The organism is Nitrosopumilus sp., assembly GCF_025698945.1.
Taxonomy (GTDB): domain Archaea; phylum Thermoproteota; class Nitrososphaeria; order Nitrososphaerales; family Nitrosopumilaceae; genus Nitrosopumilus.
This window is the reverse complement of sequence record NZ_JAILWM010000006.1, coordinates 1-53,387: the sequence shown is the minus strand read 5'-3', so window position 1 is coordinate 53,387 and position 53,387 is coordinate 1. Positions and strand designations below refer to the sequence as shown.

93 protein-coding genes (1 of these 93 running past the window's edge) are annotated in these 53,387 nt (G+C 31.3%); 91 read left to right on the top strand and 2 right to left on the bottom strand.

All coding sequences use genetic code 11. The features are described from left to right. From K5790_RS10675 to K5790_RS10425, 51 genes are all read left to right on the top strand, one after another. Nucleotides 1-57, top strand: partial view of a hypothetical protein gene (locus K5790_RS10675; protein WP_297594920.1) — the final stretch only. It extends 312 nt beyond the left edge of the window; 57 of the gene's 369 nt are visible here — the last part of the coding sequence; the start codon falls outside the window, past its left edge; its stop codon occupies nt 55-57. Continuing rightward, the gene (locus K5790_RS10670) at nt 54-317 is read left to right on the top strand and encodes a hypothetical protein (protein WP_297594918.1); all 264 of its coding nucleotides are present in this window, start codon (nt 54-56) and stop codon (nt 315-317) included. The genes K5790_RS10675 and K5790_RS10670 overlap by 4 nt, the downstream gene beginning before the upstream one ends. Before the next feature lie 146 nt (nt 318-463). After that, on the top strand, nt 464-682 hold the full coding sequence (locus K5790_RS10665; protein ID WP_297594916.1) for a hypothetical protein: 219 nt from the start codon (nt 464-466) through the stop codon (nt 680-682). A gap of 259 nt (nt 683-941) precedes the next feature. Then, complete coding sequence (locus K5790_RS10660) at nt 942-1,148, top strand: hypothetical protein (protein ID WP_297594914.1); 207 nt, start codon at nt 942-944, stop codon at nt 1,146-1,148. After that, the gene (locus K5790_RS10655) at nt 1,145-1,618 is read left to right on the top strand and encodes a hypothetical protein (RefSeq protein ID WP_297594913.1); all 474 of its coding nucleotides are present in this window, start codon (nt 1,145-1,147) and stop codon (nt 1,616-1,618) included. The genes K5790_RS10660 and K5790_RS10655 overlap by 4 nt, the downstream gene beginning before the upstream one ends. 48 nt (nt 1,619-1,666) lie before the next feature. Beyond that, the gene (locus K5790_RS10650) at nt 1,667-1,951 is read left to right on the top strand and encodes a hypothetical protein (protein WP_297594912.1); all 285 of its coding nucleotides are present in this window, start codon (nt 1,667-1,669) and stop codon (nt 1,949-1,951) included. Further along, nucleotides 1,944-3,380: a hypothetical protein gene (locus tag K5790_RS10645; RefSeq protein WP_297594911.1), complete on the top strand. Its 1,437-nt coding sequence runs from the start codon at nt 1,944-1,946 to the stop codon at nt 3,378-3,380. Before K5790_RS10650 ends, K5790_RS10645 begins: the two co-directional genes overlap by 8 nt. Then, nucleotides 3,377-4,537 (top strand): hypothetical protein, encoded by a 1,161-nt coding sequence (locus tag K5790_RS10640; protein ID WP_297594910.1) that lies wholly within the window; start codon nt 3,377-3,379, stop codon nt 4,535-4,537. Before K5790_RS10645 ends, K5790_RS10640 begins: the two co-directional genes overlap by 4 nt. Continuing rightward, entirely contained in the window at nt 4,534-4,749 is a 216-nt protein-coding gene (locus K5790_RS10635; RefSeq protein WP_297594909.1) for a hypothetical protein, read from the top strand. The genes K5790_RS10640 and K5790_RS10635 overlap by 4 nt, the downstream gene beginning before the upstream one ends. Further along, a complete protein-coding gene (locus K5790_RS10630; protein WP_297594908.1) occupies nt 4,746-5,525 on the top strand; it encodes a hypothetical protein in 780 nt (259 codons plus the stop codon). The genes K5790_RS10635 and K5790_RS10630 overlap by 4 nt, the downstream gene beginning before the upstream one ends. A 50-nt stretch (nt 5,526-5,575) precedes the next feature. Then, on the top strand, nt 5,576-6,400 hold the full coding sequence (locus tag K5790_RS10625; RefSeq protein WP_297594907.1) for a hypothetical protein: 825 nt from the start codon (nt 5,576-5,578) through the stop codon (nt 6,398-6,400). Next, nucleotides 6,400-7,155, top strand: coding sequence for a hypothetical protein (locus tag K5790_RS10620; RefSeq protein ID WP_297594906.1), 756 nt, complete (start codon nt 6,400-6,402; stop codon nt 7,153-7,155). The genes K5790_RS10625 and K5790_RS10620 overlap by 1 nt, the downstream gene beginning before the upstream one ends. Nucleotides 7,156-7,244: 89 nt before the next feature. After that, nucleotides 7,245-8,753 carry a hypothetical protein gene (locus K5790_RS10615; RefSeq protein ID WP_297594905.1) on the top strand — a complete coding sequence of 503 codons (1,509 nt, stop codon included), beginning with the start codon at nt 7,245-7,247 and terminating at the stop codon, nt 8,751-8,753. Further along, nucleotides 8,750-9,070, top strand: a complete 321-nt coding sequence (locus K5790_RS10610; RefSeq protein ID WP_297594904.1) for a hypothetical protein — start codon at nt 8,750-8,752, stop codon at nt 9,068-9,070. The genes K5790_RS10615 and K5790_RS10610 overlap by 4 nt, the downstream gene beginning before the upstream one ends. A 7-nt stretch (nt 9,071-9,077) precedes the next feature. Further along, nucleotides 9,078-10,289 (top strand): hypothetical protein, encoded by a 1,212-nt coding sequence (locus K5790_RS10605; RefSeq protein WP_297594903.1) that lies wholly within the window; start codon nt 9,078-9,080, stop codon nt 10,287-10,289. After that, complete coding sequence (locus K5790_RS10600; RefSeq protein ID WP_297594902.1) at nt 10,286-10,414, top strand: hypothetical protein; 129 nt, start codon at nt 10,286-10,288, stop codon at nt 10,412-10,414. Before K5790_RS10605 ends, K5790_RS10600 begins: the two co-directional genes overlap by 4 nt. Continuing rightward, nucleotides 10,407-10,844: a hypothetical protein gene (locus K5790_RS10595; RefSeq protein WP_297594901.1), complete on the top strand. Its 438-nt coding sequence runs from the start codon at nt 10,407-10,409 to the stop codon at nt 10,842-10,844. Before K5790_RS10600 ends, K5790_RS10595 begins: the two co-directional genes overlap by 8 nt. Continuing rightward, nucleotides 10,841-11,353 carry a hypothetical protein gene (locus K5790_RS10590; RefSeq protein WP_297594900.1) on the top strand — a complete coding sequence of 171 codons (513 nt, stop codon included), beginning with the start codon at nt 10,841-10,843 and terminating at the stop codon, nt 11,351-11,353. The genes K5790_RS10595 and K5790_RS10590 overlap by 4 nt, the downstream gene beginning before the upstream one ends. Then, nucleotides 11,346-11,798: a hypothetical protein gene (locus K5790_RS10585; RefSeq protein WP_297594898.1), complete on the top strand. Its 453-nt coding sequence runs from the start codon at nt 11,346-11,348 to the stop codon at nt 11,796-11,798. The genes K5790_RS10590 and K5790_RS10585 overlap by 8 nt, the downstream gene beginning before the upstream one ends. After that, nucleotides 11,798-11,959, top strand: a complete 162-nt coding sequence (locus K5790_RS10580; protein WP_297594896.1) for a hypothetical protein — start codon at nt 11,798-11,800, stop codon at nt 11,957-11,959. The genes K5790_RS10585 and K5790_RS10580 overlap by 1 nt, the downstream gene beginning before the upstream one ends. Further along, a complete protein-coding gene (locus K5790_RS10575) occupies nt 11,959-12,147 on the top strand; it encodes a hypothetical protein (protein WP_297594894.1) in 189 nt (62 codons plus the stop codon). The genes K5790_RS10580 and K5790_RS10575 overlap by 1 nt, the downstream gene beginning before the upstream one ends. 8 nt (nt 12,148-12,155) lie before the next feature. Further along, nucleotides 12,156-12,530 (top strand): hypothetical protein, encoded by a 375-nt coding sequence (locus tag K5790_RS10570; RefSeq protein ID WP_297594892.1) that lies wholly within the window; start codon nt 12,156-12,158, stop codon nt 12,528-12,530. A gap of 194 nt (nt 12,531-12,724) precedes the next feature. Continuing rightward, nucleotides 12,725-13,003 (top strand): hypothetical protein, encoded by a 279-nt coding sequence (locus K5790_RS10565; RefSeq protein WP_297594890.1) that lies wholly within the window; start codon nt 12,725-12,727, stop codon nt 13,001-13,003. A 159-nt stretch (nt 13,004-13,162) separates the two neighbouring features. Beyond that, on the top strand, nt 13,163-13,594 hold the full coding sequence (locus K5790_RS10560; RefSeq protein WP_297594889.1) for a hypothetical protein: 432 nt from the start codon (nt 13,163-13,165) through the stop codon (nt 13,592-13,594). 99 nt (nt 13,595-13,693) lie between these two features. Beyond that, nucleotides 13,694-13,858 (top strand): hypothetical protein, encoded by a 165-nt coding sequence (locus K5790_RS10555; RefSeq protein WP_297594888.1) that lies wholly within the window; start codon nt 13,694-13,696, stop codon nt 13,856-13,858. Next, a complete protein-coding gene (locus K5790_RS10550) occupies nt 13,858-15,009 on the top strand; it encodes a hypothetical protein (RefSeq protein ID WP_297594887.1) in 1,152 nt (383 codons plus the stop codon). Before K5790_RS10555 ends, K5790_RS10550 begins: the two co-directional genes overlap by 1 nt. Nucleotides 15,010-15,011: 2 nt before the next feature. After that, nucleotides 15,012-15,155, top strand: coding sequence for a hypothetical protein (locus tag K5790_RS10545; protein WP_297594886.1), 144 nt, complete (start codon nt 15,012-15,014; stop codon nt 15,153-15,155). Next, nucleotides 15,152-15,505, top strand: a complete 354-nt coding sequence (locus tag K5790_RS10540; protein ID WP_297594885.1) for a hypothetical protein — start codon at nt 15,152-15,154, stop codon at nt 15,503-15,505. The genes K5790_RS10545 and K5790_RS10540 overlap by 4 nt, the downstream gene beginning before the upstream one ends. After that, nucleotides 15,498-15,767, top strand: a complete 270-nt coding sequence (locus K5790_RS10535) for a hypothetical protein (RefSeq protein ID WP_297594883.1) — start codon at nt 15,498-15,500, stop codon at nt 15,765-15,767. The genes K5790_RS10540 and K5790_RS10535 overlap by 8 nt, the downstream gene beginning before the upstream one ends. Continuing rightward, entirely contained in the window at nt 15,757-15,948 is a 192-nt protein-coding gene (locus tag K5790_RS10530; protein ID WP_297594881.1) for a hypothetical protein, read from the top strand. Before K5790_RS10535 ends, K5790_RS10530 begins: the two co-directional genes overlap by 11 nt. A 32-nt stretch (nt 15,949-15,980) precedes the next feature. Next, the gene (locus K5790_RS10525; protein ID WP_297594879.1) at nt 15,981-16,253 is read left to right on the top strand and encodes a hypothetical protein; all 273 of its coding nucleotides are present in this window, start codon (nt 15,981-15,983) and stop codon (nt 16,251-16,253) included. Continuing rightward, entirely contained in the window at nt 16,254-16,421 is a 168-nt protein-coding gene (locus K5790_RS10520) for a hypothetical protein (protein WP_297594877.1), read from the top strand. Beyond that, nucleotides 16,421-16,915 (top strand): hypothetical protein, encoded by a 495-nt coding sequence (locus tag K5790_RS10515; RefSeq protein WP_297594875.1) that lies wholly within the window; start codon nt 16,421-16,423, stop codon nt 16,913-16,915. The genes K5790_RS10520 and K5790_RS10515 overlap by 1 nt, the downstream gene beginning before the upstream one ends. A gap of 184 nt (nt 16,916-17,099) precedes the next feature. Beyond that, a complete protein-coding gene (locus tag K5790_RS10510; protein ID WP_297594873.1) occupies nt 17,100-17,594 on the top strand; it encodes a hypothetical protein in 495 nt (164 codons plus the stop codon). Nucleotides 17,595-17,640: 46 nt separating this feature from the next. Next, nucleotides 17,641-18,093, top strand: a complete 453-nt coding sequence (locus K5790_RS10505) for a hypothetical protein (RefSeq protein WP_297594871.1) — start codon at nt 17,641-17,643, stop codon at nt 18,091-18,093. Nucleotides 18,094-18,095: 2 nt separating this feature from the next. After that, on the top strand, nt 18,096-18,686 hold the full coding sequence (locus K5790_RS10500; RefSeq protein WP_297594869.1) for a hypothetical protein: 591 nt from the start codon (nt 18,096-18,098) through the stop codon (nt 18,684-18,686). A 1-nt stretch (nt 18,687) separates the two neighbouring features. Continuing rightward, complete coding sequence (locus K5790_RS10495) at nt 18,688-19,437, top strand: hypothetical protein (RefSeq protein WP_297594867.1); 750 nt, start codon at nt 18,688-18,690, stop codon at nt 19,435-19,437. Then, nucleotides 19,434-20,099: a hypothetical protein gene (locus K5790_RS10490; RefSeq protein WP_297594866.1), complete on the top strand. Its 666-nt coding sequence runs from the start codon at nt 19,434-19,436 to the stop codon at nt 20,097-20,099. The genes K5790_RS10495 and K5790_RS10490 overlap by 4 nt, the downstream gene beginning before the upstream one ends. Nucleotides 20,100-20,101: 2 nt before the next feature. Continuing rightward, the gene (locus K5790_RS10485; protein WP_297594864.1) at nt 20,102-20,419 is read left to right on the top strand and encodes a PQ-loop domain-containing transporter; all 318 of its coding nucleotides are present in this window, start codon (nt 20,102-20,104) and stop codon (nt 20,417-20,419) included. Nucleotides 20,420-20,606: 187 nt separating this feature from the next. Next, entirely contained in the window at nt 20,607-20,927 is a 321-nt protein-coding gene (locus K5790_RS10480; protein ID WP_297594863.1) for a hypothetical protein, read from the top strand. Nucleotides 20,928-21,129: 202 nt separating this feature from the next. Continuing rightward, nucleotides 21,130-21,789, top strand: coding sequence for a hypothetical protein (locus K5790_RS10475; protein WP_297594861.1), 660 nt, complete (start codon nt 21,130-21,132; stop codon nt 21,787-21,789). 1 nt (nt 21,790) lies between these two features. Next, entirely contained in the window at nt 21,791-22,018 is a 228-nt protein-coding gene (locus K5790_RS10470; RefSeq protein ID WP_297594859.1) for a hypothetical protein, read from the top strand. Further along, the gene (locus K5790_RS10465) at nt 22,015-22,305 is read left to right on the top strand and encodes a hypothetical protein (protein ID WP_297594857.1); all 291 of its coding nucleotides are present in this window, start codon (nt 22,015-22,017) and stop codon (nt 22,303-22,305) included. The genes K5790_RS10470 and K5790_RS10465 overlap by 4 nt, the downstream gene beginning before the upstream one ends. 94 nt (nt 22,306-22,399) lie before the next feature. Then, nucleotides 22,400-22,585: a hypothetical protein gene (locus tag K5790_RS10460; protein ID WP_297594855.1), complete on the top strand. Its 186-nt coding sequence runs from the start codon at nt 22,400-22,402 to the stop codon at nt 22,583-22,585. Nucleotides 22,586-22,590: 5 nt separating this feature from the next. Further along, nucleotides 22,591-22,839 (top strand): hypothetical protein, encoded by a 249-nt coding sequence (locus tag K5790_RS10455; protein ID WP_297594852.1) that lies wholly within the window; start codon nt 22,591-22,593, stop codon nt 22,837-22,839. Further along, nucleotides 22,836-23,816, top strand: a complete 981-nt coding sequence (locus K5790_RS10450) for a hypothetical protein (RefSeq protein ID WP_297594850.1) — start codon at nt 22,836-22,838, stop codon at nt 23,814-23,816. The genes K5790_RS10455 and K5790_RS10450 overlap by 4 nt, the downstream gene beginning before the upstream one ends. Before the next feature lie 2 nt (nt 23,817-23,818). After that, on the top strand, nt 23,819-23,983 hold the full coding sequence (locus tag K5790_RS10445; protein WP_297594848.1) for a hypothetical protein: 165 nt from the start codon (nt 23,819-23,821) through the stop codon (nt 23,981-23,983). Between the two features lie 96 nt (nt 23,984-24,079). Further along, the gene (locus K5790_RS10440; protein WP_297594846.1) at nt 24,080-24,433 is read left to right on the top strand and encodes a hypothetical protein; all 354 of its coding nucleotides are present in this window, start codon (nt 24,080-24,082) and stop codon (nt 24,431-24,433) included. Next, complete coding sequence (locus K5790_RS10435; RefSeq protein WP_297594844.1) at nt 24,426-24,629, top strand: hypothetical protein; 204 nt, start codon at nt 24,426-24,428, stop codon at nt 24,627-24,629. The genes K5790_RS10440 and K5790_RS10435 overlap by 8 nt, the downstream gene beginning before the upstream one ends. After that, complete coding sequence (locus K5790_RS10430; RefSeq protein ID WP_297594842.1) at nt 24,622-25,461, top strand: hypothetical protein; 840 nt, start codon at nt 24,622-24,624, stop codon at nt 25,459-25,461. Before K5790_RS10435 ends, K5790_RS10430 begins: the two co-directional genes overlap by 8 nt. Continuing rightward, nucleotides 25,458-25,763 carry a hypothetical protein gene (locus tag K5790_RS10425; RefSeq protein ID WP_297594841.1) on the top strand — a complete coding sequence of 102 codons (306 nt, stop codon included), beginning with the start codon at nt 25,458-25,460 and terminating at the stop codon, nt 25,761-25,763. The genes K5790_RS10430 and K5790_RS10425 overlap by 4 nt, the downstream gene beginning before the upstream one ends. Nucleotides 25,764-26,128: 365 nt before the next feature. Here the strand turns inward: K5790_RS10425 and K5790_RS10420 are convergent, their stop codons facing one another. Both K5790_RS10420 and K5790_RS10415 read right to left on the bottom strand, forming a co-directional pair. Next, on the bottom strand, nt 26,129-26,380 hold the full coding sequence (locus tag K5790_RS10420) for a hypothetical protein (RefSeq protein WP_297594839.1): 252 nt from the start codon (nt 26,378-26,380) through the stop codon (nt 26,129-26,131). Beyond that, the gene (locus tag K5790_RS10415; RefSeq protein ID WP_297594837.1) at nt 26,380-26,766 is read right to left on the bottom strand and encodes a hypothetical protein; all 387 of its coding nucleotides are present in this window, start codon (nt 26,764-26,766) and stop codon (nt 26,380-26,382) included. Before K5790_RS10415 ends, K5790_RS10420 begins: the two co-directional genes overlap by 1 nt. 108 nt (nt 26,767-26,874) lie before the next feature. On the opposite strand from K5790_RS10415, the gene K5790_RS10410 reads away from it, so the two are divergent. From K5790_RS10410 to K5790_RS10215, 40 genes are all read left to right on the top strand, one after another. Continuing rightward, nucleotides 26,875-27,165 carry a hypothetical protein gene (locus K5790_RS10410; RefSeq protein ID WP_297594836.1) on the top strand — a complete coding sequence of 97 codons (291 nt, stop codon included), beginning with the start codon at nt 26,875-26,877 and terminating at the stop codon, nt 27,163-27,165. Continuing rightward, on the top strand, nt 27,158-27,451 hold the full coding sequence (locus K5790_RS10405) for a hypothetical protein (protein ID WP_297594835.1): 294 nt from the start codon (nt 27,158-27,160) through the stop codon (nt 27,449-27,451). The genes K5790_RS10410 and K5790_RS10405 overlap by 8 nt, the downstream gene beginning before the upstream one ends. Continuing rightward, on the top strand, nt 27,444-27,671 hold the full coding sequence (locus K5790_RS10400) for a hypothetical protein (protein ID WP_297594834.1): 228 nt from the start codon (nt 27,444-27,446) through the stop codon (nt 27,669-27,671). Before K5790_RS10405 ends, K5790_RS10400 begins: the two co-directional genes overlap by 8 nt. Next, complete coding sequence (locus K5790_RS10395; RefSeq protein WP_297594833.1) at nt 27,668-28,024, top strand: hypothetical protein; 357 nt, start codon at nt 27,668-27,670, stop codon at nt 28,022-28,024. Before K5790_RS10400 ends, K5790_RS10395 begins: the two co-directional genes overlap by 4 nt. Beyond that, the gene (locus K5790_RS10390) at nt 28,021-28,194 is read left to right on the top strand and encodes a hypothetical protein (RefSeq protein WP_297594832.1); all 174 of its coding nucleotides are present in this window, start codon (nt 28,021-28,023) and stop codon (nt 28,192-28,194) included. Before K5790_RS10395 ends, K5790_RS10390 begins: the two co-directional genes overlap by 4 nt. Next, complete coding sequence (locus K5790_RS10385; protein WP_297594830.1) at nt 28,181-28,582, top strand: hypothetical protein; 402 nt, start codon at nt 28,181-28,183, stop codon at nt 28,580-28,582. Before K5790_RS10390 ends, K5790_RS10385 begins: the two co-directional genes overlap by 14 nt. After that, nucleotides 28,579-29,028, top strand: a complete 450-nt coding sequence (locus K5790_RS10380) for a hypothetical protein (RefSeq protein ID WP_297594828.1) — start codon at nt 28,579-28,581, stop codon at nt 29,026-29,028. Before K5790_RS10385 ends, K5790_RS10380 begins: the two co-directional genes overlap by 4 nt. Next, on the top strand, nt 29,028-29,375 hold the full coding sequence (locus K5790_RS10375) for a hypothetical protein (RefSeq protein WP_297594826.1): 348 nt from the start codon (nt 29,028-29,030) through the stop codon (nt 29,373-29,375). The genes K5790_RS10380 and K5790_RS10375 overlap by 1 nt, the downstream gene beginning before the upstream one ends. Further along, the gene (locus K5790_RS10370) at nt 29,372-29,614 is read left to right on the top strand and encodes a hypothetical protein (RefSeq protein ID WP_297594824.1); all 243 of its coding nucleotides are present in this window, start codon (nt 29,372-29,374) and stop codon (nt 29,612-29,614) included. The genes K5790_RS10375 and K5790_RS10370 overlap by 4 nt, the downstream gene beginning before the upstream one ends. Continuing rightward, on the top strand, nt 29,611-30,018 hold the full coding sequence (locus tag K5790_RS10365) for a hypothetical protein (protein WP_297594822.1): 408 nt from the start codon (nt 29,611-29,613) through the stop codon (nt 30,016-30,018). Before K5790_RS10370 ends, K5790_RS10365 begins: the two co-directional genes overlap by 4 nt. Next, the gene (locus K5790_RS10360; RefSeq protein ID WP_297594820.1) at nt 30,015-30,158 is read left to right on the top strand and encodes a hypothetical protein; all 144 of its coding nucleotides are present in this window, start codon (nt 30,015-30,017) and stop codon (nt 30,156-30,158) included. Before K5790_RS10365 ends, K5790_RS10360 begins: the two co-directional genes overlap by 4 nt. Next, the gene (locus K5790_RS10355) at nt 30,155-30,415 is read left to right on the top strand and encodes a hypothetical protein (RefSeq protein WP_297594818.1); all 261 of its coding nucleotides are present in this window, start codon (nt 30,155-30,157) and stop codon (nt 30,413-30,415) included. The genes K5790_RS10360 and K5790_RS10355 overlap by 4 nt, the downstream gene beginning before the upstream one ends. Nucleotides 30,416-30,443: 28 nt before the next feature. Continuing rightward, entirely contained in the window at nt 30,444-30,665 is a 222-nt protein-coding gene (locus K5790_RS10350; protein WP_297594816.1) for a hypothetical protein, read from the top strand. Further along, nucleotides 30,658-30,861, top strand: a complete 204-nt coding sequence (locus K5790_RS10345) for a hypothetical protein (RefSeq protein WP_297594814.1) — start codon at nt 30,658-30,660, stop codon at nt 30,859-30,861. The genes K5790_RS10350 and K5790_RS10345 overlap by 8 nt, the downstream gene beginning before the upstream one ends. Then, nucleotides 30,858-31,040, top strand: a complete 183-nt coding sequence (locus tag K5790_RS10340) for a hypothetical protein (RefSeq protein ID WP_297594813.1) — start codon at nt 30,858-30,860, stop codon at nt 31,038-31,040. Before K5790_RS10345 ends, K5790_RS10340 begins: the two co-directional genes overlap by 4 nt. Then, entirely contained in the window at nt 31,037-31,321 is a 285-nt protein-coding gene (locus K5790_RS10335) for a hypothetical protein (protein WP_297594811.1), read from the top strand. The genes K5790_RS10340 and K5790_RS10335 overlap by 4 nt, the downstream gene beginning before the upstream one ends. Continuing rightward, complete coding sequence (locus tag K5790_RS10330) at nt 31,321-31,527, top strand: hypothetical protein (protein WP_297594809.1); 207 nt, start codon at nt 31,321-31,323, stop codon at nt 31,525-31,527. Before K5790_RS10335 ends, K5790_RS10330 begins: the two co-directional genes overlap by 1 nt. Before the next feature lie 43 nt (nt 31,528-31,570). Then, nucleotides 31,571-32,020 carry a hypothetical protein gene (locus tag K5790_RS10325; RefSeq protein WP_297594807.1) on the top strand — a complete coding sequence of 150 codons (450 nt, stop codon included), beginning with the start codon at nt 31,571-31,573 and terminating at the stop codon, nt 32,018-32,020. Then, nucleotides 32,017-32,316 (top strand): hypothetical protein, encoded by a 300-nt coding sequence (locus K5790_RS10320; protein ID WP_297594806.1) that lies wholly within the window; start codon nt 32,017-32,019, stop codon nt 32,314-32,316. Before K5790_RS10325 ends, K5790_RS10320 begins: the two co-directional genes overlap by 4 nt. After that, the gene (locus tag K5790_RS10315) at nt 32,294-32,617 is read left to right on the top strand and encodes a hypothetical protein (protein WP_297594802.1); all 324 of its coding nucleotides are present in this window, start codon (nt 32,294-32,296) and stop codon (nt 32,615-32,617) included. Before K5790_RS10320 ends, K5790_RS10315 begins: the two co-directional genes overlap by 23 nt. 336 nt (nt 32,618-32,953) lie before the next feature. Then, nucleotides 32,954-33,727 carry a hypothetical protein gene (locus K5790_RS10310; protein ID WP_297594801.1) on the top strand — a complete coding sequence of 258 codons (774 nt, stop codon included), beginning with the start codon at nt 32,954-32,956 and terminating at the stop codon, nt 33,725-33,727. Then, nucleotides 33,724-34,023 carry a hypothetical protein gene (locus K5790_RS10305; protein WP_297594799.1) on the top strand — a complete coding sequence of 100 codons (300 nt, stop codon included), beginning with the start codon at nt 33,724-33,726 and terminating at the stop codon, nt 34,021-34,023. Before K5790_RS10310 ends, K5790_RS10305 begins: the two co-directional genes overlap by 4 nt. Beyond that, the gene (locus K5790_RS10300; protein WP_297594798.1) at nt 34,002-34,685 is read left to right on the top strand and encodes a hypothetical protein; all 684 of its coding nucleotides are present in this window, start codon (nt 34,002-34,004) and stop codon (nt 34,683-34,685) included. The genes K5790_RS10305 and K5790_RS10300 overlap by 22 nt, the downstream gene beginning before the upstream one ends. Nucleotides 34,686-34,735: 50 nt before the next feature. Beyond that, nucleotides 34,736-35,035 (top strand): hypothetical protein, encoded by a 300-nt coding sequence (locus tag K5790_RS10295; protein ID WP_297594796.1) that lies wholly within the window; start codon nt 34,736-34,738, stop codon nt 35,033-35,035. Next, nucleotides 35,032-35,871 carry a hypothetical protein gene (locus K5790_RS10290; protein WP_297594794.1) on the top strand — a complete coding sequence of 280 codons (840 nt, stop codon included), beginning with the start codon at nt 35,032-35,034 and terminating at the stop codon, nt 35,869-35,871. Before K5790_RS10295 ends, K5790_RS10290 begins: the two co-directional genes overlap by 4 nt. Beyond that, on the top strand, nt 35,868-36,188 hold the full coding sequence (locus K5790_RS10285; RefSeq protein ID WP_297594792.1) for a hypothetical protein: 321 nt from the start codon (nt 35,868-35,870) through the stop codon (nt 36,186-36,188). The genes K5790_RS10290 and K5790_RS10285 overlap by 4 nt, the downstream gene beginning before the upstream one ends. Nucleotides 36,189-36,273: 85 nt before the next feature. Next, the gene (locus K5790_RS10280) at nt 36,274-36,825 is read left to right on the top strand and encodes a hypothetical protein (protein ID WP_297594790.1); all 552 of its coding nucleotides are present in this window, start codon (nt 36,274-36,276) and stop codon (nt 36,823-36,825) included. A gap of 101 nt (nt 36,826-36,926) precedes the next feature. Beyond that, on the top strand, nt 36,927-37,991 hold the full coding sequence (locus K5790_RS10275; protein WP_297594789.1) for a hypothetical protein: 1,065 nt from the start codon (nt 36,927-36,929) through the stop codon (nt 37,989-37,991). A gap of 240 nt (nt 37,992-38,231) precedes the next feature. Further along, nucleotides 38,232-38,993, top strand: coding sequence for a hypothetical protein (locus tag K5790_RS10270; protein ID WP_297594787.1), 762 nt, complete (start codon nt 38,232-38,234; stop codon nt 38,991-38,993). 59 nt (nt 38,994-39,052) lie between these two features. After that, nucleotides 39,053-40,081, top strand: coding sequence for a hypothetical protein (locus K5790_RS10265; protein WP_297594785.1), 1,029 nt, complete (start codon nt 39,053-39,055; stop codon nt 40,079-40,081). Between the two features lies 1 nt (nt 40,082). Then, the gene (locus tag K5790_RS10260; protein ID WP_297594784.1) at nt 40,083-42,521 is read left to right on the top strand and encodes a hypothetical protein; all 2,439 of its coding nucleotides are present in this window, start codon (nt 40,083-40,085) and stop codon (nt 42,519-42,521) included. A 114-nt stretch (nt 42,522-42,635) separates the two neighbouring features. Beyond that, complete coding sequence (locus tag K5790_RS10255; protein WP_297594782.1) at nt 42,636-43,760, top strand: hypothetical protein; 1,125 nt, start codon at nt 42,636-42,638, stop codon at nt 43,758-43,760. Continuing rightward, nucleotides 43,757-45,148, top strand: a complete 1,392-nt coding sequence (locus tag K5790_RS10250; RefSeq protein WP_297594780.1) for a thrombospondin type 3 repeat-containing protein — start codon at nt 43,757-43,759, stop codon at nt 45,146-45,148. Before K5790_RS10255 ends, K5790_RS10250 begins: the two co-directional genes overlap by 4 nt. 51 nt (nt 45,149-45,199) lie before the next feature. After that, nucleotides 45,200-48,931 carry a fibronectin type III domain-containing protein gene (locus tag K5790_RS10245; protein ID WP_297594779.1) on the top strand — a complete coding sequence of 1,244 codons (3,732 nt, stop codon included), beginning with the start codon at nt 45,200-45,202 and terminating at the stop codon, nt 48,929-48,931. Nucleotides 48,932-48,992: 61 nt separating this feature from the next. After that, complete coding sequence (locus K5790_RS10240) at nt 48,993-49,907, top strand: hypothetical protein (protein ID WP_297594778.1); 915 nt, start codon at nt 48,993-48,995, stop codon at nt 49,905-49,907. Then, nucleotides 49,907-50,215 carry a hypothetical protein gene (locus tag K5790_RS10235; protein WP_297594777.1) on the top strand — a complete coding sequence of 103 codons (309 nt, stop codon included), beginning with the start codon at nt 49,907-49,909 and terminating at the stop codon, nt 50,213-50,215. Before K5790_RS10240 ends, K5790_RS10235 begins: the two co-directional genes overlap by 1 nt. Continuing rightward, nucleotides 50,216-51,151, top strand: coding sequence for a hypothetical protein (locus K5790_RS10230; protein ID WP_297594776.1), 936 nt, complete (start codon nt 50,216-50,218; stop codon nt 51,149-51,151). Continuing rightward, nucleotides 51,148-51,312, top strand: a complete 165-nt coding sequence (locus tag K5790_RS10225) for a hypothetical protein (protein WP_297594774.1) — start codon at nt 51,148-51,150, stop codon at nt 51,310-51,312. Before K5790_RS10230 ends, K5790_RS10225 begins: the two co-directional genes overlap by 4 nt. After that, entirely contained in the window at nt 51,312-51,596 is a 285-nt protein-coding gene (locus K5790_RS10220; RefSeq protein ID WP_297594772.1) for a hypothetical protein, read from the top strand. Before K5790_RS10225 ends, K5790_RS10220 begins: the two co-directional genes overlap by 1 nt. 1 nt (nt 51,597) lies before the next feature. After that, on the top strand, nt 51,598-53,387 hold a 1,790-nt coding region (locus K5790_RS10215), incomplete at its 3' end, for a hypothetical protein (protein WP_297594770.1).

Here is a 53,387-nt window from a genome sequence, read left to right as displayed (position 1 = left end):
AATTTGTTAATGAAAGAACCATTCTCATTAGTTGCTGAAGGGGGTTCTGAAGATTGAACGGACATAGAGAAGGAAAAAAATTCATACCACATAATGATTCTAAGAAATCAACTTCTTCAAAATCAATCAACCAATCAACAACTGGTGGTGATGAAATGAAAGGATTACCAAAATCTTTCAAGGGATATGATGTAATGAAACGAAAGAAAGTTACTGTAACAAAAGGAATTCATAAAATTACAATGAAGAATGGAAGAACCGCTTTACAAGGAACTTCACCATTATCTGGAAACACAATTACACATATCATAGGGTAAACTCATGATCTGTAATGATTGTAAAAAGGAATTTATCAAGAAGTACCCGAAACAAAAAACGTGTTTGTTTTGTGGGTTCGCAAAATTATTTTCTTCAAAAATTTTACATAAAACATTATAACGTATAGTTTTTTCACAGTTAATCGTTGAAGAAACAAGAAATGAAAACACCATTTGCAGATAAGTTAACAGCGATATTCTTAACGTCATTTCTTGTAGTTGCTGGAATTATATTCTATTTCATATTTGTAATGGATGTTGTGATTATGGGATTAGTTTATGTGATGTTAGTTCTGATGATCCCAATTTTTGTTGTATTGGTATTTGATAAAAAAATAGAAAGAAAATGGGGTAAACCACAATGAAAACAAGTGACCTTTATTTCATTTTATTTTTTATAGTAATGTTTGGTTCAGTTGGAATATTCTTCATAGATTTTATAGAAACACCAGTTAATTTCACTATCTTTATTTTATGTTACATATCATTAGTACCAATTGCAATTTTCGCTTCACGTGAAGAAAACAAAGAAAGAAGAATCAAACATCAAAATGAATGTAAATGTACTTGTGGTTTTTGCTGTAAAGGAATCAAATTAAATAAAAAATCTTGGTGGAATAAACAATGAAAAAACCTTCAGAATTGTTTTGGGCTAGAGTAATGTTTGGATTTGGATTATTCTATACATCATTATTTGTTGTATTAGTATTTGTAAAACCACCAAAAGATTTGTTTCTTCTAATTTTATTTCCAATTGGATTTGGAATTTCAGTTTTAATGTTAGTAAAGGGATATAAATTGGCAAAAAAAGAGAAGGCTAAGTTAAAATGAGTAAGTTAACATATTTTGTTGTAGGAACAGTAACAATTTCAGTTTTGGTTTCATTAATTTCAATTGGATTAGTAATGGATGCAAATCAAAAATTTGAGAATGTTAATACAAATTTCCAAAATATGAAAGAAATGTTCTTCCAAAACCAACTTGGAAATCAACAATACAACTGTATCCAAGATTTTGAAATTAGAAATGCTTTAGATGTTGGAATAACTGATAGTATGAATCAAAGAAGTGAATGCTTGATGAAGATAGATGTTTCAAAGAAAATTTATCAGTATCAAGAATTTGGAATAGAACCAGTTTTCAATGATAAAGAGATTAGATATATTGAAACAATTTTAACACAAACAAATGTTCCAATCTTTGAACAGATGTTACAGTTTAGACCTTCATTACCAATTGAAGAACCTGATTTACCAACAATTGGAAACTTAACAATTTCTTCACCAGATTCAGAAGAATAATCATTTTACAACAATCATTATAAGGTAGATAAATAGAAAAATAGACGTATGGCAAACATCAAAGTACCTGATGAAATTCCTAAAATTATGCAAAAAACAATGTTTGCAGTTGATGATGATGGTGAATTTATCTTTCCAACATTTAATGATGGCATCTTTCTTTTATTGGCAACAATCAAAATGAGAAAAGATTTTGATGAAGCAAAAAGACATCCAAACACTTTGAAAGAATATCAGAAAAAGATGTTAAAGGACATCCAAAAGTTACAAAGGAATAATATTTTACCATTGAATGCCAAAAAAATTAGAAAGGATATTTTAGAAAATGAATAAATTATTTGGAATACTTTTTTCTGTATTATTGTTTTCATCATTGATTCCTAATTCATTTGCATTAACTGATCCGCATGGAAACGAAGTGATTTGTTATAATGAAGATTTGAATGTTGTACCATGTAATCATAGTTCAGCAATTGCAACAAATTCTAATTCAACTGAAGTATCAAATGGAAAAGTCACAAGTGATGATAAAACAACTAGAGTTACAGAAAAACAGTTGAAACAAGAAGAAGAAAAAGCAAAAGAAACTTTAGAAAAAAAACCAGCAACTACTAATGTAGTAAGAAACGCAAACTTGGAAGATTTACAACTTGCAAACCCACAAACAATCACAAATGAAAACCAATCTGTATGTGGTCAAACTCATTTGAATGATGTAACACTACCATTTACAATGACTGTAAAATATCCACAAACATTAGATGTTGATTTGTTAGTATCTGCAAATTCACCAGAAAAATCAGAAATGAAGGCTATTAGAGATGTTGATTTCTTTACAGTTGACACAAAAAACTCAACTGATGTATTTACAATATCAGCGTTTTGGGAATTTGAATCAAAACCAAACGATAACAGATTCATCACCTATGAAGTATTCAGTGATAACAAAAGAATAGAACAACAAGCAATTCCATTCAATGATTTTACTTATTGTCATTATTTTACAGTTGAAACGGAACAGAAAGTTCATGTTCCAACACTTGAAGAATTTTTAGAAGAAAATGATATTAGAATTAATAATGCTTTTGAAGTTGTAGCACAGTTATTTTTAGATAACAATGATCTAACATTAATCCTAATCGTAACAATAATCGGTGCTGTAGTTGTAATCATAATGCTGATAGCAGTTTTGATTTGGTTTGTTCGTGATGTAAGTAAAAAATCTGAAGAAGCCGAAGGAAGATTCAATGATGCTGTAAACCATGTGAATGAAATTATTGCAAACTTGAAGATTCTTTCTAGACATGATTATTCACAGAATGATATTATGCGTAGTTCTTACATGCAAGCAATTTCATTTGGAAGCACAACAATAGGTAATCTAATAATTGATTTGAGAAATGTTCTTCAAAAGATTTTGGAACATGAACCAAATATTGATGTTGAATTAAAAACACCAGCATTGAAACCAAAAGAAGAAATCAAAGAGATATTGGATGAAAAACCAAAAGAGAAATCTGGATTGGCTAAGATATTTGACTTTAAGAAAAACAGTGATAAAAAAGACAAAAAGAAGGATGCAACAACATTTGAATTTTACTTTGAGAGATATTCAGATGCCAAGAAATATCCTAGTGAAAAACTTGCAATTAAAGACGAAAAACTAAGGGAACAATATCAAAAATCACCAACTGAAAAATTACTGAATGAAATCAATGCAGTTACTGAAGTAATAAAGAAAAGGATGGGAATAAAGAAATGAATTCTGTTCTATTATTTCTACAAACAATTGCATTACAAACATCCAAGGAATTCTTAGAAGGAACTAGAACTTCAGTATCTGGTGATATTGTTAGTTCACTTGGTGAAAGTGTAATCACGATTATTAGTTTGGTTATTGCTGGTGCTATGATTGCTGGATTTGTTATATTGATGAAAGGTTGGACTAGCCGAACCAAGTTTCCAGAAGGAAGAAAAATAAAAAGAATTAGAATTGCAAATTTAGATGGAACTGAATATGATGTTAATGTTAGTGAGAATGAATCATTTGTAAAACATGAGTTAAAACAATTAGAAGATTCTGGATATGTTAAAGAAGGTACTACAAGATTAGTTGAGAGATTACAAACTGAAGATAATTTTCATGTTTACAATGCAAAAATTATCAAATATGGCAACGGTGTAAGATGGCGTTCAAAAAATAGAAACATACAGATTCACACTAGAGTTTCATTAGAGAATCCAGATTACTTTTCAAATTCTCAACGTGGGTTAAAGAGTTGGTCAAATATGTTAGAACCTGAAATAATGGCTAAAGTTTTTGTTCATTCAATATCAACAATTGGAAGTTACAAGACATATAATGGAAAAATGAAACAAGTTCATTCATTAGCAGTATTACCAACAAATCCAAAAAAGAGATATGCACAATTTTCAGATATTTTCAAAGATAAACACGTTACAATTCCAATGTCAATTGATGCACTAGAACCAGAACTATCACAGAAACTTGGAAACATTATAGAGTGGACACCTAAAGTATCACAGTTAGAACAAGACAACAAGAACAAAGAAGTTACATTAAAGAAATTCAACAGTGAATTATCAGTAAAGTCAAAAAAACTTTCTAAATTCAATATGGCTATTAACAAATTGTTTGGTGCATTAGAGCAAAAGAGGTTAACAGGTAATGAAGTAAAACGTGATCCAATTAAAATGAGTTCTAATATTATGCTAAGTATGGTTTCTGTTTTCATTGGTGGTATTTCATATTCTGCATGGTTATCAGTACCTGAACTTGTGGAATATTCACCTTGGTTTGGTGTAATTGTTGCCACAATAGTTATTGGGGTATTGACACACGCAAATGAGAAAAGAAAGAAGGAAGAATTAGAAGCACAGGATATTGATATTAATTGAGTATAACAATAGTTGAATTACTTGGAAAAATAGGAAAGTTTTATTCAGTATCAAAAAATCGTGGATTCTATGAACTTGATAATATTAACGATGTTGAAATTGAGTTGTTAAAGGAATATTTGAAATTTGAATCATTCGACATTAGCACACATCATAAAAAAGAAGGTACATTCAGATTCTATATCAACTTACCAAAAGGGGATAAGAAATGAGTTCACAACAACAACCAAAACTAAAACCAGTAAGTGATATTAATACTGAAGAACTTTTAGAAATTACAACATATTATCACAGATTTTATGATGAAGAAGAAGATGATCTAACAAAAGGAATTTCAAATCTTCAAAACCTTCTAAACAATAACAAAACAAAAAAAGTTGAACATGAATTATACGAAGATACACAGATAGAAATAATCTATCCATTTTGGGATGAAGCACAACCATTATTCAATGAGTATGCACAGAAGATAAACAAGGCAATAGCAGTAATCCCACAAGTGGTTCATGATATTAGAAAAGAATTGTATCCATACGAGCAACTTGATAGTTTAATCAATGTACCAAAAGGAAGCCCACCACAAGAACCAAAAGGTGGATTTCTTGGCATTACAAATCCATTTAAGAAAAAAAATCATGATCCTAATTCACCATACAGGCTATCAATAAAGAAAACAAAGTTCCTAGAATCAATTGAAGATAAGTGGATTCAGATTAATGAATTTCAAACTAAAGGTCATTCTACATGGTCAAGGCTGATTCTTGATGCTGGTGGACAAAAAATGTATAGAGATTTGTATTTGGATTTTTTCAATTATTATATTTCTGTACCACTATCTTCAGTATTTCATTATGGACTGTGGCTAAATCTAGCAAATGAGAAGAACCTATCACGTGATATTATGATGGTAGGAATGCAACAAACTTTGAGAAAGGATGATGAATTCCAGCAACAAAAACCATCACTACCAGAACAACCAAAAATCTAAAAAAATTGACTAGAACAACTTTATTTAGTGCAATTTGATGAGAATTGTATATGACTATTGGACATACTGAAAACGGTGTTTTTCATCCTCATAGTCAAGGTTCAGGTATCTTCAGTTCACAAATAACTGAACGAGATTCAGGGGTGGATGTTAGACCTTCATCTAAAGTAAATCTGGATATTAGAAGTTCAATTAACAAACATAAAGAAAAATTCCAAGAAAGGAAAAAAATAAAGAACCTACCAAAATCAGAACCATCACAGGAAATGAGAAAAGTAACTGAACAAAGAATTGCTGGTGATAATCTGAATAAGGTGTTTTCATTGAATCTATCACCAAGATTTAAAATTGCAAAATTAAAGGAATTCAAAAGTAAACAAGGTGATATGTTATCTGATTCTGATAAAAAGAAACTTGATACGTTTATTGATAATTTGCAGGAATCACAAAAGGCAATTGATAAACAAGAACAAGAATCAAAAGAAGAAAGAAGAAAAGATGGAACAGATGTATTATTCCCAAGTGGTTCAGCAAATGAAAATAGACAAGGTGAAAAAGAGTTAGATAAATTTGATGAACAGAAAGAACGTGCAAATGAAACACAGAAAATATTAGACAAAGAAAACAAGGAAGCCGAAAAAAATAATGAGAAATTAAGAATGCAATTTGAAGCATTGAACAAAAAACAACAAGAAGCCGATGAACAAAAAAGAAAGATTGAATCATCAAACATACCAACACCACAAAAAACAATTATGTTAAAGAAGGTAAAAGAAACAAAATCAGAAATTGACATGAAGAAGAAAAGAGCATTATCTAAAGTTCATGGTCAAGGTGAAAAACAAGTTCTACTAAGTGCGGGGATTGTTTCATAATGGCTTCAATATTAGTTGGTGCAATTGTAATTGTATTCTTGTTATTTGGTTCTGTAATTTTTATTTCATTCTTCAGTGAAGAATTACTTGGATTACAAAATATTGCTGAAGAAAGATTGAACAAACAAAAAGATTTGGTTGATGTACGTGATGAAGAAGATGCAAACATAGCATCAAACAGTGATGATGTTTGTGATTTGAGATTAACGTTTCGTGGAATAATGCACGATAGAGATTTTGAATTCTTTAGTGCTGATGATTCATTTTTCACAGATGAAAGATTTGTTTACATTGATAATGACCAAGGAATTTCCAATTGGGAAATATTGACTGGACAACCTAGACTTGATCCAGTTGACTATACATGGTTCTGTGAATTCACTGATCCATTGGCATCATTTTCATGGACACAACAAACATCAAATGATTTAACACCACTTTCATTTGCATTAGGAAATGAAGAAACCGCTGGTGAAGTAATCAGATTCAAATTCTTTTTGGATTCTAAAACAGATGGTGATAGGGCATTTGATTTTGATGGAATTGGATTGAATGAACCATTCCAAGGTTCAACAACATTACCTATTGGTTCTGAATTTCCAATCACATGGCAATTTTCTGTAAAACTGGAAGGTATCACAAATGACCATTACACAATGGATTTCTGGAATGAAGATTATTCAGTAAATAATAGAAATGTTAACCATCACTTTTCAGAAGATGTTTGTCGTGCTGGTTTCGCAACTTGTGATTAAACCCCTTTATTTCCACTCTAGGAACGATTTTGTTTGTCCAAAAATAACAACAATATCTTTAAATAGAAAAGTAGAAAAATAGAATTACCATGAATTCAACTGAAACACCACAATTTACTGATGAAGTATATGAATTGGCATTACCATCAATCAAAGAACTTTATGGTGATATGTCAGTTGAAGAATTGAAAGGATTATCTTTTGAACACATGCCAACTGAAGTTAGAAATGCTTTACAAATTGCATATTCAAAACTAAACCAAGAAGAAAAAATCATCCCAATTGGAAAAATGACACTATCAGAAGATGGAAAAACATGTAGTGAATGTAGTTCAGAATTAGTATTGAAGAAATCTACAGTTTCTGATAGTGCTGGAATTAGAGAAAATAAGTTTCTTGGATGTCCTAAAGGATGTAATTCATTAACCAAAAGAATGAATCAAAGTAAGATTGATACTGAAAAATTATTAGAAGATGGTGCAAAATCAATTGAAGGTGTAACAAATCTATTTGTTCTACCAACAAGAAACATTCCAGAAAAATCAGCAAGAAAAATAATGAAAATCAATCTTGATAGTGGATTCAGATGTTCACCACCAAATTCACAAATGACTGAACTTAGTTTTGCTTTAGAAACAACATTTGAAACAAAAGAGAAAATTGTTAAGAAAACTGGAAAAATAATTGAATTTAGAACTTGTGAACATGGTTTAGAAGAATATATTGAAAAAGTAAATGCTTCAGGTATCTACAAGGTTTTGAAAGTAGAAAAGATTGGAAAATTATGTAAATTATCTGAATATTCAAAAAGTGACCAATGTTTTGAATGTAGAAAGATTGGTGGGCAAATAGAATATGAATTAAGAAAACATGATTTCTATTATGATACACAAGGAACACATGATGATAGGGTTGAAGATATTAGATTAAAATTCGGAAAAGATGTTGTTGATTATAGAATCACAATTCAAAGAATTGATGCCAAGATTCCAGAAATAATCATGAAGGTTTTGAACAATAGAAGATTCAATGAGCATAGATATGATTTTCTTCCAGCATACGAAGTAACAAAATTAGTTGCTGGTGAATTATACAAATACCAAGTTCCAGATTCATTAAAATCAAAAGTAACTTCACAACTAAAGGCACTTTACAATAAGAACCATTTGGAAATCAAAGTTGAAGAACATCATTACTCAAATCATAGATATGATAAGGTTAGCAATTGGCAATCACCAACTGATGCAGTTCCAAGATGGTTCAAGAATGAAGATTATGTTGGCGATGCAACAACATTAAATTATTATCGAGCAAGTGACCATTCCGCAATTTACTTAACACCATTCATTCTAAATGAAATCAAACAATTAAGAGAATTAAGAAAATCACCAAACACAACATTTCATTTTAGAGATAATGGAAGTGAAGAAGGTAGAATCTGGAATTTCGATGAAGCAATCTATCTCAACGAAATTTGGCATGTAATCAAAACAAACATGAGTAGTGATCCAGATGCAAGTGTAATATTCAATTCCAGATATGGGTTAGTTTGGAATGCTTGTTTATCTGGTATCAAAAGGAAACGTGAAAGAAGATGAAAAAAACATTCTGGATAACTAATGGGGTTCATGCACAAGATGATTATATGGTTATTGTAAATCATGATAAAGAAATCAAATGCAATCATTGTTACAACACTAGAAAGGGATTTGTGAAACTAGGTGCTAATAATCCAGAATCACTTTTAACATACGCAATTTGTAAATCATGTCTTTACAATCCAGCCACTGGAATGGTTGTTAATTTGTTTATTGCAGTATCAAGAAACAAGAATCCAGAAAGATTTGAAAAATTAATTGGTGAATGTGAGAATAAAGAATTTTATTTTTCTGAAATTGGAATGGTGACTAATTGATATGTCCATGAAGAAATATCCATCTAAAAAACATACAGTGATTGGGTTATTGTCAATTGCATTTGTTGTAATAACATTACTTTTCATAACACAGTGGAATTCAGAATCAATAGGAACAATAAACGATTCACCAGAAGATGGATGCAAATATGTTCTTAGTGATGGTTCATGTTTAGCAGATGATAAGATAGATATGTACTTACCACATGGATTTTTGTCAGAATGTAAAGAAGGTTACAAACAAAGTTCATTTGGATTTGATGTATGTGTTAAGATTGGTTCACCAGCCGATGAAGAAGATGGTGTAATGAGATGTTCAGATGAATGGTGCTATCCAAACAATATTGGATTTCATGAATCATTACAAACTGATGCCTATATCATTGAAGGAATTTATCCAAACATTGTTGATGATATGAATTCAATGATTATAGCAGTACAAGAAAGTAACCAAAATGAAATCACAACAACACAATATGATAGATGCAATTTCACAATTAGTTATGAAAAAGAATTCAAAAACAGATTCATTTGGCATGATTGGAAATTTGAATTCTACACATGGGAACAATGTAATCCAGATACAAGAACATCAATACTAAATGTCTATTCTGATTTGGTAGATGAAAGACTATTGATACTTAATCCACCAATCACTAAAACATATACCAGTTTCAAACTTTGTAATTGGAATCCAGAATGTGATTCATTTTACATGGAACTTCACAGTGATGGATATAGAATGATTGAGTTTAGAACATTTGCAAATGGATTACAGCAAATAACATTAGATGGTGATGAACCTGATCCAACTGAAAAAGAACTTTGTTTGGAATATAACATAGATGTTACACCTGATGGTTCTTGCAGATACCAGATATTGAATGAACGAGTTGAAGCATTAGAAAAGAAATTGTATTCAAATATGGGTTCAACACTATCAGAATTCAACAGTGGTTATGATCCAACTGGTTTATCTAAAAAACAAATGGATGAAGTATCAAAACAATACAATGAATGTGATGGTTCATTTCTATTTGTAAATAATTTTGATGGAACATACTATGTAGATTGTTTAGTTGATTATGGTGGTGCTTCAGGTACTTCAGGTTCATTTGTAATGACACCAGAAAAAGAAGCATTACAAACAGCGTTAGAAGAATGGGCATTGGAAAATCAACATGTAATTTATTATAAACAAATGGATGATGGTGTATGAATGTAGAAATAACTTTAGCATTATTGGCAGTTGGAACATTGATAATTGTTTGTAGTAAATTTGATTCAATAACATTGTATGGATTCAGAACAACATTTGGATTAAGGAATAATAGACATGTTTGATAGAATTACACTATTTTGGTTTGTCATAAGCATAACTACCATACTATGGTTCATCAATACAACTACTAGACATGGGTTAGGAATATTTGATATTGTGATGTTCTTTGTAATTTTTGGAATGGTGATGGTAATTCTAATATCAATGATTGAAAAAGAAAGGCTAATCAGAAAATTAAATGATCCACAAATCATTGTTTACATAGGACTATTATTACTTGCAATTGGAATTATTATCTGTGCGATTGATCCATTAAAACCAATTGAACAAACTGAACCACTAATTGAAAGATTAGACCATAATCTATTCAAGATTACTGAATTGGATGGAAACATTGGATACTGGTATGTAGATAGATGTGGATTTGAATTTGAAGAAAAAGGAAATATAATTACAAAAACTTACCGATGCCATCTAGAGGAATTCAAATGAAAGTAATGTATCGTGGGGTAAGACTTGAAGAACATGAAGTTGATTATGTTTTAGAAAACGGGATGAAATATTATTGGAATTCACCAGAAGATGCAATAACTGATATTTTTAGAGCATTAGAAAGAAACCACAAAATTTCTAAACTTGGAAATAATTATTGTATTAGGAATTTTATTTTAGAAGCATCAAGATTAAATAGATTACAAATCTATGCAACTGAAGTAAAAGAAAATGCTGAATCTTATGCTAGAGCAACACCAGAAATTATCTATGAAACGTTACAAATCGCTGGTGTTGAATACAAGAAAAATATTAACTATCTAAACAAATGGTTTGGTGTTCCACATATTGTAACATTCTGTATTGATTCACAACCATCATACATTGAAGAAATAAATAAACAAGTAGGAACTTTCATTTCACCTGAATTCATCACTTCAATTGAAAAAGTGGATATTACAAAACCTGATCCATATTTAGAAAAATTAAGGTGTAGCGTAAATGCCTAGTAGATGTGAATTTGTTGATCCAGAATTCAATTTCCCATGTGGAAAAGTATTCAATCTAACAAAGATAATTTTCAATCATCCAAAAAAGAAAGAACCTATAGTGAAATTTGCTTGTAAACCAGATGGTGATAGAAGATTTAGGTATCTATCAATGACTGAAGAAAAATTATCAACACAATACAAACAGAACAAAATAAAATACGAAGAATTCAAAGAAGAAATGAAACAGATTAGATGGAAAAGATGTAGAAGATGTAATGGTGAATTTGAGAGTAATGAAGTTGCTTGTAACATAACTTACTATTATTGGAAAGATGGAATGTTCATGGGGTTAAGAAGGTCATTTCAGTTACATGATGATTGTATGGAACGTGAACTAAAATTATTTAATATTCAAAAAGAAGATGTAAAATCAACTATAACAACATTGGATAGTGTGATGTAATGGTAATCAATCGTGGTAAAAGACTTGTTGTAACATGGAATTGTAAGAAAGACAATCATAAGAAATGTAATGGAATATTATATGTTCATAAATTCGGTTCAAAGAAATGTGAATGTGGATGCCATGATAAAACTAAAACAACATTGGATAGTGTGATGTAATGGGATACACTGATAAGTTCACTGTGGATGTTTGGCATAAAATCTATCCAATAACTTCAGATAGAAGAAATTGGGGTGGAAAACAATCTACTAAAACAATGTCAAAAGAAGAACTTGATGAATTCATTCTGAATGCAATACATAACGATGAATTTTCTGGAATGCACATATCGAGGGAATTTAGATAATGGGATTTATGAAATATTGTAGAAATTGTCAAGACTACTATCCAGTTGATGTTTATCCACAACACATGAAACAACATGAGGTTGGTTTGAATAGTGATGCTATGGAACATAAACAATACACTGGTAACACTGGAAGAAGTAAAAGTGGTTCTGATGATTATATGATTTGTGTATTGCATCAAAAGAAACTTTCTGGTGGTTGTCCAGTTAAAGGATGTAATCTAAAACCATTTGGTGCTATTAGGAAATCATGGATGATTGAAAATGCAAGAAAAGGTGTTTTTCATACTTCTGATCTAAAAGGTAATCAAATTCTTGTACCGATTAATATGGAATCAAAAACTGTTATTTTATTTGGTGCAACAATCCATCTAAAAATTTAATTTACAATAATCCTTTTATCATCAAATCTACTCAAATTACCTAGGGGTACAAGGAATGATACTTGCTATTGCCAGTTGATTTCATGGTAACTTGTACCCCTTCATTTCCACTCTAGGCTAGAAAATATTGTGATTTGTTGTTATTTTTGGACAAACAAATGCTTAAATAGAAAAGTAGAAAAATAGAAAATACCATGAAATCAAAACAAAAATTGGTATTTTCTGGAAATGATACTTCCAAATGGAATGTGTTATTGAAGGAAGTGAAAAAACAAGCATTTTTTGAAGCAAAACAAAATGAAGCCAAACATTTGATTGAATCTGATTCAAAGGTTCATCTAAAAAAAATTGGTGATTCAGCATTCAAATTATTGAAGTATGCTGGATATGCTGATTCTAGACAATCAGTAAAACTTGATAACAACCGAGATTCTAAAAACAACTCTCAACAACTGAAGGTGATAATGAACTAGGGGTTGTTGAGATTTATGAAAAACTTACAAAAGAACTGGAACAGAACCACACCAAGATATTCAAACGGTTTAGTTGAATTTGGTGGGATGCCCGAATGCAAACAGAAGTTATAGCAATTCTATTTGTACTAGGATACACAAGTTTCAAAATTATTAGAAATGTCAGAAAATAAAACACCATTTACATGTGCAAGATGTGGCGATAAGTTCGACACATTACACGATGGTATAGATAAATCCATTTGTGGAACATGTAAAAATAATCTTGAAAAGATTGAATTTCTTACAAATCATTTCAACGAATTATTCATACAAAGAAACATCATTGAGGATAGGGAAAAATTACTTCATGGATTCATCTATAACACTAGAGAATCAATCAAACAACTAAATGGTTTGAAGAAATTCAAAATATCATTTGAATTGTATGATGGATATGAAGAAAGTGTTATTGTTGAAGGTGTAACTAAGGAAGATGCACAAAGAGAATGGCTAACAAAAATGAATCCAGAAACAAATCAGAATCTTGATTGTTGGGATATTGAAGAAGTTGAACCAAAAACAAAAGAAGCAATTCCAAAAACGAATTAATGAAAGATATGAAAACACAACACACGCAGAATTCTTCAGTAGAAATGAATGAAGAACCATATACAGAAATTCTAGGTTTAGGATTTTTGGTGAACGAAGATGATTAAGATTTTAATGGGAACATTCTTTGGTGTATTTTTTGTATCACCAGCATTATCAGTTCCATTAGAAAGAATGGATTTGACACCAATCAACCAGTCATTACAAGACATAGGAAAAGAACTTTTAAAGATAAGTTTGGATGTAATGAGTAGTGCATTATAATGAATAATCAAACATACATCAAATCATTCCATTTTGAAATTGAAGGTGCTTGGCTAATGGAAATGTCAAGAACCAGATATTGGATGGAAGATGATAAGGAAGGTGGATTCAAATTATTGAAAGAATCACTTACTGGAATTTCAGATGAACAAGTGCAATCAATTCTTGATGGTAATTCAATACTTACAGGATGGGGAATCTGTGATGATCCTAAATGTGAACAATGTATTGGAAAAGAATGTGTAAAACAAGTTTTTGAAGAAGATGCAAAATGGAAATTGGAAATCTTGAAAAGAAAACTTTGGTTGAATGAAAACTACTATGAAGTTGGTGGATTTATTGTTAACAAAGATTTAGTAGCAAACTACATCGAGCAATACCAAGAACTTCATCACATGTACCATAAGAATAGTGATGATACAATGGAACAAGAACATTATGTTTCAGTTATCAAGAAATCATTCTGGACAACAAATGCACATCGTTATCCATCACCTGAATACATGCCAAAAGAAGGTTCATACGATTATAGATACAGTGTTGCAATTGCATCATTCCTAAAAGTTTTGGAATGTTATCTACAAAGCGATGAATCATTTGGATTGGAAGTAGAAGAAGTTGAAGAAAGATTCATGAAACAATACAGTGTAATCAAAGAACCATTAGTTCAAGAATTTACACCAAAAAAGGTTCGTGCAGAAACACATGTTTTGTTTACAGTACCTGATCCAAAAAACAATTACAAAAAGAAAACATTCAGTGTAGAAAAAGCCATGATGATTCATTTCTTAGATGCTAGAAGTCGTGGTGAACAAGCCATGAAGTTTACACAGAATCTAAATTTGGAAAAAGATAAGGTGTTGAAAAGATACCAGAAACTTGATGAAAACATTAGATATGCACACAAGCAATTCATGGAAGCATTAAGTCTTGGGCATAGTTCAACTGGTCATTATCCAGATAATGTAATTGAGTGTTATGTAAACACAATACTTCAAAGATGGATGTATAGTAACATGCACGAAGATTTTTCAGTTGAGAAACCTTCATCATTTCCAAATGAAATAGAATTGAAACTACCATCTAACAAAGGATATGGAAGAATATTCTATGATGGAAAACTCGTAGAAGATTTTGTGGATTTCAGATAGACATGGAACGAGAAACACACATTATTTTCAAGAAGAAAGGAAAGGATGAAAGAATTGATTACATCACATGTATCACATGCAATAAATCATATCCAAGTGCTGAAGAACTTCTTAAAGACCACATGAATGTTGATTTGAAAGAATGACTGTAACAAAAGCACAAGAATTAGCAGATGCTGGAAAGTTCGATAAAGCATTAAAATCAATGGATGATGCAATTGAACTAAATGAAAAATCAAATATGCTAATGCACAAGATGAAGTTTATGATTTTTAGACAACAACTCGCATTAACACATGACAATGAATGGTGGACTGAAGATATTCCAAAACCAGAAGCCATGAAAATATTTGATGAATTCTTAGTAATGTATAAGAAAGCATTTGGTAAATCATACAACGATTATTCACCACTAAGGAAATCATTTCATTTCGAGAATTGGAAATGTTTTATGAAATGGGATTTCAGAAATATTAGGAAGATTGAAAATGAGTGAACAAGAACCAACTTACTATTGGTATAGTGGTGTTTATGATGATGCTGGACTAGATTATTTTGAACCAGCAACACCAGAAAATAATTTGTTTGCAATCAGAAGGGCAAATGGAATAAATGAACATTCAAGAAACGCAAAAGCATTTACAGTTGGACTAACTTTGGATACAGAACATACCATTCTAGAGTTAATGCAGATTGGCGAAATACAATGGGCAAAAGCAGTAATCTTAGCACAAAGGAAAATCGAGTATGTCAAATGAAGAAAATAACTTCTGTTCTCAATGTGGAACTGAATTGAAATCATTCGAGAAATCATCACCAAATTCTTTGTTGACTGGTGATGTTTGTACTGGATGTGCATTAAATGTTCACAAGGAAAAGGTTTTCAATGAAGCAAGAAGAAATAGAGATTCAAAAACTAATCCAGAAAAAAAGAAATAGGTTACACTATATTCTCAATAAGGATGAAAGAAATGCAAAACGAAAACTCTACAAAAGACAACCTTGGGCTGAACGAGCAGATAACCCAAAAAACAGAAATGGAAAAAAAACAGTACAAGGTAAGATATGACATGTTAGGAAAAGAAGGAATAGTAACCATCACAATGGATACATGGTTCACTTACAAAGATGCTGTAGCAACAATCAAGGAATCAATAAGTTGGATGAAATCTGCATCTATAGTAAAAGTGAAAGAAGAAGTTGTTGGACTGTTCACAAAGAATGATTTTACAGGTGGTGATTAAATGAAATTAGTAAAAATATTCAAACGAATAATACATCCACAACATTGGTTGTTAGAAAAAGACATCTATGATCTAACTGGTGAAATTGAAATGATGGAAAAACAACTTCCAGCATTGAGAAGAAAGTTAGATGAATTAAGACGAATCAAAGCAACATACCAAGATTAATGTCGCAACAATCAGCATATCTAAACACTAGAAAAAATCGTGGCGGGAAACCAAAACGAAAATCAATTTCTAGATGTTGGACATGCCAATGGTGTGGAAAAGTATTGCAAGTAACACTACACAAACTCGAAAGAAAGGATAAAGATTTCTGTAGTGTGTATTGCCATCGACCATACTATGATTTTATGAAACGTCTATCTCAAAAATTAGAGAATTCAAGTTTGGCTTTATTCACTGAAGAACTTAGTGAAAAAAGAGATGAAATCTTGAATGAACTAACAATGAGAGTTCCAGCCGAAGGACTAAATGAAATATTCTTGGGATATACAAAAGTGGTTCGTTCAAAGATTACAAAAAATCCATTGATTAAGAAAAGATTACTTGCAAAAAGGTTTTTGATTCTTAATCTGAAAATTAGTGGATATGAAGAATCATACAATGGACAATTCCAAGATGATTTCAGTATTTTTAATTTGTTTACAAAAACAGATTAATAGTTCAAGTTGGTTACAAAACTGATGTGTAAATGGGGAGTTCACATTGAATAATAATCAGTGGTGGATTGGTTTTTCTGATCCATCACTGGTTGAAAAACTAGCCAATAGTTTAGACGAAACAGGCTAGAACACTTTTCTTTTTTACATAAAAAACTAAATAATAAGAACTGATTCAAAAATTATGAAGGATATTACAGGACATCTATCATTAATCCCATTAGGATTATTGGCATTTCTGATGTTAGTTCCATTTGCTTTTGCTGAAGAAGTTGAAGGTGTACCTGATGCTTCTGGTGCAATTGATGATGGATTCGATGAACTTGGAAGATGGTTTGAAGGATTAATCAGTAATGCGAATGTAACTGGAAATGAAACACCATTGAATACAACTGAAGCCGAGTTACAGGATTTACTAGATGATTCTATTGCAACTGGAAAGGCTGGAAAGAATTTTCTATTCACATTTCATCATTTAGTTGAATCATTCATCTATGTTCTAGTACCTGAAAAATATGAGATTGATCCATTGTTTGTTTTACTGATTTCTTGGGGTGTTGGTGCTTTTGCTGTTTACATGATATTCAGAAGGTCAATACCACACATGGTTATGTTTGCTGGAATATTTGGTGTAGTAATAATATTGTTCATGATTGGTGGAATAAACCCACAATTTTAGTTGACATAAATATTCTTATAGTTGTTTTTTATGAGATTGATTAGAAATGGTATTTTCAAGACAAGTTAACGCCACATTTTACAGGGGGTTAGGAACTAAATTATTACCATTCTTCTTATCATTAGGTGCTTTTCTAGCAATTTCAGTTTATTCATTTTTTGATTTCAAATCTGTTTGGTCAAATCCAGAAAACTTTTGGCTAGGAATAATTTTTGGATTTAACGCATTGGTATTTTTCTTTGAAGGATTTGGTGTATTGGATAGAGAAAAGAATGCCTTAATTTTTGCTGGAATTCTGGTAATTGCAATTGCAATTGGTAACGCTATTTTTGCTGGAATGTTATTTACAAACAATATTGATTTTGATATTGAACGTGGTGATTTGAATAAAATTGCATCAATATTTTTAGGGCTTGCTATGGTTTCACATATTTTATTTGCAAGGTTTGAAATTCTTAAAGGTCAAACTATTAAAGAAGCATTACAGGAAGTGTTTTAGAAATGGATGGACATAAAGAAAAAGGTGTTTTCCATCCACACGATAATGAATCCAAAAAAATCAGTTCAGATTCAATTAATACTTCAACTGATGTTGATACAACATCAACACGTGGTGAAAAAGAATTAGAGAAAACAAAAGTTGAAAAAAGTATTGGTTCATTAACTTTAGAAACAAAACAGAATGCAGAAGCAAAAGTTGGTTCTGAAATTATTAAACATGTTTATGGTAATGTATATGAATTCAAAAATGGTGAAGAATGGCTGATCCTAAACAATAGAACACAAGCACATAAAGAAGCAATTGAATATCTAGATAATGTTTGGGATGAAATGGGAATACTTGGATGGAATAAATCTTTCATTGAATCATTTGTTGATGAAGGAACATTGGAAAGAAGATTAGGTATTACATACGATGATATTTACAATAGGGATAGCCCAAACTTCCAACTTGCAAAACAAGTTCCATTAAACAAAAAAGAACTATTCAACGAATCAATCAAACATGATGGTATTGCTCATTCACTTGCATCTTACGACCATGAAGAAGTTGAATTGCCACAAGGAAAATTAATGTATAGGGTGAACTAAAATGGTGAAAGGATTCAGTAAAGAAAATAATAAAGGTGGACATGATTTCATTCCAACTGAAAAACCAAGTAAGATTAGTTCTGATTCAATAAACACATCAACGGATGTTGAAGTTGGTACTGGATTCATGCAACGTGGTTCAAAGAAATTAGAAACATCTTCTAGAGAGTTTCCAGTTGAAGATGTTTTTCCAAAAAAAGAAGTTAAGAAAATTGGAAATGAACCAGTAGTTGCAAGTGTAAAAGATTTTGATTACAATGGAAGAAGTCAAGCAGTTACACTAAATGTTGAGTTAAGAGAAAAAGACCATCCACAAAAAGGAATCGATGGTAAAGAATACAAGAATCCATTAGAGTTAGGAATTTCTGGTGGAATATGGAATTCAAATCATTCTGATATTACAACTGGTGGACAAATACAAGATACACTTAGAGAGCAATTTGAAAAAGGAAATATCAAAGTTAATGGAATATCTGATGAAGAATTTAGAAAATTGTTGGATGTTTGGGATAGATGGCATTTGAATGATCTGAATGCTGGAACAAAGAAACAAGAATCAATAATTGATGAACATATCAATGATTCCAAATATGCACATTTGGATGAATTTTATGATAGAAAAGTTCAGATTCTAAAAGATAATGATGCTTATGTTGATAATGGTTATCAGTGGGGTTCAGCATGGCTTTATGAACCACTACCAGATGATATAATTGATTTTGTAAAACATATCCAAAAAAGATTACAATGAGAGATTTATTAGCAAATCCACAACCTTCTGGATATGAATTTGCTTTTGCAATTGGAATCGCAGTTTCATTTTTAATTTTATTTACAGTTATAGATATTGTAATTCATGATGGTTTTGTTAGACCAATTATAGCGGGATGTCCACCTGAAGTAATTACTGATTTTTGTGAAGAAAGAAGATTAGAATTACTTGTAAATAATCCATTAACTAATTTTCTAAAAAATACATTCCTTTCAGAACAAGATGAACAACTTAGATTGGGTGGGCAATATTGGATGATGTTATTGATAATTGTTATTTTCTTTGTAGTTTTTGTAATGATATTTAGATTGTTTTCTGGAATATTGGCTGGTGCATCAATTAATCCAATGCTATTCATAATCACTGGAATGTATGGATACAGCGTACTTTCATTATATTATTTTGGTTGGCTTGATTGGCTTTATTATGTAAGTAGAAAACTTCCAGTTCCAGATGATTTACCTTGGTTAAACGGTGTAGGATTATTCCAATATGTTCAAAATCATGGAATCAATTCCAATGTAAATAATTCAGATTTGTTTATTTTGATGATTTTTGGGTTAATATCATTGATTGGTGGATGGGCGATTCTGATCCATCATCATAAGAAAGGAAAATTAGAAGAATGGGGGTTAATCTAAAATTGGTTCTAAAATGGATTTCACCAATTCATCTTGCTCAACAAGATAAAAAAGAATTAGATTACATAGGATATGCGTTAATCATTGTTTCATTATTCATAACTGTTCCACAAGTGCTTACAATCTATGAAAATGAATCAGCACAAGATGTTTCATTATTTACTTGGATTGGATATACAGCACTTGGTTTTTGGTGGCTATTCTATGGAATCGAAAAAGGTGTGAAACCAATGATACTTTCTTCAATTCTTCACATAATTGTGGATATTGTGGTTGTATATGGAATCATTAAGTTTGAAGGATTCAATTTAGGTTTCTAATCAGTTTTTTACAACAAATCTTATTATCTTCATTTTTTTTTAATGAAAATTGAAGTGATATGTGCTTCGCCTTAATATGCCACTTACCTTCTGCAAAATCGTAAAAAAGCATATCAAGGTACATTTTTTCTTCAAAAATTGATGTTTTTACAATAATTGTTATATCCTAGTGGCTTTTTGTTCAATCATGGAACTTTCCCAAGAAGTGAAGGATAAAATTCTGAAAAGTGCCGAATCTATCTATAACAAGGGTAGAAACGATGAAAAAACCGCTAAGAAGAATTTATCCGAAAGTGGCAAGGAAGTTTTGAGAATTGCAGATAGCATCGTAAAACGTGTTGATGCTGGAAAAAATGTTCCAACTGACAAATCTTTCAAGAAAAAACTTACAGGAAATCTTGAAGAAATAACTAGAAACAGTTTGTTAACATTGGCTTCAGATGCAATAACTCTAGCCCTAACAATGCCAAAACCAGAAAAAAAACCAAAAGAACCTAAACCAGCATAGGATTTAGGGGAATTTTCTTTTTTACAATAATACTTTAATACTTTTTACGATTTTGCTGTTTAATGAGTAAAAGGATAACAATCATGATTGATGATGATCTGGATAGAAAATTACGCAATAGACAAGCGAAATTGATTCAACAAGAACAATCATCATACAGTTATTCAAAAGTATTGAATGAAGTGTTAAGAAAGGTATTGAAATGAAAAAATCAGTAAAAAACACTTCAGATGAAAAATTGAATAACAAATTACTTTCTTTACTTAAAAAACCAAATAGAACTATTTTTGCAATTGTAGATGATATTGGAACTGATATTGAAGTTGGATACTATGATTATTCAAGACTTGAAGGAAATAGAGCATGTATTAGAAAACAAGGATATGATTTACATCGTTATAATAAATTTGAAGAAAAAGAGTTAATGAAACTTGAAAAGAAATCAACTGATAAATTTGTTGCATTTTGGGATTTTATAGAAGATGATGATCCTAAATGGTGTTTTGTTTCAGGTTATTACATACCACCAAGATTAAGGGGTACAGAAGCAGTTCAACCTTTCAAGAATGGTGAATGGTGTTATAAAGATAGATATGATAGATATTTGAAATGGAATGTTGTTTCTGATAAATTAACTGAAGATTCTGATTTGATTTGTATTGCAACAAAACCAAAAAAACCAAGAGATTTTACAATTAGACCATTTGTTAAAAATACAGAATATGAAATTAGGAAACATATTAGAGCAAACCCACATGGTTTTGATGAAGATGATAGATGTGAAAATATTGGTAACTGGAAGGCTATTCGTGCAAAATATTTCTTAAAACCAAATGGCAGTAGATTTCCAAGGGTAAGATGAAATGAAAATTAAACCTTATTCATCAAACCGAATTTTAGTAACAACTGAAAATGGGATATGTATTTCGATTAATGATAGTGGAAAGACACTTGACATTCAACGACATATAGATGATTCACATGTTGATTCAAATTCAGTTATCAATGGTGAATTCTATAATTATGAAGAACATTTTGCAGAAAACCAAAAGAAAGAAATCTGCGATGCTGATGTGGTTAGAATAAGATGAAAATCAAATCTAAAGTATTTTTTTCATTAATGATACTTTTTGCTGTAGTTGCATTTTTCAGTGGCGTATATCTGGTTCTTCAATTTGAAGAATTAATTTTTGCATGTCTATTAGATGATTCTGAATCATTGTTAGAAAAATTAACAGAAAGTAAAATTGATTGTACTGAAGAAGATTTTATGAAATATTCAATAATTTGGATTGTTGGTACAGGTGTATATCTCTATCTGATGTTATACTTTACTGATTTATGTCAAAAAGAATGGAAGAAAAGAAGATGGGCATGATATTCAAAATCCTTGATTTGATAAATATTGATGTGAGATTCCTTAGTAATTATCCAGCACTTTTAATTTTAGAACTAAAGGAATTGATGATCTGATGGGTTCTGGAAGTGGTGGATTCAAAGAACCAGAAATAAAGATGCTTGACATTCCAAAAAATGTTGTTGATACATGGGTTAAGATACCAAAAAATATTGAAATTGCAGTATTTTTAGATGGTAGAAAATTCATAAATCCAAAAAATTTACAACAAATGTTAAAAGTAATTAATTCTTCAATGTGATTGAAATGAGTAAAGAATTAGATAACTTAGAAAAAGCATTGAAGCATATCAAGGTAGATGATATTCTTAAAACAGAAATATTTGAAAAAACTGTAAAATTCATTTTGAAAAGACAAAGAAAAACTACTGAAGAATCTACAATAAATGAAGAAGAAAATTTCAAACTAGAGAGTTCTAAATTAATTTTAGAGATAGAAAAGATGGTAAATGTTGCAAGATTAGAACATGAAAAAATTGGGATGTTAGAAGAATGAGTAGTACAATAGAACAACCAAAAGTGAATACAAGGGGAATCATTCTATCAAAGATTCCAAAAAAAGGTGGTAAATATTCTACAAAAATGTTACGAGTTCTGAAGAAAATTTTCATTGACTTAAAAATTGAAGATAGATTTGATGAAGAAGAATTATCAAAGTACGCTAGGTTCTATTTAGAAGAAATGATATTTTTAGGTAAAAGAGAGATTGGAAAAAAGAATCCAAACGGTAATCATTATTTCATGACAATTTCAGAATTTCCTTATGTAAGAATTAGAAAAAATAGAAGAAATCAAAAAAATATGATTGTTGAAGGAAATATTGATTCTTACCATAAAGCAATAAAGGTTATTGGAAGTCTATCAAAACCATCAAAGATTCCAACCTATGGATACGCTTTACCAGTTTCTACATGTAATAATGGTTCAAAGTTACATTTAGAAGAAAATACATCATGCAGTTGCTGTTATGGATTCAATGGTTGGTATAGTCAATCATGGGTTAAAATTGCGATGGAAAAAAGAAGTATTGCAATTTTTCATCAAGATTGGGTTGATGCTATGGTTTATCTGATAAAGTATCATGAGATGAAGGAATTCAGATGGCATGATACAGGTGATTTAGTTTCTGTAGAACATTTATCAAAGATTGTTTGTGTTGCTATGAAAACTAGGGATACAGTACATTGGCTTCCAACACAAGAAAAAGAGGTTCTTGAAGAATATTGGAAATCAAGGGGTAAAATACCATTAAGAAAATTTGTACCAAATCTGAAGATTAGATTATCTGCAATTCACATAAATGAATTTCCAGATTTTAAATTTGCTGAAAAGATTGGTGTTTTAACTTCTATGGTTTCTGATGGAACAAGTAATGTTACTTTCAATTGTATAGCATCATTTCAAAACAACAAATGTAAAGATTGTAGGAAATGTTGGACTGATGAACCAATGATTGTTTATAGGAAACACTGAAAATGACAACTGATAATCTTTTTGCACAGTGTGATAATTGTGGTGTAGCAATAAAAGATAATGATGTTAATAATGCAGTTTATGTTAAAGTAAAGAAAAGACCATACAGATATTCGGTTTATTGTTCAAGAAATTGTTGCCAAGAAGATAACAGGGTTTTCAGATAATGATACTTCCATTATTAATTGCAATAGTTGGATTTTCAATTGCTGGTGCATATATTGGATTAGCAGTTTACTTAGCAGAAAAGGATAGAAAAAGATATGGGAATTAGAAAAGATTGGATTGATGAAGAAATTGGACATTACAAAGAAAAAATGTATGAAGAAGCCGATTCACTGAAAAGAAAATACTATGAAGGAATTGTAATGGGATTAGAAATTGCTAGAAAAGAACTAACTAAACCACCAAGAACAAAAGCAGAAATAGAGTTAGAAAAGAAAAATAAAATCTTTGATCCAAATAAAATGTACGATGATATTGTTACATTTTACATGAACCAGAAAAAATTCATTGACCAATATCCAGATATTGAGATTAGAAAAAAGAAAGCAAATGAAATCGCTTTACAGAAATGCCAAGAAGAACAGCAAAAAAGGATGAATCAATATGAATAGTTTTGAATTAATTTTCTATAAAGGCGTAATGCCAATACAAATCCCAAACATGCAAACTAGATTCCTATCAGAAAAATCAGCAAAAGATTCAGTGAAACATGCTAAATTACAATTGAAAAGACATGGTGTAACTGATTACGAAATAACATTACATAAAGAATCATTTGAATCAAAAGGAATTTTCAAGATTGACTAACAAAAAAGCATCACAACCTGAAGATGAATTATCACCAAAATCTGGATATGGGTTACATGCAACATGTAAAAACTGTAGAACTAGAATCCAAGCAGAATACATCAAAGAAATATGGACACATGGAAACCATAATTACTATGATTGTACCTTAGCAGAACCAGAAGAACCAGAAGAAACAATAACTAAAGGAAATAGAAGAAGATACACAACAAATCTTTGTAAATCACATAATTATCAAAAGAACCAGTATTCAAAAGCAGTAATTTGTGATAGATGTGGCGATGCAATTCATGAAAGGGATTTCTTCACAAATAGGAATATCTATTGGTGTAGAATATGCAATAGTAAATTTTCAAACATTGAGTATCATAAGAAGAAATATCACAATGATGGAAAAGTGGTAATGGATTACATAGAATACGAATCAACATTTGAAGAAAAACCAAAAAAATATGAAAACAAGAAACGATTATGGGATTCAGGGGGATGGGGAATCAATAGAGATATTTGGGTTGGTAAAAACAGATTTGATTTCCATTTCATTGATTATGGATTCATATCTAAAACCAAGTTTGCAAAAATATTAACAACAATACTTCCATTTGAAACAGTATCATCGATGTTAAGTTATGGTGTTTATCATGCTGGTAATGATAGAAAGTTTTTCATGAAAGATGAAGAAAAAGAAATGATTTATGCAGTTAGAAATAATAGAGTACAATTAAAATTTACACATGATGGTGAACTGGTTTACATTTCACCAGAATTTAATTCTACACAGAAAAAAGAATTGAAAGAAAAGTACAGAAACAATACAACCAATAAAAAATGAAAAAGAAGAAGAAACCAATTTCTGGTGGAAAAAGAAATGTGATTATAATTGGATTGATTAGAATTCATTGGTTTGGTGGGGTTTGTATGTGGGATGGTTGTAATGCAAAACATGATCTAGAATTTGCACATGCAATTGAAACAGAATTATCTAAAGCAAAAAATTCTGGAAGAAGTAGTTGGGAAAGATTATGTGATTTACTTACTAATCCAGAATGTTTTTTGTTGTACTGTGCATTTCATCATAGAATATTTGATAATCGAATTGGCGATGTTTGGAAAGAAGAATTTTACAAAAAATAGCCAATCATTGCATTTTCAAAACATGTTACGCATGAACATTTTCTGATCCATCGGTTACTCATAATTCCTAGGCATAAAATTGAGGGAACATGTCATTTTAGGGCAACATTTTATCCAAATAGGTGGGTGTTTTGGTAGAAAGTTTTTGATGCTGTGCCTAATTCTAAAGGTACTGTAGATTTTAGTATTGGCTAAGAAAATACAATGGCATTTTCTGAACCATGTTTACAAATTCAACAAAATTAATTCTTACTTGCTTGTTCAATTCAATCATCCTTTGTGAGTAGTCATTGATGTTTTTTATTTGGTTCTTGTTAACATGTTTTCTAAATATTGAAATGATATGTTTGATGATCTGCAAGAAACTATTCATCGTCTTTTGGTAATCTATCCTTGAATACATATTGTCTTACTGAAACTATCTGATTCTTTACTTTGAAAATTTGAATCACAAAATGAATCCAAGGGTTATGATTAGTACACCAAAATACCATCTTACCTTTCTTTCTATCTGACATATTAGAATCAAAATGGATTTTATTTTTAGGTGTATTTTTTCTAATTTCAGAACATGATGGGTGTGGGCATTTCACTTTTTGCCAATCAAAATCTTCCATCATGGATACCTTGTTGGTGGCACTACAGTTCTTCCAAGTTCTTGATTACCAAAACCATATTGAATAAGAATTCTAGGTAAGCCAACTATTTCAATTAATTTTTCATGTTGTGTAAAATGTAAAACTTCTTGATATTCTTTTTTATCTTCTGGATAGTACCAATTATCATATCCTTGAATTGGTTCTAGAATTGTTCCATCCATCAAACCTTCAGAATATTCTTTTGATTGTATATGGTCACATCCACCACAAACCACACGCATTTCAAATTTTTGTGATTCCCATATCCAGCATAATTTAGCGAATGCCCATGCTGGTGAACCACAATTTTCTGATTCACAATTGATAGCATTGAAATCATCTTTGATGATTTTGGTAGGATTCATCATTAGTAAAATATCTATTTTTCTTATAAGAATTTCTGTAGAATAATTCGATTTTTCTACTTTTCTACATAAAATATTATATAGTAATGTTGATTTCAGATGTTGAAAATGAGTGAAAATGAACATAATTTAGTTGAACAGATGAAGAAATTGGGTATCGATTGCCAAGAAACCTTCAATGGAATTAATTCTAAATTATATTTTGCTGGTGAATGTGTTTTAATCATAACTGAAGTAACACCATTGATTGATGGAACATACAGATTAATCTACATTGAAGAAGATGATTTTAGATTAGAGATTGAACATGGTAATGAAGTTAGTGAAATTCTAAAAGAAGGAATGTTTGAATTGGTTTATGATGGAACAGAAGGGAAGGTAAAGTTTGAAAATGAATGATGTAACATTTGTCCAACCAGTAATTTTGAAATATCAAATGCCATGTTCAGATGCACTTTTAGATATGCACGAAGATTTACTGAAAGCACAAAAAGTTCTAAATCATTATTTGGTAAATGGTGTTACATTTGCAGTATCACAAAAACAATATGAAACTAATAGATTTGGTTTCTCTATAATCAGAATTAGTATTAGAGTACCAATGACAAATCATAATTTTGATGATAGAATAAAAAAAGAATTAGAACCAATCATGAAAAGATGGGGGGGATTATTAGATGGATAAATGTAGTAAGTGTGGAATGGGTGAACAAATAATTGATTTGAAAAAATTCAATTATTCAGAATCAAACGAAGAACCAGATACAGCCTTGTTATGTGTATTTTGTTATACTGATGAATCTATTAGAATTTTAAAATTAAGAATCATAGAACCAATAGCAAACTTTCAAGAAAAACTAAATGATAGATTAACTAAATTGGAATATCAGGTGTATCAAAAATGATTGTCACATTATCAAATAGTTACATTGAAAAACATGGTGATGGATATTCGATATTTATTTCCATTCCAGATGATTCAAGAAATTTCTTACACTGTGATCCATTGAGATTAGATAGAATGCTAATGTACTATCAAGATATAATAGCACAAAAAATTGGTAACTATAATTGTTCAATTGTAGAAGATGGAACATATTTCAGAATCAAAACACAGTTAAGATGTGGTGAACAACTGAATGGTGATAATGATACAGATTTAATATTTCATAGTAGAAAATTAAACCTAAATGATGCTGTATTTGAATATGGGTTGTTAATTGGATTACCAGAAAAACAATTGGTGAAAACAAAATGAGTTGTAGAAGTACATGTACTAAATGTGGGCATTCTGAAAACCATGAATGTTCTGGAAACAGTGGATTCATTTCACAAATGATAAAAGGTAAACAAGAAAAATTCTGTAGAAATTGTGTTAGTGAAGCATTGATTGGATATTTTGGGGGAATGAATAATGTTCAAAGATAGATTACTAAAATTTAAAAAAGAGAAATGGGTTTCTACAAAATCTGGTGATACTGAAGCCATTTGTCCTAATCCAGATTGTAGAATGAAATCAAACCAATCAGTGTTACCATGTGGTGGTGATTTCTGGTTTTGTGCAAATCCAAAATGTATAATCAATAGATTTTCTGGTGTTGGATACTATATTCAAGCAGAAGATGGAATTCAAGATTGTGTTCACATGAAAGAAGAATATGGTGATAGAAATGATGAAGATTTTATTAGTGGTGTAGTTTGCAAAAAATGTAATGAACCAATTACCAAAAAAGAGTTATTGGAAAGTTTACAATTCATGATTAAAAATCCAAACAAAGAATGCCCACCACATAATTGTAAGGTGATAGTAAGTTGAAGAAAAAAGAAATCCTATATGCAGTTGAAAATGATTTGGGTAATGAACGAGAATGTGAAACCAAAAAAGAATTGCTTGAAGAAATTAAAGATGAAATGCTAGGAACAAATTTCAAGATTTACAAAGTTACAATAATTAGAGAATTGGTAAAAACAATAGATAAGAAAAAACCTAGACCATGTTATGGTGGATGGGGTAAAGGTCACACAATACCAGATGGTGATTTCAAAAATGAAGTACCATTCACATTCTGTAAAAGATGTGGGTATCTAATGAAATTAATCTATAAGAATTTTACAGAACCAAATTATGTTTTGGCAACACCTAGAGTACACAAAAATGATAAACTGATTTGTAAGAAATGTGGTGAGAGATTCCATCCTAAAAAATCATTACATACGTATCTATGCCATATTGGAAATTGTAATGTGAGGAAAAGAAAATAATGGTTTTAGTAATGCCAAATGCAGAAATGACATTTGAAAATTGGGAAGCAAGAATAAAATTTCAAATGGAAGAAGAAGGCGGGTTTGAATATGATGATGAACATAATGCTAATGATTGGTCAAAATGTGCAGTTGGTGAACGTGATAAAGAACTAAGAAATATTTTAAGAAGTGGTTTGAATCTAAAGTGGGCAACTAGAAAGTTATCACCTGAAGTTATAAAGTTAGGGCAACAATTTGAATCTGCAATATATGACAACAAAAAAGAAGAAGCGTTGAAGATTTATCATAAAATAAAATCAATTCCAGAAGAAAAATTCTATCTAAAGAGTGAGGATGAATGTTGATATTTTCAAGTTCTGATCTAAAACATTGTTTTGAAAATATTTTCAGATTATATCAAAGCAGTAAACTAAGTGATAAATATGATTCATTGGTTCAGTTTGAATTTTTACATCCAGTAATATTAGCACATCCAACACTACTTCCATTTGAAATCAAACATAATCCGTTATACAAAAAAATGTTAGATGAAACAATTGAAAGAAGGCATTTTTACATTATAGAGTTGAGGGAATTAAAATGATTAGGTTCGGTATAGTGGATGTTGGAAATGAAAACCATGATGCCAAGATTTCATTAGAAATGAATGGGCATGTGTTTATACTGGATAAAATTTATCCAAAAGCAGTTGCAGAAAAAACAATTAAGGCATTTACAGAAGAACAAAATTCATGGGAATCAGATTTTCATAAATTGTTTTACTATACAGTTGGTGATTCTTGGGCAATCACTGATGAAGAACTAAATAATTTTCTAATGAAACATGACACAATGACACCAGAAAGAAAGTGTTCAACATGTAATGAAACTACTAAAAGGTTCTTTGAAATGTTTGATGAAAAAACACAGCGATTTCTTAAAGACAAAATCAGATGTCCAAAATGTTATGAAAAATTTGGAAGCAGAATTGAGGATAGTACAAAATGATTAGTAAGAAAAGTTTTAATGAATTAGAAAAAATTGCAAAATTACCAAGTACAGATTATGAAGATTACAAAAGGATAATGAGATTATTGAAGAAAACAAAAATCAGAAAATCGTTAGGAAGATTGAGTGAGATATTATGAAAAGAGATATTGATTTAAGAAACGAAGGTACATTGAAAGATTTTTCAGTATTATCATTTGGTGGTGAAGATGAAGTTACATACAGAATATTTTCAACACAACTAAAAGCATTTACAACTAAGGTTTTAGGATATTCAAAATTAAACATGAGTTCATCATATCTACCAATGCCAATTGAAGTTATGATCTATGATAAAAGAAACAAAGTAGTTCACACAATGAAAATTACAATGAAGGGGTGTTCATATACTGACTGATGAACATCTAGGAACTGTAGAAGAACAGTTGCAATTCCTAAAGGCGATGCAAGAAGAATTGGATAATCATAGAGATGAAAAATTACCATTAAGATTTGTTGATAGAAATGAAGTAAAGGGATTGTTAGAAAATTCTATTGCTGGAAGGGCAACTAGAATTAGATTATCTAAAAAGAAATCCGAGATACAGAAACAATGTGTGCATACAGCAAATGAAGCGATGATGATATGGTTGAAGTTCAATGAATAGAAGAAAAGAAAACTGGTTCAAATTAGCATATTTGAAAGATGGTAAAGCACATATCCTAAAGGATTATGAAAAAGATGGCAAACAAATAGCATTATGTAAAATTAGAATTTGTGGAATTTTAGAAATTGATAATTCAGTAGAAAGAAGATGCAAAAGATGTGAAAAACGTGCCAAGGAATTAGGGTGGATTCAATGAAACAATCACAGAAATTACAAGAACCATTAGGCAGAATGTCAAATGGAAGAAACGGTAATTCAATATTTGATATTAGAAATATTTGTAGAACATGTAGATTACAGTATCCAAAATCATGTACGCATTGTGAAGAATGCAAGAAACCTTTAGCATACAAACCAAGGACTAGAAGGAAATGAAAACACATTCACATCATTACCAAATTCAAATCATTGAAGATAAAAAAGTGGTTGAAAGATATGTTATTCTTGTACCATACAATGGAAATGAAACCGCTGATAAGGCTGTTAAAGCAGTAATGAAAAGCACAAACCACTATAGAAATTCTAGAAACCAAATCATGTTAGAAAGATGTGATTATACAATTGAGTATATTGAAACAAAACTATCAGATGATCTACAAGCAATCGCAATTGAGAAACAAGGATATGCAGTAATACCAATGGAAGGTGACAATTGATGGCACGACCAAATAAAAGAAATGGGATAGTTTTAGAGCAAACATTTGATAAATTGGGTAGGTGTTCAGATGCAAACTATCATACTTGTGATTATTCCAATAGTTGTTATCGTGGAAATCATAAACAGTGTAAAGGATTGAATAGAACCAAGACACGATGCACATGCCCAAAATGTAATCATCCAGAACCAGAATCAAAAGAATAATTTTACAACAATAGTTATAACATAATATTGAATTGAATGATTCATGCCTAATGAAGATTCAAACAGTGTTGATGTAACCACCAATCTTTTAGATTCGAGTGATACAGATAGTGGGGTTGAAGGAATCCAGAAGGCAAAACCCACTAAAAAGAATTACAATAAGATAATTAAAATTCTAGCATTAATTACATTGATTCCAATTACTTCATTAATATTGGATTATTATTTCAATCCACAACCAGTAGTAACCGAAACAGTATTTACATTAACTGATAATTGTTGGATTAATGTAAACCTAGTAACACAAACCGCTGAAATTGTTAGATTGGAATTTGACTGTAACAAAGAAGCAACTGTAGATGAAGTTAGGGATGCTATGAAACTACTAAAAGAAAAAGCAACTGAATTAAATTATAATATCAAGATACCATTTACCGCTGAAGGATTACACGCACAATTTCAAAGAGAAGTAGAAACGGAAGGTTCAATATGAAAACACCATCACTAACTAGAGTAAAAATTCTAAAATTCATGTTGTCAAGAATAGATGAACCATTATCATCACAAGAAATACAGGATGGTTCACATTCAAACTACAAAAATACAATGAATGAAATCAGAAATCTTGTAAAAGATAAAATGATTACAGGAACAAAGATTGGTTGGAAGTTGACATTCAAGAATGCTGATTTTATTGCAACTAAACATACTGAACTAGCAGTAATATGTGATTTTAGTAAGGTTATCAAAAAAAAGATGAAACAAATTGAGAAACAAGAAATTAAATAAAAAACCAATTATAGTTGGTGGTGCAATCAGTGGATTTCTAGTTACATTACTGATTGTTTTCATGTCACCAGAATATCATTGTATGCAAGTATCTGAAGTCACAAAACAAGATTACATTGATTATCTCTATAGTGGATTAGATGAAAAATCAAAAGCATTGGTAGATTCGGGTGTTGCCTATATACAGGATTCACCAGATATTCCAATTCAGTATATACAAGATAGTGCTTATGAGTTTTGTATTTCACAAAAACCAGATGTTCCACCAACTGTAGTTCTTCAGTTTGAAGATTTAGAATAATATGAATGAAAACCCAAATCTATGGTGGATTTTAGTTCTAGGGTTTGGAACAATTTTAGGCGTACCAATATCATCTATGTTAATTAATTTGATACAATACAAGAAGAAGAATCGATAAAACCAATCACTATTCTTATTACATAGTTAATTCTGAAGCAATCCAATGTTCAAGATTTATTGTAAATCTAGGAATGAAACAATTGATGTTCCAAATGAAGTTAGTGAATGCCCACACTGTGGAAAACAATTGGTGAATCTAGGCTTCGCACTAGCAGAACTATAAAATAAATTCACGATAATATTTTTAATGTAGTGATTTATTGAGTTTGTGTAGATATGAAAGCAAACTACCTAGGGTTATTCACTGGATTTGTATTGTTGGTTTTCATTTTATTTCCAGTGGATGCCCTAGGACAAACTAATTCAAAACATGTTGATTCACCTTTAGGTTGGAAAATTGGAACATTCTTAGATGATCTGTATATCGATGTTTTTGTAACTGATGATACAAAAAAGGCTGAAGCAATTGCTAAACAAGCAGAAAAAACACAGGAACAAATAGAATCATTAGCAATTGAAGGAAAACCAATTCCAAATGATTATGTGAAAAGAGTTTCAGATAAAACTATCAAGGCACAAGAAATTTTACTTAACTTAGAAAAAGTTCCAGTACAAGGTCAAGAAGGAATAAGAAATGCACTAAAACAAATTACATCTAAACCAGAAATTGTTTGTGTTGCAGAACCATGTGAAGAAGCAAAAGATGTTAATTCTAGAATTAATACTGGAAGGGTTTTAGAAACATTACAAGATGTTAATGAAGCAAATCAGATTAGACTTTTAGTAAATGATTTCAATGAATTAAGAGATGGAATAAATTCTGGAAGGTTTGATACAGTAACCGCAGAAACTAGAGCAAATCAAATTGATAGTAGGGCTAACAGTTTGGATTTAATTATACAACACTGTGATGGAAGAATCAGTTCATTAGATTTAGCATTTGAGAAATCACCATACTCAATTCTACAGAACCAATGTAAGATACTACAGAATCATAGTTTAGAAGATGCACAAAACAGATTAAAATTATTAGGTTCTGATATAGAATGAATGGAAGGGCATTAATTCTTCTAATAACATTCTTGATGTTCACAGTTGGATTCGGATTAGTAATTGGTGAATATTTTTATGAACTTGGTTTAGATTTAATGAAACTTGCTATATCCGCTGGTGTTGGAATTATCGGATTGGTTACAATGATGTTTACTCTAAGAGAGTATATGAGAAATTGGTATTGGCATGAAGTACATAAAGAACATGTAATTGCTGGTGTAGTTATTTTGATAATAATTGTTATAGTTGCATGGCATTATGGGGTGATAGATTGGTTACTATCAAATCTATAGAATTAGAGTTTCAATCGCATCATATTCTTTATGTGATTGTATTCATAGGAATATCAATTCTATTATTTGGAATGTACCAATCATTTTCTACTGATCCAGCAACTGGTATTGGAATAATGGATTTCACAGAAATTGAAAGATTGTGGGGTGACATGGAACAAAAAATAACAGTTGAATTTGAAAAATTTACTGAACATCCATTCTTTAAACAAGCGGGTACAGTAATCACATTCTTCTATTCAATGACACCATCATTCATTCCAATTCCAAACGAATTATTCATGACACCTTTAGTTCTTGCAGAACCTACACAAGAACAACAATTTAACCAAGCAATATTTCTGATCCTCTTAACATCAACTGGTGGATTTATTGGTGATGCACTAATGTTCAGTCTAGCAAAAAGACATGTCCACAAATTAGTTAGAAGGGATAAAGCAGATGAATTAGAAAACAATCATTGGTTTCATAGATTCGGTGTATTGATGTTTTTGTTTACACCATCACTTTGGTTTGCTGGTGGTGGTGCTGAAGTTGCTTTAGTTCTTGCTGGATATGCACAGATGGATGAAAAGAAATTATTCCCATTTTTGTTTGCTGGAAATCTAATTCGTGGTATTTGGGGTGGAATTATTTTCCTTTCATTCCTTGGTTTGTTATAGTTTTTACAATAAACATTATAAGCAAATAATTTACTTTCAAAAGTAGAAAAATGGAAAAATTGATTGATAATAATGTAGTTGATGGTGAACTTGATGTTTTTAGAGATAAAGATGCTAGATGGCAATTAGTTCTTGGATGGAAGAATAAGAAATATCGTGCCTTGGATGCTTTTAGAAAATTAGACAAAGTAATGAAGAAGAATGCTGAAGATACTGAAAACCCAATTCAATATGAAAATAGAAATTTAAAGATTAAAGAGGAAATGGATAGATTATCTGATGTGATTGATTTTTGTAAAACCAAGATGAATGAAATTATTGCTGAAATTCACAAGGACAAACACAGATGAACTATATCCCATATATCATAATTTTTGCATTGATTTTTGGTACAATAGGATTTGTAGTGTATTCTAATTCTGAAGAAGCAAAATCATTAAGGCAAGGATGTGATATTGAACAAATTTTCACTGGTGTTAATGTAAACAATCTAAGTGAAGAACAGATTAAAAAGATGATAAGTGATTGTGATGCACAAGCAGTTCTTAATAGTGCTGAACAAATAGCATTGAACAACCTAGGCAAAATACAATCAATTAATGATGCTGGTGATATTGCAGAAATCTTCAAAGGTAAACCTACAGTAGTTCAACAAACATCATTCGTAAATTCCAACACTGGAAAAGAGATTTCAGAACAAGAATTTATTCAATTAGTGAATGCCACTGGTGATCTAACTGATGAAGATATTATTAATATCAAAATTACTGGTGGTGAATCATTTGGACACACACCAAAATATTCTAATGTTGAACTTCCAGATAACCATTATCTGATTGGTAATCCAGCAACATTTAGTGGGTTATTAAAAAAAGTAATTGAAGGAAGTTGTAAATTAAATCCAGAAACAGAATTGGTAGAATGTAAGTATGTTGAACCAGCAACATTCCAATACACATTCATAATCAGTTGTGAACATCGTGATTTTTGTGCATTAGAACCAATAACTAGACCTTCAGAAGAAACTAATAATGATGGAACATGGACACAAACTATTCAAACTGGAAGATTTACTGAAGGTGAATATCTAATGTCAATACAAGCAAATTCATTAGTAGATAATCCATTAACTCAACGACCTTATCTTATAGAAGTAGAAAAAACATTCCAAATGGTATCACCATGAAATTCAAAAGAAAAAATAGTTTGGATTTATGGATAGGGTTTTTCTGGTTAATCACTGGATTCTGTACCTTTCAACTAGCATTATTCGTAATATCAATACCATTTGAATCAAAAGAAATTTGGTGGATGGTTATTGAAACTGTTAATAAAAATGCAACTGTGCATTTCATGATTTCTGGATTCCTATTATTTGCTGGAATAATGCAGGGGATATTTGGATTTTTTATGATTGTTACTAGAGATTCAAGTGTGGATAAACATGTTAAAATCAAAAAATCAAAATTTGAACCTAAACAAGATGAATCGATAGAAGATTAGTTAATTTTTCTAACCAAAATATGTAAATAGTAATTGATTTTGCTGAATGTTAATGGAGAAAGCACAGTTTGTAAAAGGAATCTTCGTGGACATATTGAACGCAGTATTGTTCTTGGTTGTCTTGGGGATTATTTTTGCTGGTGTGGGAATGCTGGTTGGCGATGGGTTCAAGGATATTACCCTAGAATCATTAGGTCAAGCAATAGCACAAACTGGTGATGATCCTGTAGCGGGATTCATTCTGGTTATGGTTAGTCTAGGCTTCTTCGTTATCATTGGTGCATTGGTTTTCCTATTTGGAAAATATGTGCGTGTTGGTATCGGAAAGATATTTGGATTGGCAGAACCAGAAGGTGATATAGACACTGATAAGAAAGCATATATTGTAACTTTCTTATTCACTGGAATAATCACGTTCATCTTCATTGTTGCATTTGCATCATTCCTACAAGGTGTAAATCCAGATGTTAACATCACTGATTTGGGTACATTGACTAATGCAATTAGTCAAGAATCACCACAATTTTGGATTGTTTTCATCCTTGGATTGATTGGTTTAGGTGCTATTGTGGGATACATGGGTAGAAAAATCAACTCTATTCGTGAAGGTGTTCCAGATTCAATAGCAAAAATCTAAACAAATCTAATTTTTTTTAATACTATTTTTCGTGGAATTATTTTCACGAATCTACAAAATGCTTTTATTCTAATGCTAGTTGGATTGAATTAAGAACTATTATGGTAGAGAACAAAACACTAGGAATTGCAGTTGTGCTAATTCTCATTGTTGGTGGTGGACTGTGGTATGCAAATGACCAAGGTTTCATTAACACCAGTGGACAAGCAACAATTACACCTAGTCAAACTACAACTACAACTACAACTTCAACAACTGGTCAAGTACAAACACAAACTGGTGATTTCATAATCAAGACCGCCTTAATCGATACTAAAGACCAAACAACAACAAGAACAGATGGTACAAACATCAATGTGCTTTTCTATCAACTAAAGAATGGTGAATACCAATGGAAAGGAACATCTTCATCCAATAGTGCAACTATCGGATTGGATGAAACTCTAGTAGAAGTTCAGGCTATGCTAGAGATTCCAGATGCACAAGCATTCTTCGTTGATTTAGTAAAGACACAAGGACAAACATCTAGAATTGGTAATGCTGTTTGGGCTGATCCAGATAAGGATAATACTCTTGATCCAGTAATTCCATTGAACATAGTTGGAATTACACCACAAGGACAAGATGATCCAACCTTAAACTGGACTGTCTTTATGCTAGTCGATGATGGAACTAACATTGATTTGGATGATCCAAGTAATCTAGATACAGATAACCTTGGTACAGGCAAACAAGACTGTGCCATTGATTGGAACTTACAACTATCAGCAAATGCACGTGGTGGTTTATTGAAGAAATTCGATATTACTATCAACGGTACAGATGAAGGTAGAATTGTTCCAAACGAATCTTATGTAGATGTTATACATGATCATGGAACTGATAGAATCAAACTAACCAATGGTGATGTATTCAAGAATGTGGATAACTCAAATTCACAAATTGTTTACGAATACCAATTTGGTGATGGTGAAGTTGCAGATGGAAGATTGTTCAGTATTGATGCCAACCAATCCATCCTAAAGAAATCAATGCCAGTAAACATCAAAACAAACTTTGGTGCTTCTGACAATGCAATTAATGTAACATTAGGTGTTACATTTATGGATGCACAAGGTGAATCATACACTGAAAATACCGACTTAGTTATTTGTGCAAAAGCATAGATAATTAATCTACACTTTCTTTTCTTTTTTATTTACAAGAATTCTTAAATCCAACTAGCACGAATTTAGATTGCTGTTATGCAGTATGCAGTAGTGCCGAGAGTTCAAATGCGAAAGTCTATTGGGCATCCAAGGTGTTAATGCTTTTCTTCCTTGGATGCCTAATTTAATCAATATTTTTCACAGATACCTTTTTAATCATTAATTAGAAGTGGTACTTATGCTGTTTGGTGATGATCTATGGTTCTAGGATTTGAGGATTTATCACATCAAGATAAAATCTCAAAAGGATTTGGATTAGTTACTTGGTTATTTTTCTTCATTACTGGTTCTTCAGTAATGTTTTTCGTATTATCCGCTGAAGGTTCAATTGAATTTAGAAGGGTAATGACATTTGTTACAGCATTTTCATTACCATTACTTCTGATGTTACTATTATCTAGAATTGAATTCATTGGAAACAGATTACGAAGTGATGATGAAGGTGAACCATTATTCTTCATGAAAAATCCTACAATGAAGGATTTGATTATGATTCCACCAGCAATTGGTGTTCTATTTTTGGTTTCAATTGTACTTCATAATGCTGGAAATGATTTCGCTGTTCTAATGTTTGCTGGAATTCTTTTAGGTGGATTACTCATGATTACAAGAGCAATTATAATTCCAATTGTAGTTCATGGAACATACAATAGTATCATATATTTGGATTCAAAAGGATTGTTAGGAAACACTGGTTTACCTTCTGATCTACCAATTAACGTACCATTAATCAATGCACAAATAGAATTATTCGGTGAAGTTACACCAGAAATTGTTTTCCAATATGCCTTAACAGCAACTGGTGAAGAAATGCTTCGTGCATTCTTTATTGGTGGATTCCTACTAGCATCTTCAGGTGACTTTGAAACAAAGAAATTGAATTTTATTGCTGGAATTTTAGTTTCAGGTACAGCATGGGCAGTAATGCACGCTATACAAGGTGGAATAAGAATTATCTAAATCTAAAGTCAAAAATTTTCACAGTTAAGTTTATGTAATAACATTTTGACTTGAAATTATTGAAAACATCATATATCCTAGTTAGTGGGATTGGAATTATTCTACTTATTGCGGGTTTTATGACTTTACCAAATATTGGAAATCAAGATTTGCATAGATTTGAACTAACTTCAGATTCTGAAACTTTACCAATTCCAGATAGATTATGTTTTGCCAAGGTTTCAAATATTGCAACTGTAGGTGGTGAATTATTTGATGCCGACCAATCACCATTTTTCGCTAGTAATCCAGAATTAGAATTTTTTGCTGGTGATGCTGTAAATATTATTGACGGATTCCAAATAGAACCAAAACTAACATGTCTTTCATTTTCAAATGCTGGAAAAACAACTGAACAATTACAAGCCGATGTAGATGCTTGTATTGTAGATAAAGATGGTGAGAATTGCCATCCATCAAATCATGATGTCATGGTTATCAAATCAAGTGAATTAACATTAAAAGTAATTTCAGAAGATAATGTAAAGAATGAAAAGATTACAACATACATTGACACCATAACAACTGATAGAGTTGAAGTTGCAGATGGAACAGAAGTAAAACTTGCAAAATACATTGTTAAAGTTACTGATTTGGAAGATGATTTATCTGGTGGAACATATTCATCTATTCAAGAATTTAGAGTGTTTGGAACATTGATACTTCATCCAAAAATATGTTCAGCATGTGAATTTGTTTACACAATTCCAGAAGAAGCAATTCCAACATTCCATGAAATAATTGTAAAGAAAGCAGAAGGTGAAGCAAAAACAATTGATAGTGATGGTGATGGTGTTGCAGATACAAATGAATCTGGAAAACAAAATGATGCTGTAGCAAAAGATGTTGAAAACCAAAACGCAAAAACAAAATCTGCAAAAGAAGCAATTGAATCAGCAACTGAATTTGGTGATTGTTTAATCATTGGTGATACTGATTGTTTGAATCAAGGTAAGTTCGCTATGATTTGGTTTGCAGTTGCTGGAATAATTGGTATTGGAATATTTGGATTCATAATTTCTTTATTAACAAGGAATAGGAACGGTTGATATGAGAAGTTTAATTCTTGTGCTAGTTGGCTTAGTAATCGCTGGTGGATTATTTGGTTATTCTGAACTAACTGGATTCACAAATTTCTTTTTTGGTTCTAGCGAAATAACAACATTCGCCACTGGAAATTATTTTAACACTTTGAATCAGTTTTCATTTTCATCATTCCTACCTATGGAATGCCAATACATCAATGAGACGTATGTAAAATATCAAGGTGAAGCAGTTTTTGGAAATGTCGCTTTTGATTCTTCAGTAAAATTTAACCCACAAATACAATTTGATGTTTCAAACAGAATAGATGGTAGAATCATAGATGCTCTAAGAATAGACATCAATCAAAAATGTGATATTTCAGAACCAAGTTATCTAAATGGATTAACTGGAATCAAAACAGTTGGATTTGCTTTAATGCAATTAACCACTGGTGACTTGGATAAAGATTTAGGAAACGAAATAACCAATTTAGAATCAGTTTCAATTAATACTACAGTACAACCAAACACATGGAAAGTTATTGCATCAAAAACATACGGAAATTTCCAGCAATATGAATCAGATTTAGTATTACATAATGATATTAATGCTTGGGTAAAAGCAGTTGCAACTATTGATGTAGATTACCAATTACAATATTCAAATTCAAATGGAAATATTGATGTTGGTAGTACAACTGGTGTTGGTTCATTGTTAACAAAATCAGCATGGTTAGTTCGTGCTGATGCAAATGTAATCAATCCACCAGAACCAAATGCCAATACATCTAATGAACCAATTATTTTAGAAAGCATTAGAACAACTTTAACAGAATCACAAGGTGGTCAAGATGGATTAATCAGTGATACAAATCCACTTGATACTAACAAACAATCTGGAAGGCAATTATTAATTGAAGGAACTGTTAGAAAATGGTTAAACACTGAAGGTTATCCAACAATTACAATTACTGGTGCATCAAACATTCCACTTGTTTCAGGTACTATGATATTTGATGAAAAAGTTGGCGATGATGGTAAGTTTGTATTTTATTATACAATGGCTAAAAATTCACCAAACGGAAAATACACTGTAATAATGGAACATCCAAATAGATTCCAAGGTGACTTTAAGACACCACAACAATCAACAAAAACATTCATTGTTGAAAATGAAGCAACTGTAACAACTACAACAACTGGTGGTACTGATCCAGAAATACTTCCAACTAGCACAACACAACCAAAATCATTCTTTGGTGAAATAGTGCTAGCATGGACTACACTTTACGAAAATGGAAAATCACAAAGTGGTATAATAGGTAGTGATGATGGGTTTAACATAGAACTTGGAACAAATCTATCATTGGCAAATGCAGTTGATGGAATAAATTCTATTCTAAAATCAATCCAAGTAACACCAATTCTTCATCTAAAAGATGCTTCAGTAACATCACAGTTTACAATTGAATCAAGTGATGTAACATTTGCAACAACAATTGAAGTTGGTGCTGATAAAGTATTCTTGGATACAAGAAACACAATTCTATTTTCACCAACCAAGGCACTTTGCATCAATGATCCTAATACTGGTTCAACAACTTGTGCAAATGAAGGATTCTCATTGGGTTCAGTAATACTTGGTACTGAAGCAATTACAAATAAGATTGAAACTTTACAAAGTATCAAGAATTTGCCAAATGGTGGAACAGCAAAAGTAAAAATTATTGTAGATATTGCTGGAACATTTGATGCAAGAAACGATATTGACGGAAAGAAATATTCTGGTAAAACTGAAGGTTCACAGTTCATTTGGGAAACAACCTATGTTAAAGGAAGTTTAGGTCAACAAGTAACAACCAAGACTTCAGAAGATGGAACAACTAAAGCAGTAGTGACAAATGATGATGAAACCGCTGATGCTGAAAATCCAGAAAAAGAAGTAATTGAAACACAAGTCAATTCATCAACCGTAAAGAACCAATGTAAATTCGCTGAAGATAACTTTGTATTCGTTAATACACAATGTGATTTAATCAAAGTATTCCAGAAACAAGTTAGTGATTTGAAAGATGGAACATGTCATTCTAAAGACTTTACAGATTCTAGTGGAATTGAAAGGGAAGTAACATTCTGTGCTAGTGTTGATGCTGAAGTTGGTTCTGGTGGTGCTTCTGGAAGTGCTGGTGGTGGATTAGGAAATGATAGTGGAACTAATAATACCGATGGTGATGATCCAAAAGGATTTGGTGGATTAGGTGGATTCTGTGAAGGAACAGTAATTCAATGTGCTTCTGCATTCACTGAAAACATTGATGAAAAACTTAAAGAAAATATTGGATTGGATTCAGTAGAATTAGGTTTGGTGCTTGGTGGTGTAATCATTGTAATCATTGTAATTGCTGGATTAATGGCAGTAGCCAAGCATAGAAATGATAGTTATAATCCTATGAACTACAGGTAAACTATTTTTACAGTTAAGTTTATCTAAGAACTTTTTGAAGATTTATTATTGCAATCGCCATTCCAATTATCAGTAATCTCAATATTTTCAATCGTGATAATTATCGGTGCTGTTATGGCTTTAGATAGTTTTGGTATCGTTTCATCACCATTATCACTAGAAAATGGTGAAGGTGTTTTTCAAGGTACAAACACTGGTGATAGGGATTTACTTTTCGCAGAATCATATATTGAAACAAAGTTAATTTTTGCAGATGAAATAAAATCATCCAGAACAGATTCAGTAACCAATACATTCACACCATTTTCGTTTGTTGGATTATCCGACCAAAAATTAAACCCATTAGTACGTGCAGAATTGTTTGTTTATACAGATTATAGTAGAATGGGTGCTGATGTTGAATTTGATTTTCCAAGAACAACAATAAAACAGTTTGTTACAGTAAATGGGATTCCAGTTAATGTACCAAAAGGATTACTTTTAGAAAACACTTATGATCCAAACACAAAGTTATTGAAAGGTGCTGGATTACATATCACACCAGATTTTGTAGAACAGATACTTGCACAAGGAACACAATTGAAATCTGGTGACATAATAGAATTCATAATGACTGTAGAAGGAAGATATGATGCACAAAAACTTCTACCAGATGGAAGTGTACTTAGAATGTATGATGGATGGATAAAGGGATTAAACACATCAATTGCATTCAGATATTATGATGCAACTGAATTACTTTTGATTAGGGCTGGACAATCTGGAAACCCAAGTGAAATTCCATCTTCTACTGGATGTCCAGATGTAAATTCTAATGGTATTTGTGATTCAAATGATCCAACTATAGTTCAAGTTCAAACAGTTGATTCAAACACAAATACAGTTACAAGTGATACAAGTGTTGAATCACCACCAATACAAACACAAACAACTTCATCAAGTGAATCAGGTGAACCTATATTCAACGATGTGATTCCAGAAGAACCAATTGAGTTACCAAATGGTGAAACATCATCATTATACACCAGTGGTAATGCAATATCACAGTCAAATGGAATTAATATTGCAGTAGAAGAATTAGAATCTGGTTCTACTGAAGAAGTTGCATTGACTGTGTTAAACACTATTCAACAAAAACAAGAAGGTGATGATAATGCAACAATAGGATTTATCGTAATGGGAATAGCAATTGGTTCATTTGTAATCTATATGATAGTAAAGAGGTTGAAGAACAAATGATTTCAAATGAAAAGATTTTTGGTATTGGCGTATTTGGGGTTGCTATAATTGCATTAGGAATGTTATTCCTAGTTGAATTCAACGGAACACATGGTTCAGTTGATGATTTCTTTACTGGATTTGGAACTGTTAGAACATTTTCACTTACACAAGATTTCACAAACATGAGATGTGAAGAATTCAATGAGATATGGATTAATTCTGGTGGAAGTATTTTACAAGTAGCAAGTTTTAGTGAACGAGAAACAATTTTCATTGATGAACAATTTCAAAATCAATTAGCATTAACAGCAAATGGAAGAACTGTAGATGATATTCATATTAAATTATTTTTAGAATGTGATGGAAATGCTATGGAAGGTTCAACTATTGTATCTGGAACAGTAAAACTTCGAGAAAGAATTGAATCACCAACTGTTTTCTTTTTGGGAAATGATAGACCAATATCAACATATTCAACACAAACAATTACACCAGTTGCATTAGAAGATAGTATTAAGAAAGAAATCTTTGAATACATAATCACAAAACAAGTTTTGAATAATGTACTTGCATCTTCTGGTGATGGTTCAAAACATTTCAAATCTGAAATGCTTCCAAAACTAAAATTTGATTTCAATCATCCACAAGTTGGTGTATTTTCTGGTGCATTTGATACAGAACAATTCGGAAAACCAATAGTAACACAATTCGCATTTTCATTTGTAAATGATATTGTCCAACCAACACAAACAACATCACCAACAACTGATCCAAATCTAGATACTGATGGGGATGGTAAAGTTGATTCAATAGATGTATGTCCATTACTTCCAGAAACTGTAAATGGATACAATGACAATGATGGATGTCCAGATTCATTACCAGATACTGATGGTGATGGAATTATTGATGCAAATGATTCATGTCCAATCCAACCAGAAAACTTTAACGGAATTACAGATTCTGATGGATGTCCAGATTCATCACCTACACCATTAGATACAGATGGTGATGGAATAGAAGATTTGTTAGATTTGTGTGTTGGTGAAAAAGAAACATTCAATGGTGTCAATGATGGTGATGGATGTCCAGATACAGTATTATCAACAACTTCAGATTCCGATGGTGATGGAATACCTGATAATTTAGATGAATGCCCAATGGAAGAAGAAACCTTCAATGGTGTCAATGATTCTGATGGATGTCCAGATACTGTTCAATCATCAACCACTTCAGGTTCTGAAAGTGCTGAAACCAGTGTAGGCGATACATCACTTGGAAGCACACAAGTAATTCCATTCCAGCAAGTAAGTGATGATGATCCAAGTGGCATTATTATAATTGCCATTATTTTTGTGGGTTTCATTGGTTCTGTGGTTGTCCTCAATAAGTTGAGAAAGAAATAGCAAATTCTTTTTACTAAAACCTTTTTAACACTGGAATTATCAGAATCGTTATTGAAGGCTTTAGCAATATTACCAATTCTTCTAATTTTAGCCATTTCACCATTTCTATTTGAAGATGCTTTTGCCGACCATGTAAGTTATGGTGATAATACTGGAACTTATGATGATAGATGGTGGTGGGCTGAAGTTGATAATACCACTGGTGATTGTGAATCAATTGGATATGATTCTGGTTTTGAAAATAGATTAGATAGTGGTGGAAATTTTTGTTGGGTTTTCAAATCATTCAAGACCGCTGATTTAGAATTAGGATGGTCAGCAGTTGTTTCATGTGGAAGAAGTTCTTCATCACCAGTTTATTATCAGATGTATATCTATGATGGAATGTATGATCCAACAAATTCAACACATTTTCCAACTGATTCACCACCAGTAACACTTGGTGCTGGTTTACTTGTTAATTATGGAACTAATGTTTGTCCAACAAGTGGAACACCTGATTTATCCGCATCCACTGAAGAATGGGTTACATTTGTTATGGAAACAGAAGATGATGGTGCTGGTCATGCAGAAATAATACTTGACCAATTTGAATTAACTGGATTATCTGGTGTCAATTCTTGGCGATTCTGTCAAGAACCAACATCAAATGACTGTGCAACTGAAAGACCATTTAGTGCAAGACAAGGAAGTGGTGAATCAGAATATGGTTATGTGTATTCTTATGATCCAGAAACTGTTTGGCGTGATGGTGCAAAAATTGTTGATTTGGGTGTAGTTGTAACAAACAATACAAGTGTAAATTTTACATGGACTGAAATCGATTCCGCTGGTATAGGAATTCAAGCAATTGCAAATGGTGGATTGAATTCTACTGGCTATATGTTGGAATACAAAAACGGAACAGCAAGTGAATCAGATTATTGGACATTGATTACCGCAAATGCTGGTGATGTTGAAACTTATGAAACTGGAAATATTTTTGAAGCAGGGCATAGTTATACAGCACGTGTAATTACTTTAGGTGGTGAAGATGCTGGATGGTTATCAGAGCCAAGTAATGAAGTTACATTTACAATGAGTGGTACAAGTGCATCAACACAAACATACGATGAAGCATATTATGTTAATGGTAATACTGGTGTAGATAATCGTGTTTATTATCGTGAACAAGCAGAATATTCATTAGTAAATCAATCAGGTGTACCGAATTTCCAAGCATTATGTAGTGTGCATGATTGGTACACTACACCAGCAAATGGTTATCAAATGGGTACACCAAACAGTGGATACGGTACATGTTATTCTTCAATGTTGGTTCTTCCAACCGCTGAAGTTGATGGGGTTGAATGGACATGGACTGGATTGTTACATAGAAGTGTAGCACAAGTTTATCATACATTCTATATCTATGATGGTGCATTAGATGTTTACAACGGAACACAATTCACACATGGTAAAAGAAATCTAGGATGCCAAGAAGGTGATACACTTGGTGGACAATGTATGCTTTATGAAAATGGTGTACCAACAAGTGGAACTGAAACATGGACACCAGATTTATCTTCAGCACAAAGTGATTATGTCACTTTTGTTGTAATGCTATATGATAATGAGTTCGGTTCACATGATGTTTGGACTACTTTTACTTCATTAGCAATTGATGGGTATAAAACATTCTATTCACCAAACACTTCAGCATTACAATTACAATTTCCAGAAACAGAATATATTTCAGGTACAGAACATGATTGGGGATACTTCAACACGTTATTCATTCCAACACCAACATTATCAACCGCATTATCTGGTGATGATATTGTTCTTACATGGACTGTAGGAAGTGAAGCATTCGATGTTTCACCAACTGGATATAGAATTGATAGGGAATGTCCATCGGGTGGTGGATGGAAAACAATTGTTGCAGATACTGGAACTACTGATTTAACTTACACTGATGTTAATCCATTTGCTGGAACTTCTGGATTCTATGAAGAAACATTCGATGATGATGTTTATCAGGCATCTTGGATGTCACAAGACGACCAGTCACCTAACTTCATCACATATCACAGTGGTTCAGATGTTTTGTTATTTGGAATGTTGGCTGATGCAGTTGACCAGCATATAGTATTCCCATTATCAACCGCTGGTGTTGACAATGATCCAGTTTCAGATACAGAATGGGTTATGGAATACAAGATTAGTTGGACTGATACCACAACTGGTACAGGTGCAAATTACCATGTATTTGGATTAAGTGATTTGAATTCTGGTAACTTTTGGGATGTAAGTCAAGATTTCTTAGGAATTATATTTTGGGTTGATGCTGGTGGTGCAACAACAAGTGTTTATACTGGATATAGAGATGGTGCAAGCAGAACTACTACAGATACTGGATTCAATCTTTCTAATGCAGATATGCAAGGTTCTGATTACTTTATTAAACTATCAAGAACTTCACCAACTAACTTTAACATCAAAATGTATTCTGGTTCTGTAGAAGATGTTGATAACTTAATTCTAAATGATGATACAACTATTCCAGCAACAATTACAAGTTTAGGAAATATTCTTGGTTCTAATTTTGGTTCAATTTCAGTTGCAAGTGAAACATTATTGGAAGGAAGTATTGATAATCTGAAACTTGGTGATGCTGGAAATCTATCATTACAAAGTGCATCAACACAATGTAATTACAGAATTTATTCAGTTGCTTCACTTGGTACTAGTGAAGTATCAAACGAATCAGCAACATCACAAGCAGGGGTATCATTAACATCACCATCAAACTTAGTTTGTAATCCTACAGGAACTGATAGGGTTCAGTTAATTTGGAATTACAACGGTGCTGAAGTTGCAGAAGGATTTAGAATAGATGGTGCAACACCAAAAGGTGCTGAATTCACAACCTATGTTGCAGATACTGGAAACGCAAATACAGTTAGAACAGTAACTGGTTTGTTACCAAACACAGAATATAATTTCAAAGTTGCTGTTCTAGTTAGTCCAGATACTTCAGGTTTCTCAAATGAATATTCATGCAGAACCAATTCAGCAAGTGGTGGTGGTGGTTCAACACCTACAACACCAACAACACCTACAGTAACTGATCCAGAAACTGGTGAAACCACTGTTTCAGGTTCAGAATTCCAAGCAACATCACCATCAACACCAATAAGCCAATCACAACAAGATTTGTTTGATTTGTCATTCCCATTAATTCAAGAATTGACAAATAGTTTCAGTGGTGATATATTTACTCTAGTTGGTGGCGTACATTTCGCAAGTGTTGGACAAACTGTTAACGGAAACCTTCTGGTAGGATGGGATAACACAAACAACATAATCGTTAATTCAATTATTATCGCAGATTCACAGATGCAAGTTAACCCAATACCATTCCCACCTTATGTTGCAGAAGGTGGTGAAATATTATCAGATAATGACATTGAACAGTTATCAATTGTTCCACCAGATTCACCAAACATAGAATCACATCAATTATTACCATACGAAATTGTAATCCCAAGTGCATTTTGTGGAACTGGAATAGAACCATGTGTTGAAGCGGGTACACATAAGATTCCAGTAAAGGTAATCTCAACACAGGGTGGACAAAATGTAGCAAACAACGCTAGGATAGAAATTACAGTTGGTGTACCACAAATTCAGTTTGATATTCCAACATTTGTAATGTTCGCATTGGTTGGAATGGGATTGGTTGGTTCTGTAATGGTTGCTAGAAGATTCAGAAAGAAAGGCAAAACCGTTACAGTCTAGCCTAGAAATCAAAAGTTTTTACCATAATAATTAAAAGGTAGAATAATAGAATAATTTCTATATGGATGAAGTAATTTTTGCCGATTTACCAGCACTTCCTAATGATAATCTAATTTTTTATCAGATGGTTTCAGAATTCTATATCCCAAATTGGGATAAACTATGTCCAGATATTTCAATTCAAAGTATTGTTGAAAAAGTTCTTAATCCAGAAATTTATCCAGATGAAAAACCAGAAAATATAATCAATAGTTCAGAAACACAAGAAGTTATAAAAAAGAAAATGGGTGCATTTGAAATTATCAGCACTAAAGAAGATATGGATTCTATAGATAAAATTGATACAAGACCGATTGAACAAATAATTCGTGAGTTAGATAATCCAAAAGTGAAAAAAGAAACAGCAACAAAAACACCAAAAGAAGTTATTGAAATGTTAGGTCATAAAATAGATACAAGACCAAAAGTTACAGTTGAAGAAGAACAACCAGAACCAGTTCAATCAGAACAAAAACAACAACAATCAAAAGAAGAACATGATTTAGAAACTATGTTAACTGGTGAATTGATTGCATTAAACAAAGATGTTAATCAAAGATTCCAATGGTATAACGATATTGATTTTGGACACATACGAAGTATTGTTGAAAAGAAAAGTTTGAAGAAAAAAATCATCAAATTTGAAACACAAACAATCAATTCTTACATGAACAAATACAAGAAACTCTATGATCTATTATCCCATCATGGATATGAGATTGAAATGCTATCATCAACTGAAGAAAGGGATTACGAAACAATTTTCAATGAATTCAGTGTTGAGATTGGTTTGTTAGAAAAGATTTCACTTGTAGATGAAATGAAAATGATTTCTTCATCATGGCTTCCAAAAGAAAAATTATTCAGTAGAAGAAAACGTATTACACCAGTAATTTCAGGTAAAGCCAAATCATCCGCTGATAAGGAAAATTCATAATGAATATACAAACTAACTTTGAATCTTCAGATGAAGGATTATGTATTGAACTTGATGTGAAATATATTTCAGCAATTGAAGGAAAACCATATTCATTACTAGAAAGATTGTTTCATAAGATATTTGATACAAAATGGAAAAGAAAACAAATTATTGATAAAGAAAGACTGTATTGGAAAAATCAAAGTTTGATAAATGATTTCTGGAACATAGAATCAAATTATGATATTGGGTTTTTAGAATATGATTACAATACAATACAATTTGCATATTTATTTTCAAGTGAATTAGAGAAACAAGGTGATTAAATGACAACTGGACAAATACCAAAAACAACATACGCATTTCCAGATAATTTTGATGAATATGTATTACATGGAATAGGAACAGTAGTTGGACATCAAGGATTCGATAATAATATTTTGATGGCTGAAGGTTATATGAAATTATATCCACAAATAAATTTAGGATTCAAGGCTGGATATTTTGATAATATATACACAAAACAGAAATTAGAAAAAGGATTGAATGAAGTTGCAAGTAGAAGGTTAAGACAAATTTGGCGTGATGGAACATTTCTAGCGATTACAAGAAATGAAGATGAAACAGTTGTAACAAATAGAGAAGTTATTTACCCAATTAATGGAAAATATCTTGTTATAAATAAAGATACTTTAGATGAAATGAAATTAGAACATATTTGGGAAACGATAACTGGATGTGAAAAATGTGGTGGAGAAAAATATGTTCAATTAAAACCTGAAGATTTAGATGATTTGTTTCCAACTGGTGTTAAATTCTGTGTAAATTGTGGATATGAAGAAGAAATTGAAATAGAGAGAAAACCATCATTGAAAGAAATGGAGTTAGTTAGACCAAAACATTCATCACCAATTTGGCGTGAAATTCAAGGTGAAGTGCCAATAAGATATGCACATGAAGATGGTGATTTGGTTTCATTAGCAAGTAATGATGGTGGGTTTTATGATGAATTCGCAGATGGCAGAAAACCAAAATTCACTGACATCAAACAGATTCTAACTTCAGAAGATACAACATGTTTTCCATCAAAAGTATATTATGAATCATCAATGCACTTAATATTTGATGAATTTCTACATTACTTTAACATCCATTTAATTGATATTGTTAGAATGTGTAATCATAGACGACAACAATTCACATTTGAAGCAACACCAAGTAAGTTAAGAGAAAAAGTTAGGGAAACAACGGTACAGGAATGAAACCTTGTGATATGTGTGGTAAATATGGATGTGATTGTTACTCAATTATTGGAAGATGTACTAGATGTGGTGCATCACTTAATGTTGGTGATTTCGATAACGGTCAATGTATGACATGTGGAAGCCAAGATATTGTAGAAGCAATTATAGGTGAAAAATAATGTTAATTAGAAGAATGAGAAACCAAGTTTTAATTAGTTTTAATGTAGAAGATGAAGCAATAGGATTCTTCAAATTTTTAAAAAAAGGTGTTAAAGATGCTTCATTCATAGAATTGGTTAATCATGTTGGTGATGATGGAACATGTGATAAACATAGAATGGGATGGCTAGGTTCTGCATTTCCATTTGGATGCCCATCATGTAATATTGAATTGTATAGAACTATGGGATTTACAGTAATCAAAGAATCTGGAAGATGGAATGTGAAACCACAAGGTAAATGAAATGGCATTAGAAATCGATGAACAATTCTTACGTGAACCACTTTTAACAACACCTTATGATCCACCAAATTTCAAGAAAAAACCTTGGCGTGATTTGAACACACCAACCGCATTTGTTTTTGTTGGTGATAAACGAAGTGGAAAAGATGTTGCTATGGATAATGAATTAGAAATCACACTAAATGAACATTTCACAAATGTTTATCTTTTTGATGGTGGTGGACATGAAAAACTCTATACGGTAATCAACAAGAATTGTAAAGGAAAATGGGATATTATAGATTCTATTCTTCAAATTTTTGAAACAGAAGAATCAGTTGAATTATCAGTTGATTATTTAGAAAGAAAAATGGAATCAATCACACCAAAACAATTTGAAATAATTATTGGGTTAATGGTATCCGCTGGATTACTAAAAAGAAGTCAAGATGTTTTAGGAATTACTGAACTTGGATTAGATGAATTAGATGGAAATCTTCTACATTGTAATTGTCATAAGAAATATCCAGTAACTGTACTAAAACCACCTTATGTTAAACATTCTAAAGAAGCAGTAGATAGATTCAATGGATATTATTTCAAAGATGCGTTTGAATATGCAAAAGCATTCATGGATAAATTAGTTTTCCAATGGTTGCCAGCAACAACCGACTTTACAAAAATTAAAAAACCAAAAGAAATGATTCAGCATATCAAACCAATGTTGAGAGTAGTTGAAGTGACTATGCCACGTGGTTCTAGAGAAAATATTAATAAATTTTTAGAAGTATTTACAAAAGAATTAATCCATGCTAGAGAATATGGAAATCTTCTAGTTGCTTGTGATCCAGCGATGTATCCACCTGACCATGAAGGAAAATCTGATAAATATGCTGTGTTTGCCACTGTGATGGATAATATGAAACCAATTGCTGATAGACATTTCATACCATTAGTTCTTGACAAACCAAGAAACAAATGGACAAAAAGAGAAAAAGCATATCATAAAATTGCATTGTACGCTGGTGAAATTAGAAAACCAGTACCTAATCAATCAATGTCACCAGAACCAGAAGCAAGTGTTTCTAAACGTTCATTTTTTGGATTTATGCCAGAATCAAGACATGCCAAAACGTTTCCTAGAGTTAATGCACAATCTCTTGGTGATGTTCTAAAAGGTGTCAATAAACAGCACGATATTATCATTGTAAAAAGAAGTTCTGATAGAAATCTTGGTGAAGAATTGAAGTGGTTATCTGTAGAAATGGATAAAGCAATTGAAGAACAGTTAATCAAATGGAAGATTTGGAAGTTCAATAAAGAAGGAAAATTAGTAAAATCACCAATTTCACCATTAGTTAAGAGAAAATTAATCAACGATAAAGGGTTATGTAAAATATCAGAATTACCCGATAATCGTGCAATTGTTGTAAATGGAAACAATCAATGGCGTATGACAAAATACAATCCAGCATCATGGCATCACAAATCAGATAGAGATGAATTCGCAAATGATACTGGTGTAAAGTTTGAATTTGATGAAAAGATTTTGGGTAGGTTAACAGAAACTACCAAAAAAGGAATTACAAAATCAGAAAAAACTACCAAAACACAGAAGGTTCACAATCAAGAAATGTATGAAAAAGCAATTGAAGAATTAAAGAAAAATGAAATGAATACTGAAGTTTTATACAAAAAAATGCAAGAAATTTATTCTGATGATCCAATAAAAAAAGAGTTGTTAGATAAGAAAAAACCACATGCTTTCTATGTAGGATTAAAAAGATACAAAGATTCACAAAAAAACGAAAA

Bases quoted from the DNA above. Each gene is read 5' to 3' on its own strand.
- K5790_RS10660 (WP_297594914.1), top strand. From the start codon at position 942: ATGAAAAAACCTTCAGAATTGTTTTGGGCTAGAGTAATGTTTGGATTT.
- K5790_RS10655 (WP_297594913.1), top strand. From the start codon at position 1,145: ATGAGTAAGTTAACATATTTTGTTGTAGGAACAGTAACAATTTCAGTT.
- K5790_RS10650 (WP_297594912.1), top strand. From the start codon at position 1,667: ATGGCAAACATCAAAGTACCTGATGAAATTCCTAAAATTATGCAAAAA.
- K5790_RS10645 (WP_297594911.1), top strand. From the start codon at position 1,944: ATGAATAAATTATTTGGAATACTTTTTTCTGTATTATTGTTTTCATCA.
- K5790_RS10640 (WP_297594910.1), top strand. From the start codon at position 3,377: ATGAATTCTGTTCTATTATTTCTACAAACAATTGCATTACAAACATCC.
- K5790_RS10630 (WP_297594908.1), top strand. From the start codon at position 4,746: ATGAGTTCACAACAACAACCAAAACTAAAACCAGTAAGTGATATTAAT.
- K5790_RS10625 (WP_297594907.1), top strand. From the start codon at position 5,576: ATGACTATTGGACATACTGAAAACGGTGTTTTTCATCCTCATAGTCAA.
- K5790_RS10620 (WP_297594906.1), top strand. From the start codon at position 6,400: ATGGCTTCAATATTAGTTGGTGCAATTGTAATTGTATTCTTGTTATTT.
- K5790_RS10615 (WP_297594905.1), top strand. From the start codon at position 7,245: ATGAATTCAACTGAAACACCACAATTTACTGATGAAGTATATGAATTG.
- K5790_RS10610 (WP_297594904.1), top strand. From the start codon at position 8,750: ATGAAAAAAACATTCTGGATAACTAATGGGGTTCATGCACAAGATGAT.
- K5790_RS10605 (WP_297594903.1), top strand. From the start codon at position 9,078: ATGAAGAAATATCCATCTAAAAAACATACAGTGATTGGGTTATTGTCA.
- K5790_RS10600 (WP_297594902.1), top strand. From the start codon at position 10,286: ATGAATGTAGAAATAACTTTAGCATTATTGGCAGTTGGAACATTGATA.
- K5790_RS10595 (WP_297594901.1), top strand. From the start codon at position 10,407: ATGTTTGATAGAATTACACTATTTTGGTTTGTCATAAGCATAACTACC.
- K5790_RS10590 (WP_297594900.1), top strand. From the start codon at position 10,841: ATGAAAGTAATGTATCGTGGGGTAAGACTTGAAGAACATGAAGTTGAT.
- K5790_RS10585 (WP_297594898.1), top strand. From the start codon at position 11,346: ATGCCTAGTAGATGTGAATTTGTTGATCCAGAATTCAATTTCCCATGT.
- K5790_RS10580 (WP_297594896.1), top strand. From the start codon at position 11,798: ATGGTAATCAATCGTGGTAAAAGACTTGTTGTAACATGGAATTGTAAG.
- K5790_RS10575 (WP_297594894.1), top strand. From the start codon at position 11,959: ATGGGATACACTGATAAGTTCACTGTGGATGTTTGGCATAAAATCTAT.
- K5790_RS10570 (WP_297594892.1), top strand. From the start codon at position 12,156: ATGAAATATTGTAGAAATTGTCAAGACTACTATCCAGTTGATGTTTAT.
- K5790_RS10565 (WP_297594890.1), top strand. From the start codon at position 12,725: ATGAAATCAAAACAAAAATTGGTATTTTCTGGAAATGATACTTCCAAA.
- K5790_RS10560 (WP_297594889.1), top strand. From the start codon at position 13,163: ATGTCAGAAAATAAAACACCATTTACATGTGCAAGATGTGGCGATAAG.
- K5790_RS10555 (WP_297594888.1), top strand. From the start codon at position 13,694: ATGATTAAGATTTTAATGGGAACATTCTTTGGTGTATTTTTTGTATCA.
- K5790_RS10550 (WP_297594887.1), top strand. From the start codon at position 13,858: ATGAATAATCAAACATACATCAAATCATTCCATTTTGAAATTGAAGGT.
- K5790_RS10545 (WP_297594886.1), top strand. From the start codon at position 15,012: ATGGAACGAGAAACACACATTATTTTCAAGAAGAAAGGAAAGGATGAA.
- K5790_RS10540 (WP_297594885.1), top strand. From the start codon at position 15,152: ATGACTGTAACAAAAGCACAAGAATTAGCAGATGCTGGAAAGTTCGAT.
- K5790_RS10535 (WP_297594883.1), top strand. From the start codon at position 15,498: ATGAGTGAACAAGAACCAACTTACTATTGGTATAGTGGTGTTTATGAT.
- K5790_RS10530 (WP_297594881.1), top strand. From the start codon at position 15,757: ATGTCAAATGAAGAAAATAACTTCTGTTCTCAATGTGGAACTGAATTG.
- K5790_RS10525 (WP_297594879.1), top strand. From the start codon at position 15,981: ATGCAAAACGAAAACTCTACAAAAGACAACCTTGGGCTGAACGAGCAG.
- K5790_RS10520 (WP_297594877.1), top strand. From the start codon at position 16,254: ATGAAATTAGTAAAAATATTCAAACGAATAATACATCCACAACATTGG.
- K5790_RS10515 (WP_297594875.1), top strand. From the start codon at position 16,421: ATGTCGCAACAATCAGCATATCTAAACACTAGAAAAAATCGTGGCGGG.
- K5790_RS10510 (WP_297594873.1), top strand. From the start codon at position 17,100: ATGAAGGATATTACAGGACATCTATCATTAATCCCATTAGGATTATTG.
- K5790_RS10505 (WP_297594871.1), top strand. From the start codon at position 17,641: ATGGTATTTTCAAGACAAGTTAACGCCACATTTTACAGGGGGTTAGGA.
- K5790_RS10500 (WP_297594869.1), top strand. From the start codon at position 18,096: ATGGATGGACATAAAGAAAAAGGTGTTTTCCATCCACACGATAATGAA.
- K5790_RS10495 (WP_297594867.1), top strand. From the start codon at position 18,688: ATGGTGAAAGGATTCAGTAAAGAAAATAATAAAGGTGGACATGATTTC.
- K5790_RS10490 (WP_297594866.1), top strand. From the start codon at position 19,434: ATGAGAGATTTATTAGCAAATCCACAACCTTCTGGATATGAATTTGCT.
- K5790_RS10480 (WP_297594863.1), top strand. From the start codon at position 20,607: ATGGAACTTTCCCAAGAAGTGAAGGATAAAATTCTGAAAAGTGCCGAA.
- K5790_RS10475 (WP_297594861.1), top strand. From the start codon at position 21,130: ATGAAAAAATCAGTAAAAAACACTTCAGATGAAAAATTGAATAACAAA.
- K5790_RS10470 (WP_297594859.1), top strand. From the start codon at position 21,791: ATGAAAATTAAACCTTATTCATCAAACCGAATTTTAGTAACAACTGAA.
- K5790_RS10465 (WP_297594857.1), top strand. From the start codon at position 22,015: ATGAAAATCAAATCTAAAGTATTTTTTTCATTAATGATACTTTTTGCT.
- K5790_RS10460 (WP_297594855.1), top strand. From the start codon at position 22,400: ATGGGTTCTGGAAGTGGTGGATTCAAAGAACCAGAAATAAAGATGCTT.
- K5790_RS10455 (WP_297594852.1), top strand. From the start codon at position 22,591: ATGAGTAAAGAATTAGATAACTTAGAAAAAGCATTGAAGCATATCAAG.
- K5790_RS10450 (WP_297594850.1), top strand. From the start codon at position 22,836: ATGAGTAGTACAATAGAACAACCAAAAGTGAATACAAGGGGAATCATT.
- K5790_RS10445 (WP_297594848.1), top strand. From the start codon at position 23,819: ATGACAACTGATAATCTTTTTGCACAGTGTGATAATTGTGGTGTAGCA.
- K5790_RS10440 (WP_297594846.1), top strand. From the start codon at position 24,080: ATGGGAATTAGAAAAGATTGGATTGATGAAGAAATTGGACATTACAAA.
- K5790_RS10435 (WP_297594844.1), top strand. From the start codon at position 24,426: ATGAATAGTTTTGAATTAATTTTCTATAAAGGCGTAATGCCAATACAA.
- K5790_RS10425 (WP_297594841.1), top strand. From the start codon at position 25,458: ATGAAAAAGAAGAAGAAACCAATTTCTGGTGGAAAAAGAAATGTGATT.
- K5790_RS10420 (WP_297594839.1), bottom strand. From the start codon at position 26,380: ATGGAAGATTTTGATTGGCAAAAAGTGAAATGCCCACACCCATCATGT.
- K5790_RS10415 (WP_297594837.1), bottom strand. From the start codon at position 26,766: ATGAATCCTACCAAAATCATCAAAGATGATTTCAATGCTATCAATTGT.
- K5790_RS10410 (WP_297594836.1), top strand. From the start codon at position 26,875: ATGAGTGAAAATGAACATAATTTAGTTGAACAGATGAAGAAATTGGGT.
- K5790_RS10405 (WP_297594835.1), top strand. From the start codon at position 27,158: ATGAATGATGTAACATTTGTCCAACCAGTAATTTTGAAATATCAAATG.
- K5790_RS10400 (WP_297594834.1), top strand. From the start codon at position 27,444: ATGGATAAATGTAGTAAGTGTGGAATGGGTGAACAAATAATTGATTTG.
- K5790_RS10395 (WP_297594833.1), top strand. From the start codon at position 27,668: ATGATTGTCACATTATCAAATAGTTACATTGAAAAACATGGTGATGGA.
- K5790_RS10390 (WP_297594832.1), top strand. From the start codon at position 28,021: ATGAGTTGTAGAAGTACATGTACTAAATGTGGGCATTCTGAAAACCAT.
- K5790_RS10385 (WP_297594830.1), top strand. From the start codon at position 28,181: ATGTTCAAAGATAGATTACTAAAATTTAAAAAAGAGAAATGGGTTTCT.
- K5790_RS10375 (WP_297594826.1), top strand. From the start codon at position 29,028: ATGGTTTTAGTAATGCCAAATGCAGAAATGACATTTGAAAATTGGGAA.
- K5790_RS10365 (WP_297594822.1), top strand. From the start codon at position 29,611: ATGATTAGGTTCGGTATAGTGGATGTTGGAAATGAAAACCATGATGCC.
- K5790_RS10360 (WP_297594820.1), top strand. From the start codon at position 30,015: ATGATTAGTAAGAAAAGTTTTAATGAATTAGAAAAAATTGCAAAATTA.
- K5790_RS10355 (WP_297594818.1), top strand. From the start codon at position 30,155: ATGAAAAGAGATATTGATTTAAGAAACGAAGGTACATTGAAAGATTTT.
- K5790_RS10345 (WP_297594814.1), top strand. From the start codon at position 30,658: ATGAATAGAAGAAAAGAAAACTGGTTCAAATTAGCATATTTGAAAGAT.
- K5790_RS10340 (WP_297594813.1), top strand. From the start codon at position 30,858: ATGAAACAATCACAGAAATTACAAGAACCATTAGGCAGAATGTCAAAT.
- K5790_RS10335 (WP_297594811.1), top strand. From the start codon at position 31,037: ATGAAAACACATTCACATCATTACCAAATTCAAATCATTGAAGATAAA.
- K5790_RS10330 (WP_297594809.1), top strand. From the start codon at position 31,321: ATGGCACGACCAAATAAAAGAAATGGGATAGTTTTAGAGCAAACATTT.
- K5790_RS10325 (WP_297594807.1), top strand. From the start codon at position 31,571: ATGCCTAATGAAGATTCAAACAGTGTTGATGTAACCACCAATCTTTTA.
- K5790_RS10320 (WP_297594806.1), top strand. From the start codon at position 32,017: ATGAAAACACCATCACTAACTAGAGTAAAAATTCTAAAATTCATGTTG.
- K5790_RS10310 (WP_297594801.1), top strand. From the start codon at position 32,954: ATGAAAGCAAACTACCTAGGGTTATTCACTGGATTTGTATTGTTGGTT.
- K5790_RS10305 (WP_297594799.1), top strand. From the start codon at position 33,724: ATGAATGGAAGGGCATTAATTCTTCTAATAACATTCTTGATGTTCACA.
- K5790_RS10295 (WP_297594796.1), top strand. From the start codon at position 34,736: ATGGAAAAATTGATTGATAATAATGTAGTTGATGGTGAACTTGATGTT.
- K5790_RS10290 (WP_297594794.1), top strand. From the start codon at position 35,032: ATGAACTATATCCCATATATCATAATTTTTGCATTGATTTTTGGTACA.
- K5790_RS10285 (WP_297594792.1), top strand. From the start codon at position 35,868: ATGAAATTCAAAAGAAAAAATAGTTTGGATTTATGGATAGGGTTTTTC.
- K5790_RS10275 (WP_297594789.1), top strand. From the start codon at position 36,927: ATGGTAGAGAACAAAACACTAGGAATTGCAGTTGTGCTAATTCTCATT.
- K5790_RS10270 (WP_297594787.1), top strand. From the start codon at position 38,232: ATGGTTCTAGGATTTGAGGATTTATCACATCAAGATAAAATCTCAAAA.
- K5790_RS10260 (WP_297594784.1), top strand. From the start codon at position 40,083: ATGAGAAGTTTAATTCTTGTGCTAGTTGGCTTAGTAATCGCTGGTGGA.
- K5790_RS10255 (WP_297594782.1), top strand. From the start codon at position 42,636: ATGGCTTTAGATAGTTTTGGTATCGTTTCATCACCATTATCACTAGAA.
- K5790_RS10250 (WP_297594780.1), top strand. From the start codon at position 43,757: ATGATTTCAAATGAAAAGATTTTTGGTATTGGCGTATTTGGGGTTGCT.
- K5790_RS10240 (WP_297594778.1), top strand. From the start codon at position 48,993: ATGGATGAAGTAATTTTTGCCGATTTACCAGCACTTCCTAATGATAAT.
- K5790_RS10235 (WP_297594777.1), top strand. From the start codon at position 49,907: ATGAATATACAAACTAACTTTGAATCTTCAGATGAAGGATTATGTATT.
- K5790_RS10230 (WP_297594776.1), top strand. From the start codon at position 50,216: ATGACAACTGGACAAATACCAAAAACAACATACGCATTTCCAGATAAT.
- K5790_RS10225 (WP_297594774.1), top strand. From the start codon at position 51,148: ATGAAACCTTGTGATATGTGTGGTAAATATGGATGTGATTGTTACTCA.
- K5790_RS10220 (WP_297594772.1), top strand. From the start codon at position 51,312: ATGTTAATTAGAAGAATGAGAAACCAAGTTTTAATTAGTTTTAATGTA.